The organism is Janthinobacterium sp. BJB301 (assembly GCF_002735685.1).
In the GTDB taxonomy this organism is placed as follows: domain Bacteria; phylum Pseudomonadota; class Gammaproteobacteria; order Burkholderiales; family Burkholderiaceae_D; genus Janthinobacterium; species Janthinobacterium lividum.
Window position 1 is genome coordinate 1 of record NZ_PDZJ01000006.1, and the last position, 56,740, is coordinate 56,740.

The following is a 56,740-nucleotide window of genomic DNA, read 5'->3' on the forward strand; positions in this document are numbered from 1 at the left end:
ACTTACATCAAATGCCCACACTTATCGACTGTTAATTGTTAAAGAACTGTATTCGGTTACTGCTTTCGCGCTATCGACAAAGCGTTGTGTTTGTCAGCTGCGAAGAAGGAAGAGTATGAAGCATTTCGCTACGTCCGTCAACTCCTTCTTTTTTCTCACTTTACGCTGCATTTGCATGCGTCGTTCAGCGAGGGGGCGAATTATAGCCTTGCCCCGCACGCCCCGCAAGCGCTAATTTGCATCTGGGCAAATATTGCTGTGTGATATCGTAGCGCCGACCATACCTTGCCTCATCCATATACATTCCCATGCCTATTCCACACATCTGCTCCACCGCCAATCCCGCACTGGCCAGTGCTCTCGAACACGCCATCAATAGCAAGACCAAGCCGCTGGGCAGCCTCGGCATGCTGGAAACCCTGGCCCGACAGATTGGCTTGATCCAGCAAAGCACGCAGCTGGCATTGCACCAGCCGGCCATCATCGTTTTTGCGGCTGACCATGGGGTCGTCGCCGAAGGCATTTCCGCCTATCCACAAAGCGTGACCTGGCAAATGGTGGAGAATTTCCTCGGCAACGGCGCCGCCATCAACGTTTTCGCCCGCCAGGCAGATTGCGCCCTCTATATAGTAGACGCCGGCGTGAACCACGCTTTCGGCCCACGCGACGGCTTGCTCGACCGCAAGCAAGGCCCCGGCACCCGTAACTTCGCCAAGGAACCCGCCATGAGCCAGCAACAATGCCTGGCCGCCATGCAGGCGGGGATGGATCTGGTCGCCACCCTGGATGGCAATGTGCTGGGCTTTGGCGAAATGGGTATCGGCAACACCACCGCTGCCGCAGCGCTGATGCACAAGCTGACGCAAACACCGGTCGCCGACTGCGTGGGCGCCGGCACCGGCCTGTCCAAGGAAGGCGTATTGCACAAACAGCAGGTGATCGAAGCGGCCGTCGCCCATCATGCGGCAGTCACCGCGCCGCTCGACGTGCTGGCCACTTTCGGCGGCTTCGAAATCGCCATGATGGCCGGCGCCATGCTCAAGGCGGCCGAACGGCGCATGATTCTGCTGATTGATGGCTTCATCGTCAGCAGCGCCCTGCTGGTGGCGGCCCGTCTGCAGCCGGCCATCCTCGATTACTGCGTGTTTTCGCACTGCTCCGATGAAAACGGTCATCGCCAGCTGCTGGCCAGCCTGGGTGCGCGTCCGCTGCTGCACCTCGATTTGCGCCTGGGTGAAGGGACGGGTTCGGCGCTGGCCTTGCCGCTGCTGCACGCAGCCGTCAATTTCATGCGCGAGATGGCGACGTTTGCCTCGGCCCAGGTCAGCGAAAAATCCACGCCAGATTAAGACCATGGCCAATCCCGTTTCCGCCGCAGTCCATCAGTGCCGCCTCTTCTTCATCGCGCTGCAGTTTTTCACGCGCCTGCCCATCCCCCGTTGGGTGGGTTTCGAACCGGCCTGGCTACAGCATGCCTCGCGCTACTTCCCGCTGGTCGGCGTGGTAGTGGCGGCCATTAGTGGCGCCGTGTATCTGCTGGCCAGCTGGCTCCTGCCGTCGGCGGTAGCCGTGCTGCTGGCCGTCGCCGCCGGCATCTATCTGACGGGCGCCTTTCATGAAGACGGCTTCGCCGACATGTGCGACGGCTTTGGCGGCGGGATGACGCGCGAGCGGGTATTGGAAATCATGAAGGATTCGCGCATCGGCGCGTATGGCGCCATCGGCATCCTCTGCCTGCTGGCCATCAAGTGCGCGGCGCTGGTTTCGCTGCCGCCCGCCGTCATCGTGGCGACGCTGTGCATCGCCCATCCGCTCTCGCGCATGGCCGCCGTCTCGCTGATCCGGTTCATGGACTATGCGCGCGACGAAGGCAAGGCCAAGCCGATGGCGCAGGAGATGAATACCGCTGAATTCCTCATCGCAGCCATCTGCGGCCTGCTGCCGGCCGTCGTGTGCGGCACCCTGGGAATCTTTTACTGGGCCACGCTGGTCTTCGCCGTCGTGGCGGCGGCCGCGGCTGCATTCTGGCTGGGCCGCAAGTGCCAGCAACGCCTGCAAGGCTACACGGGCGACTGCCTGGGCGCAGTGCAGCAAGTGGCGGAAGTGGCGGTCTATCTGGCCATCCTCTCCAGCTTCCAGCCTCCCCTGCGCTTCTATTAAAAAAGCATGCGCCTGATCCTCGTTCGCCACCCCGCACCGCAAGTGACCAGCGGCACCTGCTATGGCCGCAGCGACGTGGCGGTGGCGCCGCACGAACTGGCCACGGTGCGCGCCAGCCTGCGAGCGACTTTGCCAGCCGGCGTGCCGCTGTATACCAGTCCGCTGCGCCGCTGCGCCGGCCTGGCGGCGGCATTGGCGCAAGACTTGCCTGCGAGCGCCCTGCGCCTTGACGCGCGGCTGGCGGAGATGGATTTCGGAGCATGGGAAATGCAGCCCTGGCACGCGATTGCGCGCGCGGAAATCGATGCCTGGGCGACGGACCTGGCCTGGTACCGCCCCGGCGGGGGCGAGAATGTGCTGGCGATGGCCGCCCGCGTCGATGCATTTTTAGGCGATCTGTTGCGCGAACAACACGAAACGGTCGTCATCATCTGCCATGCGGGCACCATCCGCCTGCTGTCGGCACTGCAAGCCCGGCTGCCATTGGAAAAAACGGCCCTGCTGGCCGCCCATTCCGCCCATAAAATCGCCTATGGTGCGACGGTCGTCGTCGATTTCTGATATCGAATCGCCCAGCCAGCCATTTCAGTCCACGCCTGCTGCACGTATAATGGCGGGGTTTTGGTGCCCGCGCTCATGTCCATGAGCGCAGTTAAACGGGAAACACGATGCCGCGACTGCGGCGAACGTGTGCTGCCCCCGCAACGGTAAGCAAGTGTCGCCCCTCTCTACAGGAAGCGGGCGACAAGCTATCTCTGACAACCACTGTGCTTGCAATCATCGAGCATGGGAAGGTGGGATAGCCCTACTTGCCAGCCCGGATACCGGCCAGGACAGGTGGAAGTGTGCGAACGGGGATGTTCGCGATCCGAATGGCCCATGGCCATCTTCGATCGTCATCTTCAGTTCCCACTTCTGTTCAATCTGGCCTACGGGGACGTCGGCTGGTTGCATATTACTTACTGAAAATTATCATGACCCATGCTGTTTCCCGCCACGCGGCGCTCACGTCGCTCGCGCTAGCCATTGCCGCGCCTGCCGCTTTCGCCCAGACCACGCCAGATACCTTCGATCCAGTGATCGTCACCGCAACCCGCACCCCGCAAAAAACCAGCGAACTGCTGGCCAATACGGCCATCATCACCAGCGAAGACATCGCGCGTTCGGGCGCAGGTTCCGTTACCGAATTGCTGCAAAAACAGCGCGGCATCGAAGTCGCTCGCAATGGCGGCGCAGGCACCGCAGCGTCGGTGTACATCCGTGGCGCGAACAGCACCCAGAATATCGTTCTGGTGGACGGCGTCCGCATCGGTTCCTCGACCTTGGGCACCGCCAACTGGAGCCCGGTTCCACTGGCAAACATCGACCGCATCGAAATCGTCTACGGTCCATTGAGCACCCTGTACGGTGCCGATGCCATCGGTGGCGTCATCCAGATTTTCACCAAAAAAGGTAGCGGCGCGCCCGTGGTTGGCGCGTCCGTCGGCTTTGGCAGCGATGCCACGCGTCAATATGACGCCAGCGTTTCGGGTGCAACCGGTGGCTACAACAGCCTGAGCTACTCGCTGAACGTCAGCAAGGAAAAAAGCGACGGCTTTTCGGCCACCAAACCAGGTAATTTCTCTTACAACGCCGACAAAGACGGCTACGACAAGAAAAGCGTTACGGGCCAGGTTGGTTTCCAGCTGGCCAAGGGGCACGATCTGGGCCTGGTGTTCATGAACAGCAAGCTTGAAGCCCAGTACGATAGCGGCCCGGGCTATGACACGCGCAGCAATCAAAAGCTGGAAAACATCGGCGTATTCATGAACAATGAATTCGTTCAAGGCTGGCACAGCACGGTACAAGTTGCCGAAGCACGCGACAAGGCCAACGAGGACACCTTTGCGGGCGCGGCCGGCAAGAGCTCTCTGGAAACCAAGCAATCGACTTTCGACTGGCAAAATGACATCGCTATCGGCGTCGACACGCTGCAATTGCTGGCCAGCTACCGCAAGGAAGAAGTCGTATCCAGCGCCAAGCCGATCTTGAATCGCGCCCGCGATACCAAGTCGCTGGCGGCTTCCTACACCATGAAGCGCGACCAGCACCTGCTCAGCGCCAGCCTGCGCCGTGACAAGATGTCGGAAACCGGTTCGACCACCACTGGCAGCCTTGGTTACGGCTACCAGATCAACAATGCCTTGCGCGCCACGGCCAGCTATGGCACCAGCTTCCGCCAGCCTACCTACAATGAGCTGTATTACCCGGGCTACGGCATCGCCAGCAACCGTCCTGAAAAAGGCCGTAATGCTGAAGTTGGCCTGCGCTACGATGATGGCAAGACGCAACTGAGCGCCGTGTACTATCACAATCGCGTGACCGATTTGCTGATTTATGCGGATACCTGCCCGGTTGAAGTGGCCACACATCCGTTCGGCTGCGCCTACAACGTCAACAAGGCATTGCTGGAAGGCATCACCCTGACTGGCCGCCGCAAGTTTGGCGACTTTGGTCTCAGCGGCAATATCGACCTGCAAGATCCGCGCGATCAAACCCTGGACAAATCGCTGGTGCGCCGCGCCAAGCGTCACGCCAACTTTGCAGCGGACTACAGCATCGGTCAACTGAATACAGGCGCCGAATGGCAATTGTCGGGCAAGCGTTTTGAAAATCCTGCAAACACGACCCGCCTGGGCGGTTATGGCCTGGTTAACCTGTTCGCTACCTATCAAGTGGCGCAGGACTGGTCGGTGCTGGCGCGCTGGAACAATATCACTGACAAGAAGTATGAACTGGCACGCAACTACAATACCGCCGGCTCCAACTTCTTCGTCGGCCTGCGTTACGGCTCGAAATAACCATGTAGTAATGATGTAAGCTGCGGGCGATGGCATGCCGCCATCGCCCGCAGATGCAGTTCTGCAGTCCCCGTTTTTAAGGCAGTACATGCACCCATTTTTCCGCAACATGCGCCACCGCGCCACCGTGATCCTCACGGTGCTGATCGTGTGCGCGGTTGCCAGCCTGATTTTCTCCGGCATGATCGGTTCGATCGCGATCCCGCTCGCCGACCTGCCTTCCGCCCTGTTCCATGTCGTGCAGGGCAAGACCGATACCCTCGCCGCCACCCTGCTTGACCTGCGCCTGGGCCGCGCGCTGACCGCGTTTGTCACCGGCGCGGCGCTGTCCTTGGCCGGCGTCATGATGCAGGCGCTGCTGCGCAATCCCCTGGCGGACCCGTATGTGCTGGGCATTTCCGCCGGCGCTTCCGTCGGCGCGCTGGCCGCGCTGCTGTTCATGTGCGCGCTGTGGGTGGTCGACGCGGCCGCCTTTGCAGGTGCCGTCGGCGTGTCCATGCTGCTGTATTTCTTTGCCCGCCGCGACCTGCGCGGCGGCACGGCCGCTGAAGGCGGCGCCTCGCTCTTGCTGCTGACGGGCGTGATACTGGCTTCGGCCTGCATGGCCATCGTCACCCTGATGCTCTCCATCGCCCCGGAAAGCCGCTTGCGCAGCATGGTGTTCTGGATGATAGGCGACCTGTCCGGCGCGCCCGCGCGGCTGATGCCGTGGCTGGTCCTGGCCGGCGCCATGGTCTTCGCGCTGCGCTGCGCGCGTTCGCTGAACGTCATGGCGCTACACGCGGAAGCGGCCAGCACCCTGGGCGTGCGCGTGGGCGCACTGCGCAAGGGACTGTTCTTCTGTTCCGGCCTGCTCACTGCCAGCGCCGTCACCAGCGCCGGCAGCGTGGGTTTTGTGGGCCTGATCGTGCCGCATGCGCTGCGCTTTGCCTGCGGTCCCGATCATCGCCTGTTGATTCCCGCCGCCGCGCTGGCCGGTGGCACCTTTCTCGTATTGGCCGATACCTTGGCGCGCACCGTGCTGGCGCCATTGCAGCTACCCGTCGGCGTGGTGACAGCCATGATCGGTGCGCCCGTCTTCCTGTACCAACTGCACCGATTACGCCGCACATGATACGTACCTACCAACTTGGCCTGAAGGCAGGCACGCGCTCCCTGGTGGAAAACCTCATCTGGCACATCAGGGATGGCGAATGCTGGAGCGTGATCGGCCGCAATGGCGCGGGCAAGAGCACCTTGCTGCGCACCCTGGCCGGCTTGCGCGAACCGGATGCTGGCCACGTGACGATACAGGGCCGCGCCCTGATCGACTGGCCGCTCGACGAACTGGCGCGCGAACGGGCTTTCCTGGCGCAGGCACGCCACGACGCGTTCTCTTACCGCGTCATCGAAACGGTGCTGTCGGCGCGCCACCCGTATCACGACAACCATTACTGGGAAGGCAGCGACGACCAGCGCATCGCGCTGGCGGCGCTGGCCTCGATGGAAGTGGAGCACCTGGCCGAACGCGACGTGCGCAGCCTGTCCGGCGGCGAACGCCAGCGCGTGGCGATTGCCGCCATGCTGGCGCAGGATACGCCCCTGCTGCTGCTGGACGAACCGGCTAACGCGCTGGACCTGGCGCACCAGGTCAGCGTCATGGGCCTGCTGTCAAAACTGTGCCGCGAACAGAATAAAACCGTGGTGATGGTGGGGCATGACCTGAACCTGGCGCACAGCGTCTCGACCCATGCGCTGCTGCTGATGGGCGACGGCGGCTGGCTGGCCGGTCCCGTGGCCGATGTGATGCAGGCATCCATCCTGAGCGACTACCTGGGCCACCCGATCGAGATCATCGCTCACGGCAAACGCAAGATATTCATACCGAAAGAGGATCAGACATGAGCGACAACAAACCTATCGACGTAGAAACAGCCGCAATCAACGAACGCCACCGCGTGCGCATGGAGCGAAAAAAGGCCATCATCGACGCGGCCATCGCCAAGGCCGACAAGGAAATCGGCATCATCATCGTCAACACGGGCAACGGCAAGGGCAAGAGCTCGAGCGGCTTCGGCATGGCCATCCGCGCCATGGGCCACGGCATGAAGGTAGGCGTGGTGCAGTTCATCAAGGGCGCCATGTCGACGGGCGAAGAAAAATTCCTGCGCCGCTTCCCCGATGAAATCAGTTTTCATGCGATGGGCGAAGGCTATACCTGGGAAACGCAGAACCGCGAGCGCGACATCGAAAAGGCCGAACTGGCATGGGAGCAGGCGAAGACCTTCCTGGCCGACCCCAGCTACGGCCTGGTGCTGTTCGACGAACTCAATATCGCCCTCAAGTACAACTACCTCGACGTGCACAAGATCATCGCCGACCTGCTGGAACGTCCGCAGATGCAGCACGTGGTCATCACGGGCCGCGGCGCACCGGACGAACTGATCGCGATCGCCGACACCGTCACCGAGATGGCCGTCGTCAAGCATGCTTACGCGGCCGGCATCGGTGCACAGATCGGCACCGAGTGGTAACAGCGCCATGACGCGCACCCTGGTCTTCGGCGGCGCCCGTTCAGGCAAGAGCGCCCATGCGGAAATGCTGGCCCGCGAGTCCGGCAAGGAAGTGATCTACCTCGCCACCGCGCAGGCGGGCGATGATGAAATGGCCACGCGCGTCAGGCATCACCGCGCACAGCGCCCGGCCGAGTGGACAACCCTGGAAGAACCGCTGCGCCTGGGCGACGCCATCCTGCGGGAAGCACGGTCCGGCCGTCTGCTGCTGGTCGACTGCCTGACCCTGTGGCTGACGAATCTGATGTTTTCCAGCGGCGAGACGTATCCGGACGTGGGCGACATCATCCTGCCCGAACTGTTCCACAGCGAGCGCGCGCACCTGCTGTATGCGCTGGCCGAAATCGGCGACACCGACTGCGACCTCGTTCTCGTATCAAACGAAGTGGGCATGGGCATCGTGCCGTATGGCGCCATCTCGCGCTGCTTCACCGACGAGGCGGGCCGCTTGAACCAGGCCGTGGCGGCCGTGTGCGACAAGGCTGTCTTTGTCGCCGCCGGCCTGCCGCTGTACCTGAAAGGCGGCCCATGCTGAGCGGCTTGTCGCTGCCAATGCTGGCCGCCTTGATGACGGCCGGCGTGCTGCTCGACATGCTGCTGGGAGAAACGCGCCGCTGGCATCCGCTGGTCGGCTTTGGCCGCATCGCCAGCACACTGGAACGCCTGCTGAACCGGGGACGCGCACGTTTTATGCGCGGCATGCTGGCATGGTGGCTGGCCGTGCTGCCCATCAGCTATGCCGCCTACTGGCTGTGCGGCCTGGCGGGTGCCGCCCTCCACGTCTTCCTGCTGTATCTATGTCTGGGGCTGCGCAGCCTGCGCGACCACAATCAACCGATTGCCGATGCCCTGGCCATCGATGACCTGGACAACGCGCGCCTGCTGACGGCGCGCATCGTCAGCCGCGACACGGCCGACGCCGATGCAGCCAGCCTGGCCAAGGCCAGCACGGAATCCCTGCTGGAAAACGGCAACGATGCCGTCTTCGGCACCCTGTTCTGGTTTGCCGTGGCGGGCGGCCCCGGCGCAGTCCTATTCAGGCTGGCCAATACCCTCGACGCCATGTGGGGCTACCGCAACAAACGCTACGACTGGTTCGGCTGCTGCGCCGCGCGCATCGACGACATCCTCAATTATCTGCCGGCGCGCCTGACGGCCCTGTCCTATGTCTTGCTTGGCAAGAGCATGGCGGACAAGAAGCGCGCCTGGCAGTGCTGGCGCACGCAGGCCCCAAACTGGGGCAGTCCGAACGCGGGTCCCGTGATGGCCAGCGGCGCCGGCGCCCTGGGCCTGGCCCTCGGCGGCGACGCCATCTACGATGGCGAACTGGAACGCCGCCCGCCGCTGGGCGCCGGCCGTCCCGCCGAAGCGCGCGACATCGACCGCGCCTGGCGCCTGGTGGCCGAGACGGCCGTGTTGTGGCTGATCTGGGTGGCGCTGCTGGCGGGCCTGTTCTACCTGAAGGGGAAATACCTTGCTTGAACATGGCGGCAACCTGCGCGACGCCGCGCGCGAGTATGGACGGCCCATCGCCGACTGGATCGACCTATCGACCGGCATCAATCCGCACTGGTATGCAGCGCCGGCACCCGGCGCCAACGCCTGGCACCGGCTGCCGGAAGCCGATCCCGCGCTGGCCGCTGCCGCCTGCGCGTATTACAACGCACCCGCCATGCTGCCGGTTGCCGGCACGCAGGCCGCCATCCAGGCCCTGCCCCGGCTACGCGCACCGTCGCGCGTGGTGGTGGCCGCACCGTCGTATGCGGAACATGCGCACCACTGGCGCCAGCACGGCCACGCATTACACCAAGTGCCATATGCGCAGCTGGCCGATGCCGTCGACCACTGCGACGTGCTGGTCATCTGCAACCCGAACAATCCCACGGGCGAACGCATCGCCCCCGCACTGCTGCTGGAATGGGCTGGCAAATTGGCCACGCGCGGCGGCTGGCTGGTGGTCGACGAAGCGTTTGGCGACACGGAAACGCACGCCAGCCTGGGGCCGCACTCGGGCCAGCCTGGCCTGATCGTGCTGCGCTCCATCGGCAAATTCTTTGGCCTGGCGGGACTGCGCCTGGGCTTTGTCGCCGCCCATCCCGCACTGCTGGTACAACTGGCCGATATGCTGGGCCCGTGGACCGTCAGCGGCCCGGCGCAGCAAGTGGCGCTGGCCGCCTTGAACGACACGCACTGGCAGGAAGCGATGCGCGAGCGTCTGCGCGGCGAAGGCGCCCGTTTGCAACAGTTATTGGCCGCGCACGGCATCGCCAGCAGCGGCACGGCGCTGTTTCAATGGTGGCCGGACACGCGCGCCGAAGCGTTCTGGCAGCACATGGCAGAATCAGGCATCTGGGTACGCCTGTTCCGCAACGCGGCCCACGGCATCCGCCTGGGCCTGCCCCCCGACGAACACGCCTGGCTGCGCCTGCAGCAGGCCCTCACCGCATGGACGCACACATGAAAATCCTGAAAATATCGCTGCTGCTGGCTGGACTGGTCTCGCTGCAGGCACATGCCGCCATCACCGTGCGCGACGATGATGGGAATACCGTCACCGTGGAAAAACCGGCACAGCGCATTTTGGCGCTGGCGCCGCACGTGACGGAACTGCTGTTCGCAGCCGGCGGCGGCGAGAAGATCGCCGGTGTCGTCAGCTATAGCGACTACCCGGAAGCGGCAAAAAAGATCACGCAAGTGGGCGACAACCGCCAGTACGACATGGAGCGCATCATCGCCATGAAGCCGGACCTGATCGTCGTGTGGATGCACGGCAGCGCCGAGCGCCAGATCGCCATGCTGCGCCAGCTGAAGGTGCCGATCTATCACAGCGAACCGCGCAAGCTGGCCGATATCCCCGACAGCATGGAGCGCCTGGGGCAATTAATGGGCACGGAAAAAACCGCCAAACCGGCCGCCGCGCAGCTGCGCGCCAAACTGGCCAGCCTGACGGCCCGGTATGCGCAGCGTCCGCCCGTGCGCGTGTTTTACCAGGTGTGGGACAAACCCTTGTATACCTTGAGCGGCGCGAGCATCATCAGCGATTCCATGCGCGTGTGCGGCGGCCAGAATGTCTTTGCCGCGATGAAGGTGGTGGCGCCCGTCGTCACGCCGGAAGGCGTGCTGCAGGAAGATCCGGAAGTCATCTTCGGCACCAGCGAAAAAAGCGATCCGCGCAGCGAAGGCGGCCTGGCCATGTGGCGCGCCTTCCCGTCGATGACGGCCGTACGCCGGAATAACCTGTTCCGCCTGAATGGCGACCTGCTGAACCGCGCCGGCCCGCGCATGATCGAAGGCACGGCCGCCATGTGCGAACAGCTGGAAGCGGCCCGCCAGCGCCGCAACGCTCCCGCAGCCAAGGCAGCGCCATGAGCCACTACCAGCGCATCGCGTGCCTGTCGACGGAAGCCGTGGAGACACTGTACGCGCTGGGCGCGGAAGACGTCATCGCGGGCATTTCCGGCTTTACCGTGCGCCCACCCCGCGCGCGCGAGGAAAAAACCAAAATCAGCGGCTTCTCCTCCTCGAACCTGGAGCGCATCCTGGCCGTCCAGCCCGACCTCGTGATCGGTTTTTGCGATATGCAGGCCGATATCTGCCGCGACCTGGTCAAGGCCGGCATCGAAGTGCACCAGTTTAACCAGCGCACGGTGGAAGGCATCCTGCGCATGATCGCCGTGCTGGCCGCGCTGGTGCGGCGCGAGGAAGCGGGACGCGCACTGATCGCCAGCCTGCGCGCGGACATCGCCGCCGCCCGGGCCCGCGCCGCCGCCTGGACACGCAAGCCCGTGATCTACTTTGAAGAGTGGAACGATCCCCTGATGAGCGGCATCGGCTGGGCGGCCGAATTGATCGGCATCGCCGGCGGCACGGACGCCTTCCCGGAGTTATCCGCGCATCCGGGTGCAAAAGAGCGCATCATCGCCGATCCTTTGAGCGTGGTGAGGCGCGCTCCCGACATCATCATCGCCACCTGGTGCGGCAAGAAGTTCCAGCCGGCGCAGCTGACGGCACGTCCGGGCTGGGATGCGATTCCCGCCGTGCGCAATGACATGCTGTTCGAGATCAAATCGCCCGACATACTTTCTCCCGGTCCGGCCGCCATCACGGAGGGACTGCGCCAGATCAGCGACATCATCGCGCAATGGCAGGAGGATCAGAAAGAGCAGCAGGCATGAAGAGTCCCTTCCCCGCCCTGATGGTGCAGGGCACGACGTCCGACGCGGGCAAGAGCACCGTCGTCGCGGCCCTGTGCCGATTGTTGAAACGCCGTGGCGTGACGGTGGCGCCGTTCAAGCCGCAAAACATGGCCTTGAACAGCGCCGTGACGAGCGACGGCGGCGAGATCGGCCGCGCGCAAGCCCTGCAGGCGCTGGCCTGCGGCATCGCGCCGCACACGGACATGAATCCGGTGCTCTTGAAACCGTCGTCGAACACGGGCGCGCAAGTGATCATCCACGGCAAGGTGCGCGCCGAAATGGATGCGCGCGACTACCAGCAATATAAAACCATCGCCATGGGCGCCGTGCTGGAATCCTACACGCGCTTGCGCCAGCAATACGACGCCGTCGTCGTCGAAGGCGCGGGCAGCCCCGCCGAAGTCAACCTGCGCGCGCGCGACATCGCCAATATGGGCTTTGCGGAAGCCGTCGACTGCCCCGTGATCCTGGTGGCCGACATCGACCGGGGCGGCGTCTTCGCCCACATCATCGGCACCCTGGCCTGCCTGTCCGACAGCGAACGGGCGCGCATCCTCGGCTTCGTCATCAACCGCTTCCGCGGCGACATTTCACTGCTCACACCCGGCATCGACTGGCTGGAACAGCAGACGGGCAAACCCGTGCTGGCCGTGCTGCCCTACCTGCAAGGCCTGTTCCTCGACGCGGAAGACGCCGTCGAAGCGATGCAGGCGGAACGCGGCGCCTTCAAGGTGGTGGTGCCGCAACTGCCGCGCATCAGCAACCACACGGACTTTGACGCGCTGCGCGCCCACCCCGATATCGACCTGCAATTCGTCCAGCATGGGCAGCCGATTCCAGCGGCCGACCTGGTGATCCTGCCCGGCAGCAAGAACACGCGTGGCGACCTGGCCTGGCTGCAGCAGCAAGGCTGGCCCGCCTACCTGGCGAAACACCTGCGCTATGGCGGCAAGGTGCTCGGCATCTGCGGCGGCTTCCAGATGCTGGGACAAAGCGTGTGCGATCCGCTGGGTGTGGAAGGCGCGGCGGGAGAATCAAAGGCACTGGGCCTGCTCGACATGGTGACGGAGCTGACGAGCGACAAGCGGCTGGAACAGGTGCGCGGCCGCTGCGCGTTTGCCGTCGCGGCCGATGCGCCCGTGGCAGGCTATGAAATCCACATGGGTGTCTCGCATGGCGCGGCGCTGGCACAGCCGGCCTTTGTCATCGATGGGCGGCCGGAAGGGGCCGTGTCGGGCGACGGTCAAATCCTCGGCAGCTATTTGCACGGCATGTTCGATACACCCGCCGCATGTTCGGCGCTGCTGCGCTGGGCGGGGCTGGACTCCGGCCACACGGTGGACACCGCCGCCCTGCGCGAGGCCAGCCTGGATCGCATCGCCGATGCCGCCATGCCGCTGCTGGCTGCACTGGATGACCTCAAACGCTAGCGGCTATTTTTTCAGGCACACGCCCATGTACGAGCGGTCGGTCGAAAACTCGACCGCCATGCTCGACGACACCGGCATGAACATCGAATAGTCGGCCGGCACGTCGGCCGGGTCCTTGAACACGGCGATGCCATCGAAATCGGCGGCCTGCGCGCCCAGGCCCAGCCTGTTGACGGTGATGGTTTCCGCATGCGTCTTGCCGGTCGTGTCATTCGTCAGGGTGGCGGTGCTGCCGGCAACCTCGATCTTGGCGCTGATGCCCTGCGCCGCACAGGCGTAGCTGCCGTTGATTTCCGTGCCGATCTTTTGCTGCCTGGCCGCCACGATGGTACCCACGCGCAGCACGTTTTCCTGGTTGCGGCTGTAGCGGTCGATGAACAGCGCCAGCCCCCGGTCCCCCGCATGCACGTGCACGATGCCGAAGTCCTGGCCACCCTGGCGGGCGACGATCAAGCCGTTCTTCGCATCCTTGACCAGGGTCAGGCTGGCGTTTTCCGCTTCCAGCTGTGGCGATACTGCGGAGCACACGCCTTGCGCATTGAACACGCCGCCAATGCACAGTTGGGCCGCGCCGTCGGCGGAGATCCTGAGACTGCCTTTCGGATTGAAACGGTCGCCGCCGTTCGAGGCATTGCGCATGGCGCCCAGGAAAATATAGCTGCCGGCCAGCTTGGCCACGTCACCCACCGCATAGCCGGTGCCGCTGACGGTCGAGACCATATTACCCAATTTGATATTGCCCGACAGGAGACGCGTGCGCGCATCGACGGCAACGCTGAAATCCGTTGCCGTGTAAATAGTGAGATTGCCGCTGCTGGATGCGGTAAACGTGCCGCTGCGGTCGCTCAAGCCGAACTGCGTCGACAGCACGCGGATGGCGTAGGTTTTCTTGACATGGTCAAACGTGATGCGCCAGGTGTCGCCGATATCGGCAGCCACGTCATACACGCTTTCATCGGCGCTGGCGCCCGCAATGACGCTCAAGCCCGCCTCCTTGGCCACGGCGGCGGACGCCACGGCCACGCTGTCTGCGGGGGGGACGGCGGGCGTGACGACGACAGGCGGCGTGATGGGCGCTTCCGGCGCGCCGCCATCACTGCCGCCACCGCATGCGGACAGGGCCGCGCCCAGGACGAGGAACGTAAGTGCATTTTTCATGTGATGTGACTTTCGGGGAAAAGAGGCCGGAGCTGCCGGAAACACATGCTAGCCTTGCCCGCTGTCTATTGCCATGGAACAAATGTTCCATGGACGATGCCCCCGGCACGCTGCCAAAATGCACGGCGCGGGCGGCACGCCTGCGCCATTTATGTGACAATTCACCGTACTGTCGGCTCCGTTTTTCCTCCTCAGGCTCACATCCATGACCAGTTCCCCGATCAAAAGCTACCTTCCCTGGGTGGTCGCCACCGCCCTGTTCATGGAGCAACTCGACTCCACCATCGTCAACACCGCCATCCCTTCCATGGCCGCCAGCCTCAACGTGACGCCACTGAGCCTGAAGGCCGTCGTCACCAGCTACATCCTGAGCCTGGCCGTGTGTATTCCCATCAGCGGCTGGATGGCCGACCGCTTCGGCACGCGGCGCGTGTTTTCCGCCGCCGTCGCCATCTTTACCATCGCCTCCATCCTGTGCGGCCTGTCCGTGAATGCGCCCATGCTGGTGGCTGCGCGCCTGCTGCAAGGGGTGGGCGCGGCCATGATGATGCCGGTGGGCAGGCTCACCATCATCCGCACCTTTCCCAAGTCGCAATTGCTGGCGGCCATGAATTTCGTCATCATCCCCGCCCTGATCGGCCCCCTGCTGGGGCCCACGGTGGGCGGGCTGATCGTGCACTGGCTGTCGTGGCGCGAGATTTTCTTCGTCAACGTGCCTGTCGGCCTGGTGGCGCTGTACCTGGCGCACCGCTACATGCCCGATTACTATGGCGACAAGCCCCGTCCGCTGGACCTGATCGGCCTGGTGCTGTTCGGCACGGGCATCGCGCTGCTGTCGTGGCTGCTGGAAATCTTCGGCGAACACCGCATCGACGGCACCTCGTTTGCCGTGCTGCTGTTCATTTCCATCAGCCTGCTGGCCGCGTATGTCTGGCATTCGAGCGAAGTGCTGCACCCGCTGCTGCGCCTGACCCTGTTCAAGATACGCACCTTCCGCGTCTCCGTGGTGGGCGGCTTCGTCACACGCCTGGGCGTGGGCGGCCTGCCCTTCCTGTTGCCGCTGCTGTACCAGCTGGGCCTGGGCTTGCCCGCCTGGCAATCGGGCTTGCTGATGATGCCGTCGGCCGCGGCCGCCATGGGCATGAAATTCATTTCCGCGCGCGTGCTGGCCCGCTTCGGCTACCGCCAGGTACTGATCGTCAACACCGTGCTGATCGGCGTCACCATCGCCATGTTTTCGCTGGTGGGCGTGGGCACGCCCCTGTACGTGATCGTCGCCATCAGCCTGTGCATGGGCTTTTTCAATTCGCTGCAGTTTTCCAGCATGAACACCATCGCGTATGCCGATGTCGACAAGGCCGATTCCAGCATGGCCAGCACCATCGCCAGTTCGATGCAGCAACTGTCGATGAGCTTTGGCCTCGCCTTCGGTTCCCTGATCACGGGCTGGTACCTGGGCGACATGCCGCAGTCGGACCGCGCCATGCTCAGCACGGCCCTGCACCATGCCTTCCTGACCCTGGCGGCCCTGACGGTGCTGTCCTCGCTGACTTTCTGGACACTGCGCCGCGACGATGGCGAAAGCATCAGCAAGGGCACGGACAGCGACGAGGAGGATGCGGCCGACGTGACGGCCCAGGCCGTTGTGCAGACGGAAGTGCAAACCACAAAAGGCTGAGCCACATCAAGCTTGCCGCCAGCGCCGCTGGTGCTTTTGCCCGGCCCTGCTACCGTGACGGCAGGAGGTGCACATGGCGGCCGAGCGGCGCTTTGCGTGGAAGGGAACGGACCGCCATGGCAGGGCGGTCGATGGCGTCTTGCGCGCTGCTGACGCCAGCGCCGCCAAGGTCGCGCTGAGACGCGAGGGTATCCTGGCCACCCGGGTGCAGGCTGAACGCGCCGCGCCCGGCAAGGCCATCACGCGCAAGGATATCGCCCTGTTCACGCGCCAGTTGTCGACCATGATGGCGGCCGGCGTGCCACTGCTGCACGCCTTCGACATCGCCGGCAAGGGGCACGCCAAACCTGCGCTCACGGAGCTGATGCGCGACTTGCGCCACGACATCGAAGCGGGCAGCAGCCTGCAGCAGGCATTCCGCCAGTTCCCGCTGCTGTTTGACGAGCTGTACTGCAACCTGCTGGCGGCAGGCGAACAGGCCGGCATCGTGCAGGATTTGCTGGCGCGCCTGGCCACGCACCAGGAAAAGGCCATCGCCCTGCGGCGCCAGGTGCGCGGCGCCCTGATGTATCCGCTGGTCATCGTGCTCGTCGCCATCGTCGTCACGGCCATCATCATGAGCGTGGTCGTCCCCGCTTTCCGCCAGGTCTTCGACAGCTTTGGCGCACCCTTGCCGCTGCCCACCCTGGTCGTCATGGGCTTGTCCGCCTTTGTTGTCCGCTACTGGCTGGCCTTGCTGGCGGCGCTGCTGCTGGCCTGCCTGCTGCTGCACCTGGCTTGGCGCCGCTATCCCGCGTGGCGGCGCAACATCCAACTGCAGGCCTTGCGCCTACCCGTGTTCGGCCCCCTCCTGCGCAAGGCGGCAATCGCCCGCTGGACGCGCACCTTGGCTGCCATGTTCGCTGCCGGCGTGCCGCTGCTCGACTCGCTCAGCCTGGTGGGCGCCGCCTCCGGCCACACGCTGTACCAGGAAGCGACGACACGCATCGAACGCGAAATCCGCGCCGGCGGCAGCCTGGCCCTGGCCATGGAACACAGCGGCGTGTTCCCGCCCATGCTGACGCAGCTGGCCCTGATCGGCGAGGAATCGGGCGCGCTCGACGCCATGCTGTCGCGCGCGGCCGATATCATCGAGGCGGACATCGACGCCACGGTCGCCACCCTTTCCACGCTGCTGGAGCCGGCGCTGATGGTGGTGCTGGGCGTGCTCGTCGGCTCGCTCGTGATCGCCCTGTATTTGCCGATTTTCAAGCTGGGCGCCGTGATTTGACGATGCCATCGAGCAAAACGTCCCCATGTGCTGGCAGATGTTTTACACTGCGGCAGTGCCAGGCAATGTTTGCGCGGCAACATCATTACCTCAGACAAATCCACCATGCTGCAAGATACCCTGCTGTTCGCCGCGCCCGGCAACCTGCCCGTCGCCCTCGTCGCCGCCCTGTTCGGCCTGATCGTCGGCAGCTTCCTCAACGTGGTGATCCACCGCGTGCCGAAAATGATGCAGCGCGAATCCGATAATTACGTGGCGGAAGAAAGCGGCTTGCCCTTGCCGCACACGGACCGCTACAACCTGATGCTGCCGCACTCGAACTGCACCGCTTGCGGCCACCGCATCACGGCCATGGAAAACATCCCCGTCATCAGTTACCTGCTGCTGCGCGGCAAATGCAGCGCCTGCCAAGCGCCGATCTCCGTGCGCTATCCGCTGGTCGAACTGCTGACGGGCGCCCTGTCGGCCCTCCTGGTCTGGCACTTCGGCAGCGGCTGGACGGGTCTCGCCACCCTCGTGTTTGCCTGGCTGCTGATCGCCATGACCTTCATCGACGCCGATACGCAAATGCTGCCCGACGATCTCACCTTTCCCCTGCTGTGGGCGGGCCTGCTGGTCAATATCAATGGCACCTTCGTGCCCCTGCAAGACGCCGTCATCGGCGCGGCCGCCGGCTACCTGGCCCTGTGGGGCGTGTACTGGGCCTTCAAGCTGGCGACAGGCAAGGAGGGAATGGGCTATGGTGACTTCAAATTGCTGGCGGCGCTCGGTGCGTGGCTGGGCTGGACGATGCTGCCGACGATCATCTTATTGTCATCGCTGGTCGGCGCCGTGGTCGGCATCGGGCTGATCGTGTTTGCCAGGCGCGGACGCGACAAACCGATTCCGTTCGGCCCCTACCTGGCTGCGGCAGGCCTGATCGCCTTGCTGTACGGTACGCCCCTGTCCCGCCTCACGCTAGGCCTGATTGGCTGACCGGCGCAGCACTGCCCCCTATGGATAAATACATGCAAAGACAAAACGTCCCTTATTTCAGCGTGGGTCTCACCGGCGGCATCGGTTGCGGCAAGAGCACGGTGGCCGACCTGTTTGCCGCGCACGGCGCCTCCATCGTCGATACCGACCAGATCGCGCACAGCCTGACGGCGCCAAATGGCGCAGCCATGCCAGCCCTGGTGGCGGAATTTGGCCCCGACTACGCCGATGCGCGCGGCGCCCTCGACCGCACCAGAATGCGCAACCTCGTGTTTTCCGATGCCGCCGCCAAGGCGAAACTGGAAGCCATCCTGCATCCGCGCATCCGCCAGGCGACCCTGGCGGCGGCCGCCGAAGCGACAGGCAGCTACGTGATCTTTGCCGTGCCACTGCTCGTCGAGTCCGGCGGATGGGTGGAGCGGGTCAACCGGGTACTCGTCATCGACTGCCTGGAAAGCCTGCAAGTGTCGCGCGTAATGGCGCGCAATGGCTTATCGGAAGAACAAGTCAAAGCCATCATGGCCACGCAGGCCACGCGCGCCATGCGCCTGGCGGCGGCGGACGATGTGATCGACAATAATGGCGATTTGGCCGCCCTGGCGCCGCAGATTGCCCAGTTGCACGATTTATATCTGGCATTTTCAAAAAGAATGGCCGGAATCGGGCCGCAACGTTTGTAATTTGTCGACGCTTGGTTCAAAATCACGGGATTGTTTGCAGGTCCTTACTTAAGGGAATTATTTTGATTGTCTACGAATACCCTTTCAACGAACGCATACGTACCTTGTTGCGGCTGGAAGACCTGTACGACAAATTCAAGTTCTTCATCCAGCAAGAGCATGCAATGCAGCATCATGTTGCCTTGGCAACTATTTTCGACATGCTCGAAGTGGCCGGCCGCGCCGACCTGAAGTCCGACCTGCTGCAGGAACTCGAGCGCCAGCGCCAAAGCCTGCTCGGTTACCGCAGCAATCCAAATGTGGAACCGGAAACCCTCGATGCCATCTTGGGCGAACTCGACAGTGTCAGCGGTGCCCTGGTGGCGGCGCAAGGCAAAACGGGCCAGAATATCCGCGACAATGAATGGCTGATGAGTATCCGCGGCCGCACCATCATTCCGGGCGGCGCCTGCGAATTCGACTTGCCGTCCTACTTTGCCTGGCAAAAACGCAGCTCCGAGCAGCGCCTGACCGATATCCACGCGTGGTTTGCCCCGTTGGCGCCCCTGTTCGACGCGCTGGCCCTCGTATTGCGCCTGCTGCGCGATTCCGGCGGCCCCGTTAAACTGATCGCCAATGGCGGCAGCTACCAGCAAATGCTGCAAGGCAAGGTGTACCAGATGCTGCGCCTGAGCCTGGATGAAAACAGCGGCGCCATCCCGGAAATTTCCGCCAACAAATATATGCTGTGGGTGCGCTTTACCACCCAGGGCGGCGACTTGAAACCCAAGCCGCTGGAAGAAGATGTTCCGTTCGAGCTCACGCTCTGTAATTTTTAATTGTTACTTATTTGCCCCATCATGACCGTCGTTAATTGCCCCACCTGTGCCGCCAAAGTCGAATGGACTGAAGCCAACAAATACCGCCCGTTCTGCTCGGAACGCTGCAAGCAGATCGACCTGGGCGCCTGGGCCGAAGAGAAATACACGATCCCGGCCGCCGACCCGTTCGAAGATCCCCTCGCGGACGAAGACAACAAGCCGCAATAAGCCTCAACTAAACGGATTTTCCAGACGCAGCCCCTGCGCCGCGAAACTGTCGAGTCTGCCACTGACCACCGTCAAGCCATAGGCGATGCCCATCGCCGCGATCTGCCCATCGACGCCGTGCGCGTGGCCGCGCGCATGCAGGCGCGCGCACACGAGCGCGCAATCGAGGTCGAATTCCAGCAGCCGCGGCGCATATTCTGACAGCACGGCTTCCAGCCAGCCTTCCAGCGCCAGTGCTTCCAGCGCCGCTTCGCGCCGCCAGCTGCGCTGTATGCCTGCGCGCAGTTGCGCAATCACCTGCACCGGCACATAGCGCATTTCCGGCGCCACCCGTTCAAAAAAATCGAGCACGCCCGCCGGCGCAGCGCTGCCCTTGCGCCCTGCAACAATCACATCCGTATCGACCAGGTAGGCGGGCATGGCTCAAGGGCGGCGCTCGAAATCCGCATCGTGCCCCACGTCGGGCATGCCGCGCAGAATATCGTCGAGCGGGCGCTTCGGCAGCGGCCGCAAGGCGCTGCGCAGGATGTCGCGATGCTCGTCCTCGATGCTGCGTCCATGCGCGCGGGCACGCTTGTGCAAGGCGGCAATCAGCAATTCATCGGTATCGGTAAAGGTCAGTGTCAGCGGCATGCGAGACTCCCCAATGCGTGATGAAAGCACTGTAGCGCAAAGCGCGCGCGATACAAGGAAAGTAACAGGAAAGCTTGCGCCAGCACGCAGCATGCTGCTGCCTGCTGGCACAAGTTGGGATCAGGCAGGCGCCAGCGATTCGCGGCGTACCTCATCGAGCCATTCCAGCAGGGGAATGGTGGCCGGCAGCAAGGGTTCCACGCCGACCGTGCCTTGCCAGGCGAACGCCTGTCCTTCCAGGCTTTGCGGCTCGCCCCGCCACTCGCGGCTGATATAGAAATGCAAGCGCACATGGGCGTGCGGATACACATATTCGACGCCGCACCAGGCTTCGGCAGTATCGATATGCAAGCCCAACTCCTCGACAAACTCGCGTTTCAAGGCATCAAAAATGGCTTCTCCCGGTTCGACTTTGCCGCCAGGAAATTCCCAATAGCCGTCATACGGCTTGCCGGCCGGGCGCTGGCCCAGCAGCACGTCGCCATTCGGCTTCATCAGGATACCGACGGCGACGTCCACCGGTGTGACTTTTACTTCGCTCATTGCGGCAACTTTCCCGCAGGTAGTTTCCCAGCATAGTCGCGCGCGAATTGCCACGCCACCCGGCCTGAACGGGAACCGCGCTGCAATGCCCAGCGCAGGGCGTCGCCGCGCGCCGCGGCGATCTGTTCCGGCGTGCAGCCGAACGAAGCGAGCCAGTGCGCCGCAATATCGAGATAATCGTCCTGCTTGAACGGGTAAAACGACAGCCACAGGCCGAAACGCTCGGACAGCGAGATTTTCTCTTCCACCGTCTCGCCCGGATGCAGGTCGCCATCGTCGTCCGTCTTGTAGCTGGTGTTGTCCGACATCCGTTCCGGCATCAGGTGACGGCGGTTCGAGGTGGCGTAGATCAGCACATTGTCCGATTGCGCGGCGATGCTGCCGTCGAGCGCCACTTTCAGCGCCTTGTAGCCGCTCTCGCCCTCCTCGAACGACAGGTCGTCGCAAAAGATGATGAAGCGCTCGGGGCGCGCCGCCACCAGGTCGACGATGTCGGGCAGGTCGGCCAGGTCCGCCTTGTCCACTTCGATCAGGCGCAGGCCCTGGTCGGCGAACTGGTTCAGACAAGCCTTGATCAGCGAGGACTTGCCCGTGCCGCGCGCGCCCGTCAGCAGCACGTTGTTGGCCGGACGGCTGGCCACGAACTGGCGCGTGTTCTGCTCGATCTGTGCCTTTTGCGTACCGATATTGTGCAAGTCATCCAGAGCGATGGACGACACGTGGGCCACTGCCTGCAGATGGCTTGCCGCGCCCTGGCGCCGGCGCCAGCGGAAGGCAAAGCTGTTCCAGTCGGTCGCCGGCAAGGCCGGCGGCAAGATCGACTCGAGGCGCGCCAGCACCCGCTCGGCGCGGATCAGGAATTGATCGAGGCTGGTCATGAGCGGTAGTCGGCGTTGATCGACACGTAGTCATGCGACAGGTCGCACGTCCACAGGGTGGCCGTGGCGTCGCCGCGCGCCAGCTTGACGCGGATGGTGATTTCGCTTTGCTGCATCACGCGCTGGCCGTCCTGCTCCTGGTAGTCCGGGTTGCGGCCGCCATTCTTGGCCACCCACACGTCGTCCAGGTACAGGTTCAATTGGCCCACGTCCAGGTCGTCCACGCCCGCATAGCCGATGGCGGCCAGGATGCGGCCCAGGTTCGGGTCGGAGGCGAAGAAGGCCGTTTTCACCAGCGGCGAATGGGCGATGGAATAGGCGATCTTGCGGCACTCTTCCACGTTGCGGCCGTCTTCCACGGTCACGGTCATGAACTTCGTCGCGCCTTCGCCGTCGCGCACGATGGCTTGCGCGAGAAAAGTGGACAGTTCAGTCACGGCGGCGGCCAGTTGCGCATAGTGCGGCGAATCGATGGAATCGATCACCAGGCTGCCGGCGCCCGTGGCGACCAGCATGAACGAGTCATTGGTGGACGTGTCGCCGTCGATGGTGATGCAGTTGAACGATTTGTCGGCCGCCTGTTTCACCAGCTGGTCCAGCACCGGTTGCGCCACGGTGGCGTCAAACGCGAGAAAACCCAGCATGGTGGCCATGTTCGGCTTGATCATGCCGGCGCCCTTGCTGATGCCCGTCAGGGTGACCGCGTGGCCACCGATGGTGACCGTGCGCGAACCGGCTTTCGGCTGCGTGTCGGTGGTCATGATGGCTTCGGCGGCCGAGAACCAGTTGTCCGACGTCAGCGCGGCGACGGCTTGCGGCAAGCCGGCGACCAGGCGCTGCACGGGCAAGGGTTCGAGAATCACGCCGGTGGAAAACGGCAGGATTTGTTGCGGCGTGCAGCCCAGCAGCTCGGCCAGCGCGGCGCAGCTGGCCTGCGCGTCGGCCAGGCCCGATTCGCCCGTGCCAGCATTCGCGTTGCCCGTGTTGACCAGCAGCGCGCGGATCGGCGCGGCGCCAGCCGTCACGGCGGCCAGGTTGGCTTTCGAGATTTGCACGGGCGCGGCGCAGAAGCGGTTCAAGGTGAACACGCCAGCCACGGTGGCCGTCGGCGCCAGTTTCAATACCAGCAAATCCTTGCGGTTGGGTTTCTTGATGCCGGCTTCGGCAACACCGATTTCAATGCCGGCGACGGCTTTCAAGTCGGCGGCGACGGGCTTGGGAGAATTGACGGCCATGGTGATTTCTTCTGCGAGGGAAAAGGGAAGCGCTATTGTAGCGCCTTCGCGGCTCGGGTGAACATGCGGCAAGGGAATCGTCGCGCCGGCCAGGGCAGTCGCGAAGCCGGTCGGCAACATGACCAGGCTTGCGATTTATCAGAACACCGCCGCCTGGCGGCGCTAAGGTATAAGAACCGACGATCACGCGTCTCGCACAAGCGCCCGGGGAGGGGATGTCATGGCGCATGGAAAATCCTACCGCATGCATCGCAGCGATTCAGGCTCGGCACGCCCGTTACGTCTATGGTGTTTATGCTGCCTGTTTTGCCTGCTGGCCTCGTTGACGGCCTGTACGCTGCCAGGTGAAGCGGCCGGTCATGCCATTGGCCACGCCACCGATCTGGCATCCACAGCGCCGCCTGCCGCTGAAACGCCGCCTGCCGCAGAATTTCCACCCACGACCGGGGTGCGACGGCCACCGCCAACCTTCCCATGGAGCAGCTCATGGTCAGGCATCGGCGGCTTGGTCGGCAACCTGGGTAACCTGACCGGCAGTAGCGGCATGGCCAAGCCTGGCAACGATCCACCGCCGGCCGGCGCCGTGCACGTCACGGTGTACTACGCCACCGACAGGCAATACCAGGCCAGCAGCCGCAGCTATGGCTGGCAGCCCAACCGCGCCGCGCCCCACCTGAGCTACGGCAGCGTCCTCGTCAGCATCCCTGAAAAAAGAGCACCGGGCGAACTGCCGTTGCCGCCCTGGTACGCCATCCTTTCCAGCGACAATGCGCAAAAATATGTGCTGATCAAGGAAGCCACGCGCCTGTCGCGCGAGGATTTTCTCGCCACCGTCAAGGCCAGGATACAGGCCGCCCCGGAACGGCACGCCGCCTTCATCTACATCCATGGCTACAGCAACTCCTTTGACGACGCCGCGCGGCGCACGGCGCAGATGGCGGTCGACCTCGATATCGGCGCCCTGCCCGTGTTCTACAGCTGGCCATCGAAAGGCACCCTGGCCGGCTATGAATACGATCAGAATTCGGCCGAATGGACGCAGGCGCACCTGCAGGCATTCCTGGCCGACTTCGCGGCGCACTCGTCCGCCACCGATATCTACCTCATCGCCCACAGCATGGGCAACCGCCCGATGACCGTCGCCCTGGCCAACCTGCTGGAAAAACGCCCCGAACTGCTGCCCCTGTTCAAGCAGGTGGTGCTGGCAGCGCCTGACATCAATGCCGATGTCTTCCGCGACCAGATCGCCCCCCGTTTTGCCAGCCTCAAGCTCCCTGCCACCCTGTACGCTTCCGCGAACGACAAGGCCATCCGCGCTTCCTACAATTTTGCCGACTGGGACAGGATAGGCGACATCCGCGGCCCCATCGTCAGCATCCCCGGCATGGAGCTCGTCGATGCCTCGGCCGTCATCATGAACTTCATGGGGCACGACTACTTCGCCAGCAACCGCGTCTTGCTGACCGATATCGCCACCATGATCAAGACGGGGCAACGGGCAAAAAATCGCGGCGGCTTGAAGGGCATTCCCTCGCAGGCGCCGCAATACTGGGCCTTTCCCTGAGCCGGGACCGCGCAAGACATTCCGGACATAAAAAAACGGAGACCGTGGTCTCCGTTTTTGTTCAGGCCATGCAGCGGGCTTTACGCCAGCTTGCCGTGGCAAGCCTTGTACTTCTTGCCGCTGCCGCAAGGGCATGGGTCGTTACGGCCAACCTTGACGCCCATGCTCACGCTCATGTCGTCGACGTTGTCCATGTTGCCGCCGGCCACAGGCGCCAGCAGCTCTTCCGGCGCAGCGTTCGGGTCGAATTCAGCGTGCTGGTAGTGCACGTTTTCCACGTGCGACTGCTGCATCGCCTGTTCGGCTGCATCGACTTCTTCGCGCGACTGGATGCGTACCGTCATCACGTGTTTCGTGACGTCGTTCTTGATCATGTCGAGCATCTGGCCAAACAGTTCAAACGCTTCGCGCTTGTATTCCTGTTTCGGGTTCTTCTGCGCATAACCGCGCAGGTGAATACCCTGGCGCAGGTGATCGAGCGCCGCCAGGTGTTCGCGCCAGTGGCTGTCCACGCTTTGCAGCATGACATTGCGTTCGAAGCCGCCAAACGATTCCTTGCCGACGATATCGATCTTCGACTGGTACACGGCATCGGCCGCGGCCAACACTTTTTCCAAGATCTCGTCGTCCGTCAGGGTCGAATCGGCTTCCAGCATCTGCTGCAGCGGCAGGTCGAGCTGCCATTCGCTCGCCAGGGTGTTTTCCAGGCCCTTGATATCCCACTGCTCTTCCACCGACTCGTGCGGCACGTACTCGTGCACGAGGTCGGTGAACACGCCGTGACGCAAGGAAGCTATCATGTCGGAAATATCGGTCGTTTCCAGCAGCTCGTTACGCTGCTGGTAGATGACCTTGCGCTGGTCGTTGGCGACGTCATCGTATTCCAGCAATTGCTTGCGGATGTCGAAGTTGCGCGCTTCCACCTTGCGCTGGGCCGATTCGATCGAACGCGAGACGATGCCTGCCTCGATCGGTTCGCCTTCCGGCATTTTCAAACGGTCCATCACGGCGCGCACGCGGTCGCCGGCGAAGATGCGCAGCAGCGCGTCGTCGAGCGACAGGTAGAAGCGCGACGAACCCGGATCGCCCTGGCGGCCGGCACGGCCACGCAGCTGATTGTCGACGCGGCGCGATTCGTGGCGTTCGGTGCCGATGATGTGCAAGCCGCCCGCATTGACCACGTGGTCGTGCAGGGATTGCCATTCATCGCGCAAGGTCTGCGACTGGGCGGCCTTGTCGGCATCGCTCAGTTCAGCATTGGCTTCGATGAACTTGATCTGGTTTTCGACGTTACCGCCCAACACGATATCGGTACCGCGACCGGCCATGTTGGTGGCGATGGTGATGGCTTTCGGACGGCCTGCCTGGGCGATGATTTCCGCTTCGCGGGCATGCTGCTTCGCGTTCAGCACGTTGTGCGGCAAACCGGCCTTGGTCAGGATGCCCGACAGCAGTTCCGAGTTCTCGATCGAGGTCGTGCCCACCAGCACGGGCTGGCCGCGCTCGTAGCAGTCGCGGATGTCGTTCAACATCGCGTTGTATTTTTCCGCCGACGATTTGTAGACCTGATCCTGGCGGTCCTTGCGCTGCAGCGGACGGTTTTGCGGGATCACGACCGTTTCCAGGCCGTAGATTTCCTGGAATTCGTATGCTTCGGTATCGGCCGTGCCGGTCATGCCGGCCAGCTTGGCGTACATGCGGAAGTAGTTCTGGAAGGTGATCGAGGCCAGGGTCTGGTTCTCGTTCTGGATCTTGACGCCTTCCTTCGCTTCGACGGCCTGGTGCAAGCCATCGGACCAGCGACGGCCCGTCATCAGACGGCCCGTGAATTCATCGACGATCACCACTTCATTGTTCTGCACCACATAGTGCTGATCCTTGAAGTACAGCGCATGCGCGCGCAGGGCCGCATACAGGTGGTGCACGAGGGTGATGTTGGCCGAATCGTACAGCGACGCGCCTTCCGGCAGCAGGCCCATTTCCATCAGGATGCCTTCGGCCTTTTCATGGCCGGCTTCCGTCAGCAGCACCTGGTGCGCTTTTTCATCCTTGGTATAGTCGCCCGGCACGTCAACCTTGCCCTTGCCGTCCGGCGTTTCTTCGCCGATCTGCAAAGTCAGGCGCGCAGGCACTTCATTGATCTTGTGATACAGGTCCGTATGGTTCTCGGCCTGGCCCGAAATGATCAGCGGCGTACGCGCTTCATCGATCAGGATCGAGTCGACTTCATCGACGATGCCGAAGTTCAGGCTGCGCTGCACGCGCTCGCGCGCTTCGTAGACCATGTTGTCGCGCAGGAAGTCGAAACCGAATTCGTTATTCGTGCCATACGTGATGTCGGAGTTGTACGCCTGTTGCTTGGCGCTGTGCTCCATCTGCGACATGTTCACGCCCGTCGACAGGCCCAGCCATGCATACAGGCGGCCCATGGTCTCGGCATCGCGCTGCGCCAGGTAGTCATTGACGGTGACGATATGCACGCCCTTGCCCGACAAGGCATTCAGGTAGGCTGGCAAGGTTGCCATCAGGGTCTTGCCCTCGCCCGTGCCCATCTCCGCGATCTTACCGAAATGCAAGACCATGCCGCCGATCATCTGCACATCGAAATGGCGCATGCGCAGGACGCGCTTGCTGGCCTCGCGGCAGACGGCAAATGCTTCCGGCAACAAGGCATCGAGCGATTCGCCAGCGGCGATGCGTTCCTTGAAGGCAGGCGTCTTCGCTTGCAGCTCGGCATCCGACAGCTTTTCGATGGCCGGCTCGAGCGCATTGATCTCGCGTACCGTTTTTTGGTATTGCTTGAGCAGCCGCTGGTTGCGGCTACCGAAAATCTGGGTCAGTAATGACATGCTTGAATTCTTGAAAAAACGCCGTTAAAAAAAGCTCGGTAGGGAACAACGAGGTAGTAATCGCGTCACCGCACGGAGTTCGACTATGGCAAAAGACGATGATTTTATCATGCGTTCCCGACATGGTTGGGGTAATGCGCCATATAACAATAGCTTAATGACAAACAAATGGCAGAAATTGCGGACATTTTCCATACTGTAAGGCAATACGGCCCGCCCGCCTGCGCCGCACCCGCCGCCGCACTCGTCATGCGCGGGCGAGTGTGCTATGTTTCGGCCATGCGAACTCCCACTTATTCTCCGGCACCGCGCCGCGGCTACGGCTTTGCCCGTTCAGGCCCGGCCGTCACGGGCGCAACCGATTTTCTGCGCGGCAATGCGACGATGGCCTCCCTGATGCCCACCGTCACGCGCCTGGCCGCCCTGCAAAAAGATTGCGCCAAGGCCTTGCCGGCCATGTTCGAGCATTGCGACATCCTGCAATTCGAGGGCGGCCAGCTCGTGCTGGCCACGCCGAACGCGGCGCTGGCGGCCAAGCTCAAGCAGCAATTGCCGAAACTGCAAGGGGAACTGGAAAGAAAGGGCTGGCAGATTTCAGGCATCAAGCTGAAAGTGCAAGTCATCAAGAGCATCGCGCCCATCGTACATACACGGGCGCTGGTCTTGCCGGAAAAAGCCATGTCGGCCCTGGAAGAGCTGAGCACGGCCCTGCCCGCGTCGAAACAGAACGAGCAATTGATCGCGGCGCTGCGCAGTTTAGTGCGCCACCACCGCGAACCTAAAGATTAACTCAGGTCAAGGACCACTCGCGTTCCATCTGGCGCAGGTAGGATTGCGGCGCCGCCTCGTTCGTGGCGAACGACACGATTTCATAGGATTCCGGCTGCTCCAGCAGCGCCAGCAGCAGCTGGTTGTTCAGCGCGTGGCCCGACTTGTGCGCAGTGTAGTACGCGAGCAGGGGATGGCCCACCAGGTACAGGTCGCCGATGGCGTCGAGGATCTTGTGGCGCACGAACTCGTCTTCATAGCGCAAGCCATCGGCGTTGAGGATGCGGTACTCGTCCATGACGATGGCGTTTTCCAGCGAACCGCCACGGGCCAGGCCCATGCCGCGCAAGCTTTCCACGTCCTGCATGAAACCGAAGGTGCGCGCGCGCGCCACGTCGTGCACATACGACACGTCGCCAAAATCCACGGAAGCGCGCTGCATCGTGCCATCGACGGCAGGATGGTTGAATTCGATGAAGAAATCGAGCTTGAAACCGTCGTACGGCGACAAGCGCGCCCATTTCTCGGCGTCGCCCTTGCCGTGACGCACTTCCACCGGCTTGATGACCTTGATGAATTTCTTTGGCGCCTGCTGCTCTTCCACGCCCGCCTGCTGCAGCAGATAGACGAAGGACGAGGCGGAACCGTCCATGATGGGAATTTCTTCCGCATTCACATCGATGTACATATTGTCGACACCCAGGCCGGCCGCCGCCGACATCAGATGTTCCACGGTGGAAACCCTGGCGCCATCCTTGATCAGCACGGAAGCCATGCGCGTATCGCCCACCGCCATGGCGCTGGCGGGAAACTCGACGATGGGATCGAGGTCGATGCGGCGAAACACGATGCCCGTATCGATCGCGGCAGGACGCAAGATCAGCTCGACCTTGGTGCCAGAGTGCAAACCGACACCGATGGTGCGGACCTGTTGTTTGATAGTGCGTTGTTTTAACATCTGTCGATTATATCTATTTGCCGGATTTTCGTTGCGGCGCGGCATGGCCCACGCCAGAAATACCACAACGGCTCATCACGGATGTTCGCTTTCCGCATGCACGGCTTCGCGGCGTACCAGATAAATGCCGCTGCCGATGATGATGGCCGCGCCGATCAAGGTGTATTCGTCGGGCAAGGCACGCCACAGCATCCAGTCCAGGGCCATGCCCCATGCCAGGGCCGAGTATTCGAACGGCGCCACGCTGGACGCCTTGCCATGGCGAAAGGCTTCCGTGATGGCCAGCTGGCCCAGGAAGCCACTCAGTGACAAGCCCGCCAGCAGCCACCAGTCTTCGCGGCGGATACTCACCCACTCATGCGCCGACAGGGCCACGCCGCCGAGGGCCATCATCACCATCAGCCAGAAGACCATGCTTTCGCTGGCGTCCGTGCGGCTCAGGATGCGTCCCGTCACGGCGGAAATGGCGTAACAGGCGGCCGAGCCCAGCACGGCCAGCCCGGCCAGCGAAAAGAATCCCGAACCGTCGGGGCGCAGCGCCACCAGCACGCCCAGCAGGCCCACGGCGATGGCGCACCAGCGCGCGAAGTCGACTTTTTCCTTGAGGATAAACACCGACAGGACGGTGATGAACAAGGGGGCAACAAAAAACAGCGCATATGTCTCGGCCAGCGACATGCGCTTCAAGCCGTAGGCGAACAGGGTGATCATCAGCACGCCCAGGGCGCCGCGCAGCAAGTGCAGCGGCCAGCGCACCTTCAGCACGTTCTTGAAGGCGCCGCGGTACAGCAGGTACAGGCAGACGAGCGGCAACGACGACAGGGCGCGCAAGGCCGTCACCTGCATGGGAGGATAATGGGCGGACAACAGCTTCATGGCCGTGTCCATCAGGGAAAACATGGCGACGGCGATCAGCATCACATAGATGCTGCGCAGGTTTTGATTGCGGGGTATCAGGACAGACTCCTGGCGAAAGAGCGGGACCGTCATCATGGCGACGGCCGGAGCCAGGACAGCATGGTCTGGAAAGGCAGGGCCAGGCGGTCAGCCAGATTATAACAAGCGCGGCCGTTTTACCTTATGACACAGGCAACAGCATCACCAGTTTCAGTTCATGCTGGCGCGCCAGGTGCAGGGTCACCTGATTGAACGCCAGCAGTCCCTGTTGCGCATGCTGGAACTGGCGCAAGCCGCCATCGCGGCCCTGCACCTGCTGCGCGCCCCACCATTGGCGAAATTCAAAGCTGGCGTCAGCCAGTTCCGCGATCAGGCCGGCCAGCGGCACTTGGTCCGCCTGCCGGCCGATATCGGCGCGGAACTCCGCCACCAGGCGCTGCGCCCGTTCGGGCCAGCCGATGACCAGGTCGCGCGCCCCCGCGTCCAGGAACATGAAGCGCAGCTGGTTCGGTGCGGCCGCATCGTCATGCAGCCAGCCGGCAAACAAGGTGGATGCCGCCCCGTTCCACGCCACGGCATTCCATGCGCGGTCGAGGATGTACGCGGGCGCGTCGATGGCGGCAACGATGGCGGCCAGCTCGGCGGCGGCAGGACCACTGCCCTCGCCCGTCCCGTGGCTGGGGTCATGCTTGTCGGCCACCTCGAACAGATAGGCGCGCTCGGCCGTGCTCAGCTGCAACACCTGCGCCAGGCGGGCCAGCATCCTGGCCGATGCCGACACGGGCCGCCCCTGCTCCAGCCACGTCAGCCAGGTGGGACTGACATCGCACAGCTGTGCCAGCTCTTCGCGCCGCAAGCCCGGCGTGCGCCGCCGCCCGCCGCCGGACAAGCCAGCCATGGCGGGGGTGACGGCTTCGCGCCGGGCGCGGATGAATTCAGCAAGTTTGTTCGACATGGCAGCGATGCATGGTAGTAGATATACCAGTATAAGTTATGGTCTTGTTACAGGATAATTTTATCCCTATTCTGCAGGAACTCACCCATCCACAGGAGAAAAACATGCAGCAGCACGATGTCGTTACCGAACAGTTTGGCAAGACGGCGAATGCCTACCTGAGCAGCGCCGTACATGCGCAAGGCGCCGATCTGGTGCTGATGCAGGAATGCGCGCGCCGCCACGGCAAACCCGTCGTCCTGGACCTGGGCTGCGGCGCAGGCCATGCCAGCTTTGCCGTCGCCCCCGTGGCAGCTTCCGTCGTCGCCTACGATCTGGCGCAGTCCATGCTCGACGTGGTCGACCACGCCAGGGCGCAGCGCGGCTTGCACAACATCAGCACGCAGCAGGGCGATGTGGCCCGCCTGCCGTTTGCCGACGCCAGCTTCGACATGGTCGTCACGCGCTTTTCCGCGCATCACTGGAACGATGTGGCGGGAGCCCTGGCCGAAGCGTGGCGCGTGCTGCGCCCGAACGGCACCTTGCTGGTGGTCGACATCGTCGCGCCGAAAACGGCCCTGTACGACAGCACGCTGCAGGCGGTGGAAATGCTGCGCGACGCTTCGCACGTGCGCGACTACCGCACCTGCGAATGGGGCGCCAAGTTCGATAGCGCGGGCTTTACGCACAGCTTGCGCAGCGTGTGGAAACTGACGATGCAGTTCGACGAGTGGGTGGCGCGCATGCGCACGCCGATCGAAAGAGTGGCGGCCATCCGCAACCTGTTCGATGGCGCGCCCGAGGAAGCGCGCCGGTATTTCGCACTGCAGGACGATTATTCGTTCAGCATCGATGCGGCCATGTTCGAGGCGACGAAACCCTCAGTACAGTAAACGTAAAAACGGCGCCGATGGCGCCGTTTTCATGCGAACAGGAAGCGCTTAAGCCAGTTGACCCAGCAGCGTCTCGGCATTCGACACTTCAAACTTGCCGCCCTGCTCGATGTTCAATTGCGTCACGACGCCATTGTCGACCAGCAGCGAGTAGCGCTGCGAGCGCGTACCCATGCCATGCTTGGAAAAATCGGCGTCCAGGCCCAGGGCCTTGCTGTAGGCGGCATTGCCGTCAGCCATCATGCGCACCACGCCGGTGGCTTTCTGGTCACGGCCCCAGGCACCCATCACGAACGCGTCGTTGACGGAGATGCACCAGATTTCATCGACGCCCTTGGCTTTCAGGTCGGCAGCGTGCTTGACGTAGCCTGGCACGTGCTGTGCGGAGCAGGTCGGGGTGTACGCGCCTGGCAGGCCGAAGATGGCGATCTTCTTGCCCTTGACCAGGTCTTGCACGTTGAACGTGTTCGGGCCCAGTGCGCAACCTTCGGTTTCGCTTTCGATGAATTCGGCCAGGGTGCCTTCTGGCAGGGTGTCGCCGATCTTGATGGTCATGTTGACTCCTTGTGTACTGTCGGTTGAAGACGCTGCCCGCTTCATGGCGCGGACAGCGCCCGTGATCTGGTTCGGCTAGCGTGATGCTGGCTCAGCGCGATAGTATGCCTGACTTGCCGTATTTGTGCAGAAAATGGCCGGAAAGGCAAAGTCAAAAGTCAAAAACCGGCAAAAAAAAACGGCGGCCCTCAGGCCGCCGTCATCGTTGCATGCATCACATCACCTTAGTCGGCCTGTTTGCGCAGGAAGGCAGGAATGTCATACGTCTCCATGCCATTCTTTTCCATCGCGCGCACTTGCTCGGAAGCCGATTCGCGACGCCATACCGCCGGCGCCTTCATGCCGTCAAAACCGGCTGCCGGCGTAGCCACGCCAACCGTCGTCGTCGCCGCTTGCGCGCTACCCATGGCAGCCGACGGGGTCAACGGGCTGTTGTGGGTGCCGGTGCGCAGCACTTGCTGCGGTACCAGCTGGATGTTTTTCTTGGCGCGGCCCAGGCCCGTGGCCACCACGGTAACGCGGATGTCGTCGCCCATGGCGTCGTCGTAGGCGATACCTTGCGCGATCGACGCGTCCGGCGCGGCAAACGCGCGCACGGCAGCCATGACTTCCTTGATCTCTTTACCTTTCAAGCCACGGCTTGCCGTGACGTTGACCAGCACGCCGCGCGCGCCGGACAGGTCGATGCCATCCAACAGCGGCGAAGCGACAGCCTGTTCGGCGGCGATGCGCGCGCGGTCGACGCCGGAAGCCGTCGCCGTGCCCATCATGGCCTTGCCCTGCTCGCCCATGATGGTTTTCACGTCGTTGAAGTCGACGTTGATATGGCCAGGCACGTTGATGATCTCGGCAATGCCGGCCACCGCGTTGTTGAGCACATCATCGGCGTGCTGCATCCATTCCAGCATGCTTTCGTCTTCGTAGATCTCTTCCAGCTTTTCGTTCAGGATGATGATCAGCGAATCGACGTGCAGGGACAGCTGCTCCAGGCCTTCGTCGGCGATGTCCATGCACTTCTGGCCTTCGTACGAGAATGGCTTGGAGACCACGGCCACCGTCAGCGCGCCCAGTTCCTTGGCCACTTCGGCCACGATAGGAGCGGCGCCCGTGCCCGTACCGCCGCCCATGCCGGCAGCGATGAAGACCATGTGCGCGCCGCGCAGCGAATCGGCGATTCGCGCGCGCGATTCTTCCGCCAGCTGGCGGCCGACGGCAGGCTTCATGCCGGCGCCCAGACCGGTATCGCCGATCTGGATGATGTTGTGGGCCTTCGATGTCGACAGGGCCTGTGCGTCGGTGTTGGCGGCAATGAACTCCACGCCCGACATGCCTTTGTTGATCATGTGTTGGACTGCATTGCCACCCGCACCGCCGACGCCGACGACCTTGATGACGGTACCTAAAGCTGTGTTATCGACCATATCGAACTCCATGATGTGCTCCTATCAGATGCGGTTTCCAAGCGCCAGGCCTCATATTGGTAGGAGAACTGGAGATTGAAAACTGCGGTTAAATATAAAATAAAGTTATGTGTGTGTACCTGCGATGCTGCCAAAAAACCTGTCCTGCCGGGCGAAAATCATGCCCTTAAAAATTCCCTAAAAACCATTCCTTCATGCGCTGCCAGACTGCCTTCACCGAGCCGTCCTGACGCGTCACGATGTGGCCGCGCAGGTATTGCTTCTTCGCTTCCAGCAGCAGGCCCAACACCGTGGCATAGCGCGGACTGCGCACCACATCGGCCAGCTGTCCCCGATACTCGGGCGTGCCCAGGCGCGCCGGTTTCAGGAAAATATCTTCCGCCATTTCCACCATGCCGGGCATGATGGAGGTGCCGCCCGTGAGCACGATGCCCGACGACAGCACGCCTTCATAACCGGATTCGCGCACCACCTGGTGCACCATGGCGAACAGCTCCTCGACGCGCGGCTCGATCACTGCCGCCAGCGCCTGGCGCGACAGGTTGCGCGGGCCGCGGTCTCCCAGGCCAGGCACTTCCAGCGATTCGCCGGGGTCGGCCAGGACCTGCTTGGCCACTCCATAGCGGATCTTGATTTCTTCCGCTTCCGCGGTCGGGGTGCGCAAGGCCATGGCGATGTCGTTGGTGATCTGGTCGCCGGCGATGGGGATGACTGCCGTATGGCGGATCGCGCCATCGGAAAATACCGCCACATCGGTCGTGCCGCCACCGATGTCGATCAGCACCACGCCCAGTTCCTTCTCATCGGGCGTGAGCACCGCATCGGCGGACGCCATCGGCTGCAGGATCAGGTCCGACACTTCCAGGCCGCAGCGGCGCACGCACTTGACGATGTTCTGCACCGCCGACACGGCACCGGTGACGATATGCACCTTCACCTCCAGGCGGATGCCGCTCATGCCGATAGGCTCGCGCACATCTTCCTGGCTGTCGACGATGAACTCTTGCGGCACCGTGTGCAGCAATTGCTGATCGGTCGGAATGTTAACCGCTTTTGCCGTCTCGATGACGCGCGCCACGTCGGTCGCCGTCACTTCCTTGTCCTTGATGGCCACCATGCCGCTGGAATTGAAGCTGCGGATATGGCTGCCCGCAATGCCCGCGTACACATTGCGGATCTTGCAGTCGGCCATCAGCTCGGCCTCTTCCAGCGCGCGCTGGATGGACTCCACCGTGGCCTCGATATTGACCACCACGCCTTTTTTCAGGCCCTTCGATTCGTGCTGGCCCAGCCCGATCACTTCGTGGCGCCCGTCGGACATCACTTCGGCTACCACCGCCACCACTTTCGAGGTGCCGATGTCGAGGCCGACGATCAGGTTTTTCGCGTCTTTTGTCATTTCTGTCGCCTACTGTATGGGCTATAAATTAAAATTATTGGGTTAAGTCGGTTTTTTAATCGGACTGCTGTTTTTCTTCTTCATGACTGGCTTTCCATCCTTGCCTTCGGCCGGTATCACCAGGCCGGCGGAACTGAGCGCCAGGCCATTCTGGTAGCGCATATCGATCGTGTCGATATTTTCCAGCCGGCTCGCCAGCTGCGGGTAAATGCCCACCAGCCGGTCGACCCGCGCTTTCAGGGTCGTGTGATTCTGCTCGCGTCCCAGCGCCACGCTCATGCCGTTATCCAGTTTCACGGTCCACGCATAGCGGCTCGACAGCGACAGGGTTTCCGGCACCATCTTCAGCGGCGCAAACCACTTTGCCAGCTGCACGTAGGTAGCCAGTACTTCCTTTTCGCTGCCATCGGGGCCGGCAAACGCAGGCAACTCATGGTCGTCTTCGGCTTCGGCCACATTCGCCGTAAACACGTCGCCCTTGACCGACAGCAGGCGTCCATCCTCGCCCCAGGTGCCCAGCGCTTCGTGTTCTTCCAGCGCCACGATCAGCTGATTCGGCCACTCGCGCCGCACGCTGGCACGGCGTACCCAGGGCACCGATTCGAACACGCCGCGCACGCTTTCCAGGTTGGTCGTGAAGAAATTGCCCTTGATGCGGCCCAAAGTGCCGCTACGCAGGGTCAGGTAATTCACGTGGCGCAGGCCTTTGTCGTCCGCACTTTCCACCTTGATCGTGCGCAGGTCGAACATGGAACGCTGCGACACCCACCAGACGCCGGCGGCCACGCACACGACCAGAACCGCGGCCAGCAAGCCGTTGGCAGTCGTATTGAGGCTTTTAGCGTCATGCCACATATCAGCGCTGTCCCTTGTGCATTTTCAGACGCGCGCCAGCGACGATTTCCAGGCACAGGTCTTCATAGCTGATGCCCACCGCGCGCGCCGCCATCGGCACGAGCGAGTGGCCCGTCATGCCGGGCGAGGTATTCACTTCCAGCAAAAACAGCTTGCTGTCGGCCGCGCGCATCAGCACGTCCACACGTCCCCAGCCTTCGCAGCCGAGGGCGCGGTAGGCTGCCACGGCGATGCGCTCCATCTCCGCCACGATCGCCGGGTCCAGCTGCGGCGGGCAGAAATACTGCGTATCGTCCGTGAAGTACTTGTTCTGGTAATCGTAATTGCCTTGCGGCGCGACGATCTCGATCGGCGGCAGCGCGCGCGCAGTGGCGCCCTTGCCCAGGATCGCGACGGTGAACTCGCGGCCCTTGATGAACTCCTCGGCCAGCACCGAATCATCGAGGCCGGCGGCGATGTCGTAGGCCGCCTGGAAAGCCGATGCTTGGTTGACCGTCGTGATGCCGATGCTCGAACCTTCATGCGGCGGCTTGACGATCAGCGGCAAGCCCAGTTCCGCGGCGACCTTGGCCAGGTCGGAGCTGTCATCGAGCACCGCGTACTTTGGCGTTGGCAGCTGGTGCATCAGCCAGATCATCTTGGTGTAAACCTTGTCCATGCCCACCGCACAGGCCATCACGCCGCTGCCCGTGTAGGGAATGCCCAGCTGCTCCAGCGCGCCCTGCAGGCTGCCGTCTTCGCCGAAGCGGCCGTGCAGCGCGATGAAGACGCGGTCGAATTGTTCAGCGGCCAGTTCGGCCAGGCTGCGTTCGCCCGTGTCGAACGCGTGCGCGTCCACGCCGCGGCTTGTCAAAGCGGCCAGCACGCCCGTGCCGGACATCAGCGACACTTCGCGCTCGGCCGAGCTGCCGCCGAACAGGACGCCGACCTTGCCCAATTGTTTTACGTCGATAGCTGAAGCTTGGTTCACATCAGGCCTTTACAGTGTTGGATGGATACGTTGTCAGTTGTTGCGGGATGCCGCTGATCGAGCCGGCCCCCATGGTCAGCACGACGTCGCCGTCGCGCGCCACGCTCATGATGGTGTCGGCCATGTCCTTCATGGACTCGACGAAAATCGGTTCGATCTTGCCGCGCGCGCGCAGCGCATGCGCCAGTGCGCGGCCGTCGGCGGCGACGATAGGCGCTTCGCCCGCCGCATACACTTCGGACAGCAGCAGCACATCGGGCGCGCCCAGCACTTTCACGAAATCCTCGAACAGATCGCGCGTGCGGCTGTAGCGGTGCGGCTGGAATGCGAGCACCAGGCGGCGGCCAGGATAGGCGGCGCGCGCGGCGGCCAGGGTCACTTCCGTTTCCACCGGATGGTGGCCGAAATCGTCGACCAGCGCAAAAGTGCCGCCGTTCGGCAGCGCCACGTCGCCGTAACGCGTGAAGCGCCGGCCCACGCCGGAAAACTCGGCCAGGCCCTGCTGCGTGGCGCTGTCGGCGATGCCGATTTCGCGCGCGATGGCAATCGCCGAGCAGGCATTCTGCACATTGTGCATGCCGGGCTGGTTCAGCACCACGTCGAGGTCCGGATAGCCTTCCTGCAGCACGGTGAAATGCATTTCCAGGCCCACGGCGCGCGCGTTGATGGCGCGCACTTGCGCGTCTTCCGCGAAACCGTAGGTGGTGACGGGCTTGGTGACGGACGGGATGATGGCGCGCACGTGCGGATCGTCGATGCACAGCATGGCGCGGCCATAGAAAGGCAAGCGGTGCGTGAACTGCACGAAAGCCTGCTTGAGCTTTTCAAAATCGTGCTCGTAGGTGTCCATGTGATCGGCGTCGATATTCGTGATCACTTCGATCATCGGCGTCAGGTTCAGGAACGAGGCATCCGATTCATCGGCTTCGGCTACCAGGTAGTCGCCCGAGCCCAGCTTGGCGTTCGCGCCGGCGCTGGTCAGGCGGCCGCCGATGACGAAAGTCGGGTCGAGACCGCCCTGCGCCAGCACGGAAGCGACCAGGCTGGTGGTTGTCGTCTTGCCGTGCGTGCCGGCGATGGCGATACCGCGCTTCAGGCGCATCAATTCACCGAGCATCACGGCACGCGGCACCAGCGGAATCTTGCGCGCGCGCGCGGCCGCCACTTCAGGATTGTCTTGCGGGACGGCGCCCGACGTCACTACCGCATCGGCGTCGCCGATGTTCTCGGCCGCGTGACCCAGCATGACGGTCGCGCCCAGGCTCGCCAGGCGCTGCGTCGCCGCATTGCTGCCCAGGTCGGAGCCCGACACCTTGTAGCCGAGGTTGACCAGCACTTCGGCGATGCCGCTCATGCCGCTGCCGCCAATGCCGACAAAGTGGATATTGTTTACTTTATGCTTCACAGAGCTAACCTCATGCCAGTTTTTCCAATACGTGTGCGATCGCCTCATTGGCGTCGCGCTTGCCTGCTGCCAGTGCCGCTTGCGCCATATGCTGGCAAGTATCGCGGCTCAGCGATGCCAGCAGGGTGCTCAGCGACGCCGCACTCATTTCCATCTGCGGCAGATGAATCGCCGCGCCTTGTTTTGCCATCCATTGCGCGTTGTCGCGCTGATGGCTGGTGGTCGACGCCACCAGCGGCACGAGCACGCTGGCCACGCCGGCCGCCGTCAATTCCGACAGGGTGATGGCGCCCGCACGGCAAATCACCAGGTCGGCCTCGGTATACGCCCTGGCCATGTCGTCGATGAAGTCGACCACATTGGCTTGCACGCCCGCCTGCGCATATGCGGCATGCAGGGCGTCGATATTCTTCTTGCCCGACTGGTGCGTCACCAGCGGGCGTTCGCCCTCCGGCATCAGCGCCAGCGCGGCGGGCAGATTGTCGTTCAGCGCTTTCGCGCCCAGGCTGCCGCCTACCACCAGGATGCGCAACGGTCCGCTGCGGCCCGCGAAACGCGTGGCTGGCGGCGCCATGGCGAGGATCTCGGCGCGCACGGGATTGCCGGTGACGACGGCCTTGCCGGCGGCGCTGCCGAAATCGGCGGGAAAGCCGAAGCACACCTGCTGCGCCAGCGGCACCAGGGTCTTGTTCGACAGCAGCAGCGCCGCGTCGGCATTGACCAGCACCAGCGGCACGCCCTTCAGGCGCGCCATCAGGCCGCCCGGCACGGTGACGTAGCCGCCCATGCCCATCACCACGTCCGGCTTGCGGCTGGCGATGAAACGCCGGATGGCAAAAAAGCTGGCCAGCATCTTGAAGCCGCCTTTGACCGTGTGTGCCAGGCCCTTGCCGCGCATGCCGGAGAACGCGATGGCATCCATGGGAATGCCGCTTTTCGGCACCAGTTCCTGCTCCATGCCGTGGGTCGTGCCCAGCCAGCTCACTTCCCAGCCACGCGCGCGCATGGTCTGCGCAATCGCCAGGCCAGGGAAAATATGGCCGCCGGTGCCGGCCGCCATGATCATCAGTCTTTTCGTCGTTTTCAAGTTCGTCACGCTGTTCATAGCCGGCCTCCCCGCATCAGGATCCGGTTTTCATAATCGATGCGCAGCAAAATCGCCAGGCCGATACAGTTAATCAGTACGCCCGTGCCGCCATAACTCATCAAGGGCAAGGTCAGGCCCTTGGTCGGCAGCAGGCCCAGGTTCACGCCCATGTTGATGAAGGTCTGCACGCCGATCCAGATGGCGATGCCTTTCGCCGTCAGGCCGGCAAAGGTCTGGTCGATGGCGATCGCCTGGCGGCCGATGTCAAATGCCCGCTTGATAATCCAATAGAACATCCCGATCACGATCAGCACGCCCACCAGGCCCAGCTCCTCGCCGATCACGGCCAGCAAAAAGTCCGTATGCGCTTCGGGCAGATAATGCAGTTTTTCCACGCTGCCGCCCAGTCCCACGCCAAACAGTTCACCGCGTCCGAAGGCGATCAGCGAGTGCGTCAGCTGGTAAGCCTTGTTCAGCGCATTGTCTTCCTGCCACGGATCGAGATACGCAAAAAACCGCTCGCGGCGGAATTTCGACAAGGCGATGATGGTGACGAAGATCGCCGTCAGCATGGCGCCGATGCCGCCGAACCAGATGGCGTTCACGCCGCCCAAAAACAGGATGCCCATGGCGATGCAGACGATCACGCCGAAGGCGCCGAGATCGGGCTCCATCAGCAGCAGCAAGCCGACGAAGCTGACAGCCAGCGCCATCGGCATGAAGCCCTTGGTCAGCTTGTGCATGTACTCCTGTTTGCGCACCGTGTAATCGGCCGCGTACAGCACCATCACCACCTTCATCAGCTCGGACGGCTGCGGCCGCAGGCCCGGCAGGTTCAGCCAGCGGCGGCCGCCATTGACCGACACGCCCAGGCCCGGTATCAAGACCATCACCAGCAGCACCAGAGTGCCGATGAACAGCCACGGCGCCATCTTTTGCCAGGTGGCGACGGGGATGCGAAATACCAGCGCGCCAACGACGATCGAAATACCGATGAACAGCGCCTGGCGCACGACAAAATAATTGTTCGTGTAGGCGGCGAACTTGCGCGCATCCGACAGCGAGATCGACGCCGAATACACCATCACCATGCCCAGCAACATGAGCAGCAGGACGACCCACACCAGCGGCTTGTCATAGTCCATCATCTTCGACTGCCGCGCGCGGCTATCCAGCGGCTTGGCAGCCGAGCCGGAACCAAAGCTGAAGGGCAGTTGGAAGGCCATCAGATATCCTGTCCGTTTTCCAGGGCGATGTCGCGCACGGCGCCGACAAACACCTGCGCGCGGTGCGCATAGTTCTTGAACATGTCCAGGCTGGCGCACGCAGGCGACAGCAGCACGGCATCGCCGGCCAGCGCCAGGCCGCTGGCGCGCTTGACGGCTTCGGGCAAGGTGGCGCAGTCGATGATGTCCACGCCGGCCGGCTCGAGGGCCGCGCGCAAGGCCGGCGCATCGCGGCCGATCAGCACCACGGCGCGCACATAGCGCGACACGGGTTCGGCCAGCGGCGAGAAATCCTGCCCCTTGCCGTCGCCGCCGGCGATCAGCACCAGGCGCTGCTCCGCGCCGCCGAACGCCTTGCCCAGGCCGAACAAGGCGGCTACCGTCGCGCCCACATTCGTGCCCTTGCTGTCGTCGTAGTACTCGACTTCATTGACGGCCGTGATCAGTTCCACGCGGTGCGGCTCGCCCTGGTATTCGCGCAGGCCATGCAGCAGCGGCGCGAACGGCAAGCCGATGGCGCGGCACAGGGCCAGCGCCGCCAGCGCATTCGAGGCATTGTGCTGGCCGCGGATTTTCAGCGCGTCGGCCGGCATCAGTTTCTTGGCCATCGTCGGCACCGGTTCCGGCGCCGGATCGTTCTTCCTGCGTTTTTTCTCGATCACTTCTTCGCTGGGCACGGCTTGCGCCAGCCAGAAGATGCCCCGTTCATTCACCAGGCCAAAGCTGTCCACTTCCACGGGTTCGCCCGTGCCGAAGGTGATCGTTTCGGTCAGCGGGTCGGCCATGTGCATCACGGCCGCATCGTCGCGGTTCAATATGCGCACGGTCTGCTCGCCGAAGATGCGCGCCTTGTCGGCAGCATAGGCAGCCATGTCGCCATGCCAGTCCAGGTGATCCTGCGACAGATTCAGGACCGTGGCCGCGTCGGCTTGCAGGCTGAACGTCGTGTGCAGCTGGAAGCTGGACAATTCCAGGATCCACGCCTGCGGCAAGGTGCTGGCGACGGGTTCCGCCACTTCAGCTTCCGCATCCACAGGCTGCGGCGCAGGCTCCGCATCGAGCACTTCGCGCAGCACGTCCAGCGCAGCGGGACTGATATTGCCAGCCACGCGCGTGGCCAGGCCCGCGCGTTCGCACAGCAAGCCTACCAGGCTGGTGACGGTCGTCTTGCCATTCGTGCCCGTGATGGCGATGACTTTCGGCGCATAGCCGCGTTCCGCCTTGAGCGCGGCCAGGGCCTGCGCGAACAGTTCGATCTCGCCCCACACGGGGATATTTTTCTCAAGTGCGGCAGGCGCAATCTGCGCCAGTTCGCGGCCCGGCGCCAGGCCAGGGCTGACGGCGACGAAATCGACGCCATCGAGCAATTCGGCCGTGAAGGCGCCGGCGATGAACTGCGCCTGCGGCACGGCGGCCTGCAACGCTGCCAGGCGCTCGGGCGCCTGGCGCGTATCGGCCACGCGCACGCAGGCACCGCTGCGGGCCAGCCACAGGGCCATGGCCAGCCCCGACTCGCCGAGGCCCAGTACCAGTGCGGTTTTAGCGTCGTACATCATCAGCGCAGCTTCAAGGTGGTCAGGCCGAGCAGCACCAGCATCATGGTGATGATCCAGAAACGCACGACAACCTGCGTCTCCTTCCAGCCTTTTTGTTCAAAATGGTGATGCAACGGCGCCATCAGGAAGACGCGGCGGCCCGCGCCATAGCGCTTCTTGGTGTACTTGAACCAGACGACCTGGATGATCACGGACAGCGTTTCGACGACGAAGATGCCGCCCATGATGAACAGGACGATTTCCTGGCGCACGATGACGGCGATGGTGCCCAGTGCGCCGCCCAGTGCCAGCGCGCCCACGTCGCCCATGAACACTTTCGCGGGGTGCGTGTTATACCAGAGGAAGGCCAGGCCGGAACCGGCCAGCGCGCCGCAGAAGATCACCAGTTCGCCGGCGCCCGGGATGTGCGGGATGAACAGGTAGCGCGCATACGTGGCGTTACCCGTCAGGTAGGCGAACAGGCCCAGGGCCGTGCCCACCATCACGGTCGGCATGATGGCCAGGCCGTCAAGGCCATCGGTGAAATTGACGGCGTTGCTGGTGCCGACGATGACGCAATAGGTCAGCGCGATAAAGCCCCATACGCCCAGCGGATAGCTGATGGTCTTGAAGAACGGGACGATCAGGTCGGCCTTCGGCGGCAAGTCCATGGCGAAGCCCGATTGCACCCAGGCGTAGATCAGATTCCATACCTGGCCAGCATTGGGCTCGGAGATGGAGACGGAAAACGCCAGGTAAAACGCGGCGGCGATGCCGATCAGCGACTGCCAGAAGTATTTCTCGCGCGAGCGCATGCCTTCCGGATCCTGGTGTACCACCTTGCGGTAGTCGTCGGCCCAGCCGACTGCGCCAAAGCCCAAGGTGACGATCAGCACGGGCCAGATGAAGCGGTTCGACAGGTCCGCCCACAGCAAGGTGGAAATGCCGATGGCGATGAGGATCAGCACGCCGCCCATGGTGGGGGTGCCGTGTTTTTTCAGGTGCGTTTGCGGGCCGTCCGTACGCACGGCCTGGCCGACCTTCATGCGCGTAAGCATGCGGATCACGGCGGGACCGGCGCACAGGCCGATCAAAATCGCCGTCAGGGTGGCGAAGACGGCGCGGAACGTGATGAAGTTAAAGACCCGCAGTGGGCCAATGTCGTCCTGGAAATAATGAGCGAGCCAGAGCAGCATGATTAGTGAGCTTCCTTGTTATTGTTGTTTGAACCAATCAAATGCTGCACGGCCCGCTCCATCTTCATGAAACGGGAGCCCTTGATCAATACTGTTGCATCCGAACGGCCGGACAAATGCGCATCGAGCGCCGCCAGCAAACCGTCGAACTGTTCGAAATACTCCACGACCGTGCCTGATTCCTGGCTCGCGGCTTCCTGCGCCGGATTCACCAGATGGCGCGCCAGTCCGCCCGTCGCCAGCACGTGTTCGATGCCTTTGGCGGCGGCGTAGGCGCCGATCTCTTCGTGGAACTGCTGCCCCTGCGTGCCGACTTCGCCCATCTCGCCCAGCACCAGGATGCGCGGTGCCGCGGCCTGCGCCAGCACATCGATGGCCGCGCGCGCCGAATCCGGATTGGCGTTATACGTGTCGTCGATGATGGTGGCGCCATTGGCGGCCCGTTTTTTCTGCAGCCGGCCAGTCACGGGAGAAAACGCCTCCAGGCCCTGCTTGATATGTTCTGGCGCGATGCCGGCGCCAATCGCGCATGCCACGGCCGCCAGCGCATTGCGCACATTGTGTTCGCCCGCCGCCTGCAAGCCGACAAAAAACTGACGCAAGCTGCCATCCTGTGCCCGCACGCTGACGAACAGGTCGCTGCCAAAATCCTCGGCCGCGCGGTGCGTGCAACTCACGTCCGCCTCTTTCGACAGGCCGAAGGTGATGACGGCGCGCGCGCCGGCCAATTCGCGCCACACGGGCGTGAATTCATCATCATGCGGGAAGACGGCCACGCCGTCATGCGCCAGGGCCGCCAGCGCGGCGCCGTTCTCGCGCGCCACCGCTTCCACCGTATGCATGAATTCCTGGTGCTCGCGCTGCGCGTTGTTGACCATCGCCAGGGTAGGCGCGGCAATCGCGGCCAGGCGGGCGATTTCTCCCGGATGGTTCATGCCCATCTCGATGACTGCCGCCTTGTGCGCGGCGCTCAGGCGGAACAGCGTCAATGGCACGCCGATTTCATTATTCAGGTTGCCGCGCGTGGCCAAACGGCCTTCTTCGCCAAAGGCCGCCGCCAGGATGGCCGCAATCATTTCCTTGACAGTGGTCTTGCCATTGCTGCCGGTGACGCCGATGACGGGTAAATTGAAGCGACCGCGCCAATGGTTGGCGATGCGGCCCAGCGCAACCAAGGTATCGGCCACCACGATGGCGGGTACCTTGGCGCTGTCCCAGCCTTCGGGCAGGCGCTCGACCACCACGGCGGCGACGCCGCGCGCAGCCACCTGGTCGAGGAAATCGTGGGCATCAAAACTCTCGCCGCGCAGGGCAACGAAGAGCGAGCCGGCCTGGGCGCTGCGGCTGTCGGTGGAGACGCCATCAAAGGATGCGTCACCCGTCAGCTGCGCGCCGTCCAGCGACGGCATCAGTTCGAGCAGGCTTGCGTGCATCAGGCTATCCATCAGTTCGTCCTCATCATCGTCAGGCGCGCGGACAAGGCCAGCTGCGCATGGTCGGCATCGGAGAACGGCAGTTTCTTGCCCTTGATTTCCTGGTATGGCTCATGCCCCTTGCCCGCCAACAGGATCACGTCCGGCTTGGCCGCGTGCTTGATGGCCGACAAAATGGCGCCGGCACGGTCTTCGATGGCTTGCGGCTGCGGACCGTCGGCACGCATGCCGGCGACGATCTGCGCGATGATGGCGTGCGGATCTTCGCTGCGCGGATTGTCGCTGGTGACCAGCACGTGATCGGCCAGCTGCGCGATGGCGCCCATCTGCGGACGCTTGCCCGGATCGCGGTCGCCGCCGCAACCGAACACGCACCACAACTGGCCGCCCCGCTCCTGCGCCACCTGGCGCAAGGCAGCCAGGGTCTTTTCCAGCGCGTCCGGCGTATGCGCGTAATCGATGACGACCATCGGCGCTTCCTGGCCGCCCACCTGCTGCATGCGGCCGGGGGCCGGCTGCAGGGATTCGATGCCGTCGATGGCGGCGCGCAGGCCGGTGCCGTGCGCCAGCAAGGCACCCAGCACGGCCAGCGCGTTGCTGATATTGAAGTGACCTACCAGCTGCGTCTTGACCAGCGCCACGCCCAGCGGACATTCCAGGTGGAAGTCGGTGCCGGCATGGCGGCTGCGGAACTGGCTGGCGCGCAGCATCAGCACGCCAGGCAGATCGGGCAAGCTGGCCGCATCCTGCAAGGTGTAGCCGATGACCGGGTATTCACCGGCCAGCTTGCCGTCCACGTGGCGCGCCAGGCGCAAGCCCATGGCGTCGTCCAGATTGATGACGGCCGTTTTCAGGCCAGGCCAGTCGAACAGTTTGACCTTGGCCGCCTCGTAGGCCGCCATGTCGCCATGGTAGTCGAGGTGGTCGCGCGTCAGATTGGTAAACATGGCGACATCAAAATGCATGCCGGCCGCGCGGTCCTGGTCCAGACCGATCGACGACACTTCGATGGCAACGGCCTTGGCGCCAGCGTCGCGCATGGCGGCCAGTTTGCGCGCCAGCAGCACGGCGTCCGGCGTGGTGTAGCCGGTGACGTCGAATTCGATGGCGCCGCGCGGCTTGCACAAGCCCACGCCCAAGGTGCCGATGACTGACGAAGTTTCGCCCAGGCGCGCCAGGGCTTGCGCCAGCCACAGCGCGCAAGATGTCTTGCCATTCGTGCCCGTCACGCCGGCGCTGAACATGGCGCTGTCGGGCATATCGTAGAAAGCATGCGCCACGGGACCGGCCAGGCGTTTCAGGTCGCTGACCAGCAGGTGCGGCACGGCCCATGCGGCGTTCCACTCGACGGCATCATGCACGATGGCGGCGGCGCCCTGCTCGATGGCGGCGTCGATGAAATGGGTGGCGCCCGCGTAGGCGAAAAACACGTCGCCGCGCTGCACGCGGCGCGAATCGGACGTCAGCTGCCCGGACGGGGCAGCCGCTTTGATCCACAAACTGATATCTTGTATGGTCATGAGTGACTTCACATGGCCTCCGGGCCGGCATTGGCCGGGACCACGATTTCGGTAACGGAGGAATCGGGCGGTACGTTCATCGCGCGCAGCGCGTTGGTCGCAATCGCCGCGAAAGCGGGAGCGGCAACCTGGCCGCCATAGTGGGCGGGGCCAGTCGGTTCATCGATCATCACGGCAATGATGAAGCGCGGCGCCGACATCGGCACCATGCCCACGAACGAGCCGATATATTTGCGCGGCATCGCGTAGCGGCCGTTTTCCACTTTATAGGCGGTACCCGTCTTGCCGCCCACGCGGTAGCCGGCAACCTGGGCGCGCTTGGCCGAGCCGTGCGCGCCGGAGACCACGAGTTCCAGCATGGCGCGCATTTCGGCGGCCGTCTTCGGCTTGATCACTTGCTGGCCCACGGGCAGTTCATTGACCTTCTGGAATGACAGGGGAATCGTGTCGCCATCACGCGCGAACATCATATAAGAGCGCGCCAGCTGGATCAGCGACACGGAAATGCCGTTACCGTAGCTCATGGTGGCCTGCTCCACCGGGCGCCACGATTTATACGGACGCACGCGGCCGGCCACGGCGCCAGGGAAACCCCATTTCGGCTGCTGGCCGAAGCCCACCTTGGTAAACATTTCCCACATTTCCTGCGACGGCATGCCCAGTGCGATTTTCGAGGTGCCGATGTTCGACGACATCTCGATGATTTCCGAGACATTGATCACGCCGTGCGGCTTGGTGTCGGTGATCGTGCGGTCGGCGATGGTATAGCGGCCCGGACCCGTGTCGATCAGGGTGCCCGGCTTGACGCGGCCCGTGTCGAGCGCCAGTGACACCGTGATCGGCTTCAGGGTCGAACCGGGCTCAAAAGTATCGGTCATGACGCGGTTGCGCAGCTGCTGGCCCGTCAGCTTGCGGCGGTCGTTCGGGTCGTAGCTCGGGTAATTGGCCAGGGCCAGCACTTCGCCCGTGTGCACGTCGAGCACCACGGCGCCGCCAGCCTTGGCGTTGAATTTCTCCACAGCTTCCTTCAGCTGCGTGAAGGCGATGTACTGGATTTTACTGTCGACGGACAGGGTCAGGTCCTTGCCGTCATGCGGTTCGTGGATGAAGCCGATGTCTTCGACGATGTGGCCCAGGCGGTCCTTGATCACGCGGCGGCTGCCGGTGGTGCCGACGAGGGTTTTCTGCTGCGCCAGTTCCATGCTTTCCTGGCCCACGTCTTCCACGTTGGTAAAGCCCACCACGTGGGTCATCACTTCGCCCTGTGGATAGAAGCGCTTGTATTCCTTGCGCTCGTCGATGCCGTCGATGCCCAGCTTGGAAATCTTGTCGGCCACGTCCATCTCGACCTGGCGTTTCAGGTAAACGAAGCTGCGGTCCGAATCGAGTTTCTTGCGCAATTCGTTGACATTCATTTCCAGCAGGCCGGCCAGCGCATTGATTTTTTCGGGCGATGCCTGCAGCACGTCGTCGGGAATGGCCCAGATGGCTTTCACGGGGACGGACGAGGCGAGCACCTGGCCATTGCGGTCGGTGATCTTGCCGCGCGTGGCCGGCAATTCCAGGGTGCGCTCATAGCGCGCCTTGCCCTGCTTTTGCAGAAACTGCGTCGATACGCCCTGCAGCCACAGGGCGCGCGCGCCCAGGCCGGCGAAAGCGAAGAACAGCAGGAACAGCACGACGCGCGAACGCCAGACGGGCAGACGCACCGCCAGTACGGGGTTCTTCGAGAATGGCACGCCTTTCGATGCCGCCACCCGGCCGTTGCTATTACCGCCCAACTTCATTATTCGCCCTCCGTCAGGTATTGCGTACGCGCCGCCGTCAGCGGCGTCATGCTCAGGTCGCGCCGCGCGATCGATTCGATGCGTTCATGCTTGCCCAAAGTGGACTGGTCCAGCTGCAGTTGCGCCCAGTCGATGTCGAGCTGGCGCGACAGCGCTTGCGCGCGCTCCAGGTCGATCAGCAAGTGGCGCGACTGATACTGCGCATTCACCAGCGACAGGCCGCAGCACACCAGCAGGGCCGACAGCACGACACACAGCTTGCCAGTCATCGGGCGCCGCCACGAACTGGAATGGGCAAACGCTGCGCCACGCGCATCACGGCCGAACGCGAGCGCGGATTGCCCTCGATCTCGGCATCGGACGGCTTCATCTTCGAAATCAGCTTCATTTCCGGCTGCGGCAAGTCGACCGCGCGGATCGGCAGGCGGCGGTCAGGCTGCTCCACGTTCGCCTTCGAGGCGAAGAAGCGCTTGACCATGCGGTCTTCCAGCGAGTGAAAACTGATCACGGCCATGCGCGCGCCGGGTGCCAGGCAGGCATACGCCTGGCTCAGACCGATCTCGAGATCCTCGAGCTCTTTGTTAATGAAAATGCGTATGGCCTGAAAGGTGCGGGTAGCGGGGTCCTTACCCTTCTCGCGGGTCTTGACGGCGCCTGCCACGATGCCGGCAAGCTGTCGTGTGCTTGAAATTGGCTGGACTGCCCGGCCAGCAACAATCGCCTTTGCAATCTGAAAAGCAAACCGTTCTTCCCCATAATCGCGTATCACTTTCTCTAAATTCTGCTCGGTTTCCACCGCCAGCCATTCGGCCGCGGAGATGCCGCGCGTGGTATCCATGCGCATGTCCAGCGGTCCGTCGTTGCGGAAGCTGAAACCGCGCGCCGCGTCGTCGACTTGCGGCGACGAGATGCCCAGGTCAAGCAGGATGCCATCGACCTGCTGCACGCCGCGTTCGGCCAGGCTGGCCGTCATGGTGGCAAAACTGTCGTGGACGATTTCAAAGCGGGGGTCGCCGATCTGTTCGGCCGTGGCGATGGCTTGCAAATCCTTGTCGAAGCCGATCAGGCGCGCGTCGGGCGCCAGGCGCGACAAGATCAATCGGCTATGGCCGCCGCGGCCAAACGTGCCATCGACATAAATGCCGTGCGCGCGGTCGCCCGACAAGTCGAGCGCATCGACCGCTTCATCGAGCAGCACCGTGCGATGCTGAAATTCCGGCACCGTGAGTTGTGTCATTACGGAGCCTTAGAAAGAAAAATTGGAAAGTACATCGGGGGTGCCGGCATCGATCGCCTGCTGTTCTTTGTCGGCCAACTTGGCGGCATCCCATATTTCAAAGTGGCTGCCCATGCCGATCATCATGACTTCGCGCGCCAGTCCGACGGCGTTGCGCAATTCGGGCGAGATCAGCACGCGGCCGGCCGAGTCCAGCTCGACGTCGACGGCGTTGCCGAGGAAGATGCGCTGCCAGGCGCGCGCCGACATGGGCCAGGCGGCGATTTGCTGGCGGTGGCTTTCCCACACGGGACGGGGAAAAAACAGCAGGCAGCCATCGGGGTGTTTGGTGAGTGTCAAGCGGCCTTCGCATTGAATCGCCAGCGCGTCACGGTGCTTGGCAGGGATAGACATCCTGCCTTTGGCATCGAGATTGATTGCGGACGCGCCTTGAAACACGGAAGACCTTTTTGAGCTTGGGTTGCGACGCTTGCGCATCGCGATGAAAAGGGAAAATTTCCCACAAAAACACACTTTTTCACACAGTTGCCCACTTTAGAGGAAGCAAAGATAGTGGTCAAGCGGTTTCCGATTGGCAAAACAGGAATTTTATTAATGAAATTAAGGACTTAGCGCATATCGTTGAAGGAGTCTGAAATAAAAATATATCGATAAATTAGATACTTATGAAAGATAGTGAATGTGCTACCTCATCTGCACACATGTGTTTTCCTACCGTAAACATCGAAAAAAACGAAATCAAAAAATTGAATTTTTTACAGTTAGTTGACACATGACAATAGTTTCGTCATCCGGACACAACAGCAATCAAGCATCGGAAAAGACTTGGTTTAGAGCAAAAGAAAATCATCCTTGGCGCGTATCGCCCCTGTTTTCCGGGCTTGGCCTGTCGCAGGAAAACTATTTTTGCAACGCAGCAATTAATTGTAACTAGGAAACTTTAACCAATTGTTCATTTTTAGTTGTCTATACAACTTTATCGTGGATGCTGTATTTTTAGAAACAAAAAAAGCCCCGTTGCGGGGGCTTTTTGGACGGCGCACAGCATGAAAAACGCTGCGGGCGATACGCTCCCTGGCAAGCCAGGAAACAGGAATTCAAGTGAAGCAGGCCGGTAGGCCGGATTTTGTTACGGCGCCTTCCCTTGCAGGTTGGCGCTATGACAGTCATTCCTCTAGGCGCCAGATTACTCGGGCGCTCAAGCTTTCTACCCGCACGCTCCGCGAGCAGCATCATCGCGTGCCTATTTGAAATTGCACCAGGTGGAGGTTACCGCGTTTCACCGTAACTTAATACGCTCGTCTCTGTGGCCCTATTCCTCGCCTTATACCTTGCGGCTTTCGACGGACGGCCGTTAACCGTCACCCCGCTCTATGGAGTCCGGACCTTCCTCCCGCCAGCGCATTGCTGCGCCGGCCAGCGACTGTCTGGCCTGCTTCACCCGCCATTGTACCGCGCCGCAGCATGTTTCTGCAAAAAGGCCTGTGCACGCGCGACACCGCTCGCCGGGCCCCTCGTCGGGTCCCGGCCCGGGGGATTGTGTAATTCGGTGTCGCCATTTCAAAAGCCGGGCCAAATCGGCTCACATAGAATGAGGCAAGCTGCTTGCATGCAGGCGCATGCGCACCGCTTGCCCCATTTCTTTGCCACCCACTAGAATATAAAGAGCCGAACATGACGCAACAACCCCGTACCGGCGGCCAGATCCTGGTCGATGCCCTGCAGATCCACGGTGTCGACACCGCCTTTGGCGTGCCTGGCGAAAGCTACCTCGACGTGCTTGACGCCCTGCACGATTCGGGCATCCGCTTCATCATCAACCGCCAGGAAGGCGGCGCCGCCTTCATGGCCGAAGCCTACGGCAAGCTGACGGGCAAGCCGGGCATCTGCTTCGTCACGCGGGGACCGGGCGCCACCAACGCCTCGATCGGCGTGCACACGGCCTACCAGGATTCCACGCCGATGATCCTGTTCATCGGCCAGGTGGGCAATGATTTCATCGACCGCGAAGCATTCCAGGAAATCGACTACCGCCGCATGTACGGCCAGATGGCCAAGTGGGTGGCGCAGATCGACCGCGCCGAGCGCATTCCCGAATACCTGGCGCGCGCCTTCCAGGTCGCCACCAGCGGGCGTCCCGGCCCCGTCGTGCTGGCCCTGCCGGAAGACATGCTCATTGCGCTGGCCACGGTGGCCGACACGCGCGCCTACCAGCCCGTGCAGGCGGCGCCATCGGACGCCCAGCTGCAGCAGTTGCGCGGCATGCTGGCGACCGCGAAACAGCCGCTGGTCTTGCTGGGCGGCACCACCTGGACGCCACAAGCGTGCGCCGACCTGCAGCAGTTCGCTGAAGCCAACCACCTGCCCGTCGCCTGCGCCTTCCGTTTCCAGGACTTGCTCGACAATGCCCACCCGAACTACATCGGCGACGTCGGCATCGGCATCAACCCGAAACTGGCCGCGCGCGTGAAAAACGCCGACCTGGTCATCGCCATCGGCCCGCGCCTGGGCGAAATGACGACAGGCGGTTACACCCTGTTCGACTCGCCCGTGCCGCGCCAACGCCTGGTGCACATCCATACGGATGCCGAGGAACTGGGCAGCGTTTACCAGGCCGAGCTGATGATCAACAGCGGCATGCCGCAAGTCTGCGCCATGCTGGCCGCCATGGCGCCCGTCGATGCATCCGCCTGGCAGCATACGCCAGCAGAAGCCAAGGCTGAGCTGGCCGCCTACCAGGAGCGCCCGCCCATCTTCCAGGATGGCCAGGCGCCGCTGGACCTGTGGCAAGTCACGCAAGAAATCATGGCGCAGGCCCCCGCTGACACCATCCTGACGAACGGCGCCGGCAATTACGCCTCGTGGGCGCACCGCTTCTATCGCTACGGCGGCATGCGCACCCAGCTGGCACCAACGAATGGCGCCATGGGCTACGGCGTGCCGTCCGGCGTGGCGGCGAAGATCGTGCACCCGGAGCGCACCGTGATCACGTTCGCCGGCGATGGCGAATACATGATGAATGGCCAGGAGCTGGCCACGGCCGTGCAATACCAGGCGGGCGTGGTCATCATCGTCTTCAATAACCAGATGTTCGGCACCATCCGCATGCACCAGGAGCGCGACTACCCGGGCCGCGTGTCGGGCACGACCCTGCACAATCCGGATTTTGCGGCGTTGGCGCAAGCGTATGGCGCGCATGGCGAAGTGGTGAATACGACAGAAGAGTTCGCCCCTGCCCTGCAACGGGCGCTGGCGCACGCCAAGGCCAACAACTTGCCGGCCTTGATCGAACTGCGCTACGACGGCAACCTGATCACGCCGAACGCGACGCTAGCCACCATCCGCGCCACGGCGGAAAAGGCGCAGGCCGCCAAATAAGCCTCCCGCAAGGCGAGAAATAACAAAGGCCCGGTCGATACCGGGCCTTTTTCTTTTTAACCGCAGCAATCGCTCAGGCTGTGGGCACGGGCGCGCTTTCCTCGGCAGGCACTGCCTCGGCGGGCACTGCCTCGGCGGGCACTGCCTCGGCGGGCGCTTGCGGCACCGGCGGGCATGGCGTGCAATGCTTCAGGGGACGGCCGAAATCGCGCACGCGGCTCAGTTTCATCGGCATGCGCACGTTGCCGCCGCAGTAATCGCCTTCCAGGGTCAGGGTCTGGCCATCTTTGGAAAACTTGCCGACGATGGTGCGCTCTTCGCTGTCGGCGCCGGCGATGGTGAAATCGAAGGCGCCCGTGGCGGCGTCCAGGTTGACGTCGTTGGCCACGATGGGCCAGCTCAGGGCGCCGGCAGTGAATTCATAGATGACGGAATCGGCTTCGGCAAAGCGGTGCAGCGTCACGCGCTGGCCGCCGATTTCGCCGCTATCCTTTTGCAGGCACAGGTCGGAGTAGACGGCCACGCCGTAGCGCTCCAGTCCGGCCGGCTTCTTGCCCTTGACGGCAGCGACAGCGGCGCCCGTGGCGCCAGCAAGCAGCAGCGCGGCCAGCAAGGCGGCCAGGCGCGGCGAGGTGAATGAATACATGGCATTCCTTTACTTGAGTAACGGCGTCATTATAACTGGCGCCGCACATGCAAAAACGCGCTGCCAGGCCGAAGCCAGACAGCGCGTTTCCTTGCTTATCAGCATCCCCGAAGGGATGCTGGCAGCGGTACTAAGCTTCGCTTTCGCGAATATTAGAACGAGTGACGAACGCCAACGTTGAAGGCTTTGTCGCCCGTACCAACATTGCTGTTGTTACCAACGGTGTAGCCTGCGCCGTTTTTGTTCTTGATCTTGGCGTACGAAGCGTAGGTGCTCGTGCGCTTCGACAGAGCGTAGGAGTAACCCAGTGCCCATTGATCAGCGTCAGCGTTAGCGATGCCTTTGTCGTTCGTGCGGATGAACGAAGCCATTACGGTGCCAGCTGGGCCAACAGGTACGGTTGCGCCGACCAGGATGTTGTTGCTGTCGGTGCTGAAGCCAGCCGAAGTGTAGTTAAACGCGTTAACGTTGCCGTTGTTGCGGATGGCGCTGTTTTGGCCTTTGTTCACGCCGTAAGCGACGTAAGCTTTTGCAACTGCGAAATCGTAGTTAACAGCAGCCAGGTAGTTACGGCCGCTACCGGTTTCGGTCAGCGCGGTGTCGTTAGCGGTGTTGTTGTAAGCGATACGAGCGTTCAAAGGACCGTTCGAGTAGCCAGCCGACGCGCCGATTTTGCGGCCGATTTTGTTCGACTCAGCGTTTTCGCCGAAGGTGTAAGCCACGTCAGCGTCAAAGCCGTTGAAGTTTGGCGAGGTGTACAGCACGGTGTTGCTGGTGCGGGTGTTCGCTGGGAACAAGTTTTTAGCGGAACCAGCGTAGCCAGCTGCGAATGGATCAGCAACTTTCGACAGGGTGTTGTACCAAGGGGTGTATTGACGACCCAGGGTCAAGGTACCGGTCGTTTTGCTGCTCAGACCAACGTAAGCTTGACGATTGAACAAGGTACCTGCAACGTCTTGTTGACCGTTGTCAACGCCGAAGCCCGATTCCAGAACGAACAGAGCCGACAGGCCGCTGCCCAGATCTTCGGTGCCTTTGAAGCCGATACGGGAAGCCGAAGCAATGCCGCTGTCCAGTTTGTTAACGTTGCCGTTAACACCGCCGCGCTCGCTGACGAAACCAGCGTCAACGGTACCGTAGATAACAACGCTCGATTGAGCTTGGGCTACGCCAGTGGCTGCTGCCAGAACTGCCAGGGTGATCAGAGTTTTTTTCATTGCGATTTCCTTTAATTTTTGAAGCAAAAAGTAATACAGCCTATGCATCTCGAGCTGCGCTCTAACAGAGCGCTTTTTATGAGTGAGGGCAAGGTCTCCACCTGCCACATTGCTGTTCCGGTCAGGGGAACAATTCACATCGGTATCGGCACGCTATTGCACCGATAAGCTTGAAGGCTGCAGAGCGACCGTATTTTCATGCGCCGGTTCGGTGCTCAAAGGGCACCGGAAGCGGCACTATAACGACCGTTTCACATTCCATCAAGTTCCAACATGTTACTTCCGGTACCAGGCCGAGTGCTTTTTCAGGCATCCCGGCCATCGCCAACCGTACTACGCGACAGAGCCAGTGCCCCTTGCCAACCAATGCATTGGCCTGATTGACCATTCCATCATAGCGCATGCCTTGTCGACACCCGTTGTATTAGTGCAACAGTATCAGGCGCGTGATTAAAACATCAACATGCTTTACCCATCATTTACCCTTCATGACTTACGCGACAAAGCGCACAATTTGTCAGGCGATAATGGATAAACGGAACGAAGCATACACGGCATCGCCAATGTTTGCTGCCGGATGCCCAAAAACGGGAAATATCACGCTCTGTTTTGGTGCGTTGCCGCATTATTCAGGGGCGTAGACGCCATTTTTGACGTCGGCGCGCGTGTCAGGAAAATAGGCAGAGTATCAACACAATTACTGACTTTCCGGTAATTTAAATTGCTCACATAGAAATGTTTTCCATGTTTTGCGGCTAACTCTTCAGCCACCCGCCTAGAACCGATGAGGACGACTCTTGCTTGCAAATTGCGCATCAGTTGAAACAAATTCTTACAATGTTGCCTTCTCAATATTTCGACATATTTGTGTTTAAAAAACGACACATTGACCGAAATCAAGTTTTCGCTTCCCCCATTCCACACAATTTACTTTTTCTTTTTCGCATTTTTTGCTTATAAGCATCAAAAATCAGCCTTAACGCTGGCTTGCGCGGCGGAGCATGCGCATGAAAGGGCCCAGCACCGGCAGTTTTTCATACAATTCTTCCGCCGCATCCCAATAATCGCGGTGCAATACCACCCGTCCCTGCGCATCGAAACGCACATGTGTGGCGCCACGAATACATTGTTCGCCAGATACCAGGCGTTTCATGCGAAAGCGAAACTCCCACGTCAGGAACGCTTGCTGCCCCTGCCCCAGGCTTTCCAGCACGATAAACCGTGGCGCATCGACTTGCACGAACATGTGCTCAAAGATGGCCAGGATGGCGGCATGCCCCACCACCTCATTGAACGGGTCCTTGAAATGGGCGCCTGGCGCATACACGGCGCCCAGCTGGGCCAGGCCTTCCAGGCTCAGGTGTTCGTAAAACGCCACCAGGCGCGCCAGCGCCTCTTCCATGCATTCCGTGTCCAGCATGCTTGTGTTCATACACCCGTCACCTTCCGGATCAGCCAAAAATAGGCGCGGTAGGGCAACAGCCGCGCCAGGCGCATGACATTGGTAAAGCGCTTGGGAAAGTGGATGTGGAACTGGCCCCGTTCGATGCCGTCGAGCATGGCGGCGGCCGCGTCACGCGCCGTCATCAGGGCCGGCATGGTGAAATCGTTGTCCGCCGTCAAGGGCGTGGCGACAAAGCCGGGATTGATCTGGTACACGCCGATGCCGCGCGGATGCAGGTCCAGGTACAGCGACTCCGTCAGGTTAATCAGCGCCGCCTTGCTGGCGCCGTACGCGAGCGCCTTGGGCAAGC

At 62.5% G+C, this 56,740-nt stretch carries 53 protein-coding genes, 1 other RNA gene and 1 riboswitch (1 of these 55 cut by a window edge); of the genes, 23 read left to right on the top strand and 31 right to left on the bottom strand.

Going from position 1 to position 56,740, the window contains the following annotated elements; genetic code table 11:
• Positions 1-308: 308 nt before the first annotated feature.
• From cobT to CSQ91_RS25505, 13 genes are all read left to right on the top strand, one after another.
• The gene (cobT, locus tag CSQ91_RS25445; protein ID WP_070278101.1) at positions 309-1,349 is read left to right on the top strand and encodes a nicotinate-nucleotide--dimethylbenzimidazole phosphoribosyltransferase; all 1,041 of its coding nucleotides are present in this window, start codon (positions 309-311) and stop codon (positions 1,347-1,349) included.
• A 4-nt stretch (positions 1,350-1,353) separates the two neighbouring features.
• Positions 1,354-2,160 carry an adenosylcobinamide-GDP ribazoletransferase gene (locus CSQ91_RS25450; RefSeq protein WP_070278103.1) on the top strand — a complete coding sequence of 269 codons (807 nt, stop codon included), beginning with the start codon at positions 1,354-1,356 and terminating at the stop codon, positions 2,158-2,160.
• Between the two features lie 6 nt (positions 2,161-2,166).
• Positions 2,167-2,721, top strand: a complete 555-nt coding sequence (locus CSQ91_RS25455; protein ID WP_070278106.1) for a histidine phosphatase family protein — start codon at positions 2,167-2,169, stop codon at positions 2,719-2,721.
• 44 nt (positions 2,722-2,765) lie between these two features.
• A riboswitch (cobalamin riboswitch) is annotated at positions 2,766-3,007 on the top strand.
• Positions 3,008-3,134: 127 nt separating this feature from the next.
• A complete protein-coding gene (locus CSQ91_RS25460) occupies positions 3,135-5,000 on the top strand; it encodes a TonB-dependent receptor domain-containing protein (protein WP_099389983.1) in 1,866 nt (621 codons plus the stop codon).
• Positions 5,001-5,088: 88 nt separating this feature from the next.
• Complete coding sequence (locus CSQ91_RS25465; protein ID WP_034785028.1) at positions 5,089-6,114, top strand: FecCD family ABC transporter permease; 1,026 nt, start codon at positions 5,089-5,091, stop codon at positions 6,112-6,114.
• Positions 6,111-6,884, top strand: a complete 774-nt coding sequence (locus CSQ91_RS25470) for an ABC transporter ATP-binding protein (RefSeq protein WP_099389984.1) — start codon at positions 6,111-6,113, stop codon at positions 6,882-6,884. Before CSQ91_RS25465 ends, CSQ91_RS25470 begins: the two co-directional genes overlap by 4 nt.
• Complete coding sequence (gene cobO / locus CSQ91_RS25475; RefSeq protein ID WP_099389985.1) at positions 6,881-7,513, top strand: cob(I)yrinic acid a,c-diamide adenosyltransferase; 633 nt, start codon at positions 6,881-6,883, stop codon at positions 7,511-7,513. Before CSQ91_RS25470 ends, cobO begins: the two co-directional genes overlap by 4 nt.
• A 7-nt stretch (positions 7,514-7,520) precedes the next feature.
• Positions 7,521-8,087, top strand: a complete 567-nt coding sequence (gene cobU, locus CSQ91_RS25480; protein ID WP_099389986.1) for a bifunctional adenosylcobinamide kinase/adenosylcobinamide-phosphate guanylyltransferase — start codon at positions 7,521-7,523, stop codon at positions 8,085-8,087.
• Positions 8,081-9,034 carry an adenosylcobinamide-phosphate synthase CbiB gene (cbiB, locus tag CSQ91_RS25485; RefSeq protein WP_099389987.1) on the top strand — a complete coding sequence of 318 codons (954 nt, stop codon included), beginning with the start codon at positions 8,081-8,083 and terminating at the stop codon, positions 9,032-9,034. The genes cobU and cbiB overlap by 7 nt, the downstream gene beginning before the upstream one ends.
• On the top strand, positions 9,027-10,013 hold the full coding sequence (gene cobD / locus CSQ91_RS25490; RefSeq protein WP_099389988.1) for a threonine-phosphate decarboxylase CobD: 987 nt from the start codon (positions 9,027-9,029) through the stop codon (positions 10,011-10,013). The genes cbiB and cobD overlap by 8 nt, the downstream gene beginning before the upstream one ends.
• A complete protein-coding gene (locus CSQ91_RS25495; RefSeq protein WP_070278114.1) occupies positions 10,010-10,921 on the top strand; it encodes a cobalamin-binding protein in 912 nt (303 codons plus the stop codon). Before cobD ends, CSQ91_RS25495 begins: the two co-directional genes overlap by 4 nt.
• The gene (locus CSQ91_RS25500; protein ID WP_099389989.1) at positions 10,918-11,727 is read left to right on the top strand and encodes an ABC transporter substrate-binding protein; all 810 of its coding nucleotides are present in this window, start codon (positions 10,918-10,920) and stop codon (positions 11,725-11,727) included. Before CSQ91_RS25495 ends, CSQ91_RS25500 begins: the two co-directional genes overlap by 4 nt.
• A complete protein-coding gene (locus CSQ91_RS25505; RefSeq protein WP_099389990.1) occupies positions 11,724-13,178 on the top strand; it encodes a cobyric acid synthase in 1,455 nt (484 codons plus the stop codon). Before CSQ91_RS25500 ends, CSQ91_RS25505 begins: the two co-directional genes overlap by 4 nt.
• Before the next feature lie 3 nt (positions 13,179-13,181).
• Here CSQ91_RS25505 and CSQ91_RS25510 read toward each other — a convergent pair whose 3' ends face one another.
• A complete protein-coding gene (locus CSQ91_RS25510; protein WP_099389991.1) occupies positions 13,182-14,336 on the bottom strand; it encodes a hypothetical protein in 1,155 nt (384 codons plus the stop codon).
• Between the two features lie 205 nt (positions 14,337-14,541).
• Between CSQ91_RS25510 and CSQ91_RS25515 the strand changes: the two genes are divergently transcribed.
• The 6 genes from CSQ91_RS25515 to yacG all read left to right on the top strand — a co-directional run bounded on the left by CSQ91_RS25515 (position 14,542) and on the right by yacG (position 19,967).
• Entirely contained in the window at positions 14,542-16,014 is a 1,473-nt protein-coding gene (locus CSQ91_RS25515; RefSeq protein WP_244965394.1) for a DHA2 family efflux MFS transporter permease subunit, read from the top strand.
• A 73-nt stretch (positions 16,015-16,087) separates the two neighbouring features.
• On the top strand, positions 16,088-17,284 hold the full coding sequence (locus tag CSQ91_RS25520) for a type II secretion system F family protein (RefSeq protein ID WP_099389992.1): 1,197 nt from the start codon (positions 16,088-16,090) through the stop codon (positions 17,282-17,284).
• Positions 17,285-17,389: 105 nt separating this feature from the next.
• Positions 17,390-18,259 (top strand): prepilin peptidase, encoded by an 870-nt coding sequence (locus tag CSQ91_RS25525; protein ID WP_099390078.1) that lies wholly within the window; start codon positions 17,390-17,392, stop codon positions 18,257-18,259.
• A gap of 32 nt (positions 18,260-18,291) precedes the next feature.
• Positions 18,292-18,939 (top strand): dephospho-CoA kinase, encoded by a 648-nt coding sequence (gene coaE, locus CSQ91_RS25530; protein WP_099390079.1) that lies wholly within the window; start codon positions 18,292-18,294, stop codon positions 18,937-18,939.
• 62 nt (positions 18,940-19,001) lie between these two features.
• Complete coding sequence (gene zapD, locus CSQ91_RS25535; protein ID WP_034748811.1) at positions 19,002-19,757, top strand: cell division protein ZapD; 756 nt, start codon at positions 19,002-19,004, stop codon at positions 19,755-19,757.
• Positions 19,758-19,775: 18 nt separating this feature from the next.
• Entirely contained in the window at positions 19,776-19,967 is a 192-nt protein-coding gene (gene yacG / locus CSQ91_RS25540) for a DNA gyrase inhibitor YacG (protein WP_034785391.1), read from the top strand.
• Positions 19,968-19,970: 3 nt separating this feature from the next.
• Here yacG and CSQ91_RS25545 read toward each other — a convergent pair whose 3' ends face one another.
• The 5 genes from CSQ91_RS25545 to argJ form a co-directional block, all read right to left on the bottom strand.
• Entirely contained in the window at positions 19,971-20,387 is a 417-nt protein-coding gene (locus tag CSQ91_RS25545) for a PIN domain-containing protein (protein ID WP_099389993.1), read from the bottom strand.
• Between the two features lie 3 nt (positions 20,388-20,390).
• On the bottom strand, positions 20,391-20,600 hold the full coding sequence (locus CSQ91_RS25550) for a FitA-like ribbon-helix-helix domain-containing protein (protein ID WP_034784992.1): 210 nt from the start codon (positions 20,598-20,600) through the stop codon (positions 20,391-20,393).
• 120 nt (positions 20,601-20,720) lie between these two features.
• Entirely contained in the window at positions 20,721-21,143 is a 423-nt protein-coding gene (locus tag CSQ91_RS25555; RefSeq protein ID WP_034784991.1) for an NUDIX domain-containing protein, read from the bottom strand.
• Entirely contained in the window at positions 21,140-22,021 is an 882-nt protein-coding gene (locus CSQ91_RS25560) for an ATP-binding protein (RefSeq protein WP_092612994.1), read from the bottom strand. The genes CSQ91_RS25555 and CSQ91_RS25560 overlap by 4 nt, the downstream gene beginning before the upstream one ends.
• Positions 22,018-23,256 (bottom strand): bifunctional glutamate N-acetyltransferase/amino-acid acetyltransferase ArgJ, encoded by a 1,239-nt coding sequence (gene argJ, locus CSQ91_RS25565; RefSeq protein ID WP_099389994.1) that lies wholly within the window; start codon positions 23,254-23,256, stop codon positions 22,018-22,020. Before argJ ends, CSQ91_RS25560 begins: the two co-directional genes overlap by 4 nt.
• Before the next feature lie 505 nt (positions 23,257-23,761).
• Between argJ and CSQ91_RS25570 the strand changes: the two genes are divergently transcribed.
• Positions 23,762-24,820 carry an alpha/beta hydrolase gene (locus CSQ91_RS25570; protein WP_180278518.1) on the top strand — a complete coding sequence of 353 codons (1,059 nt, stop codon included), beginning with the start codon at positions 23,762-23,764 and terminating at the stop codon, positions 24,818-24,820.
• An 80-nt stretch (positions 24,821-24,900) separates the two neighbouring features.
• Here CSQ91_RS25570 and secA read toward each other — a convergent pair whose 3' ends face one another.
• Positions 24,901-27,669 (bottom strand): preprotein translocase subunit SecA, encoded by a 2,769-nt coding sequence (secA, locus tag CSQ91_RS25575; RefSeq protein ID WP_070278127.1) that lies wholly within the window; start codon positions 27,667-27,669, stop codon positions 24,901-24,903.
• Between the two features lie 279 nt (positions 27,670-27,948).
• Between secA and CSQ91_RS25580 the strand changes: the two genes are divergently transcribed.
• Complete coding sequence (locus tag CSQ91_RS25580; protein WP_034784985.1) at positions 27,949-28,458, top strand: DciA family protein; 510 nt, start codon at positions 27,949-27,951, stop codon at positions 28,456-28,458.
• A 1-nt stretch (position 28,459) separates the two neighbouring features.
• On the opposite strand, the gene lpxC is transcribed toward CSQ91_RS25580, so the two are convergent.
• The 3 genes from lpxC to CSQ91_RS25595 all read right to left on the bottom strand — a co-directional run bounded on the left by lpxC (position 28,460) and on the right by CSQ91_RS25595 (position 31,247).
• Complete coding sequence (gene lpxC / locus CSQ91_RS25585) at positions 28,460-29,395, bottom strand: UDP-3-O-acyl-N-acetylglucosamine deacetylase (protein ID WP_070258868.1); 936 nt, start codon at positions 29,393-29,395, stop codon at positions 28,460-28,462.
• A gap of 75 nt (positions 29,396-29,470) precedes the next feature.
• Positions 29,471-30,313 (bottom strand): DMT family transporter, encoded by an 843-nt coding sequence (locus tag CSQ91_RS25590; RefSeq protein WP_070258932.1) that lies wholly within the window; start codon positions 30,311-30,313, stop codon positions 29,471-29,473.
• Positions 30,314-30,473: 160 nt separating this feature from the next.
• Complete coding sequence (locus CSQ91_RS25595) at positions 30,474-31,247, bottom strand: helix-turn-helix transcriptional regulator (protein ID WP_099389996.1); 774 nt, start codon at positions 31,245-31,247, stop codon at positions 30,474-30,476.
• Between the two features lie 104 nt (positions 31,248-31,351).
• Between CSQ91_RS25595 and CSQ91_RS25600 the strand changes: the two genes are divergently transcribed.
• On the top strand, positions 31,352-32,119 hold the full coding sequence (locus tag CSQ91_RS25600; protein WP_099389997.1) for a class I SAM-dependent methyltransferase: 768 nt from the start codon (positions 31,352-31,354) through the stop codon (positions 32,117-32,119).
• Positions 32,120-32,167: 48 nt separating this feature from the next.
• On the opposite strand, the gene CSQ91_RS25605 is transcribed toward CSQ91_RS25600, so the two are convergent.
• The 17 genes from CSQ91_RS25605 to rnpB all read right to left on the bottom strand — a co-directional run bounded on the left by CSQ91_RS25605 (position 32,168) and on the right by rnpB (position 51,184).
• Complete coding sequence (locus tag CSQ91_RS25605; protein WP_034784976.1) at positions 32,168-32,674, bottom strand: peroxiredoxin; 507 nt, start codon at positions 32,672-32,674, stop codon at positions 32,168-32,170.
• Positions 32,675-32,898: 224 nt separating this feature from the next.
• A complete protein-coding gene (gene ftsZ / locus CSQ91_RS25610) occupies positions 32,899-34,107 on the bottom strand; it encodes a cell division protein FtsZ (RefSeq protein ID WP_034784974.1) in 1,209 nt (402 codons plus the stop codon).
• 154 nt (positions 34,108-34,261) lie between these two features.
• A complete protein-coding gene (gene ftsA, locus CSQ91_RS25615; protein ID WP_010394955.1) occupies positions 34,262-35,494 on the bottom strand; it encodes a cell division protein FtsA in 1,233 nt (410 codons plus the stop codon).
• Positions 35,495-35,536: 42 nt separating this feature from the next.
• Positions 35,537-36,349, bottom strand: a complete 813-nt coding sequence (locus CSQ91_RS25620; RefSeq protein ID WP_099389998.1) for a cell division protein FtsQ/DivIB — start codon at positions 36,347-36,349, stop codon at positions 35,537-35,539.
• Position 36,350: 1 nt separating this feature from the next.
• Positions 36,351-37,319 (bottom strand): D-alanine--D-alanine ligase, encoded by a 969-nt coding sequence (locus CSQ91_RS25625; RefSeq protein WP_052140373.1) that lies wholly within the window; start codon positions 37,317-37,319, stop codon positions 36,351-36,353.
• A gap of 1 nt (position 37,320) precedes the next feature.
• Positions 37,321-38,724 (bottom strand): UDP-N-acetylmuramate--L-alanine ligase, encoded by a 1,404-nt coding sequence (gene murC, locus CSQ91_RS25630; RefSeq protein WP_034784971.1) that lies wholly within the window; start codon positions 38,722-38,724, stop codon positions 37,321-37,323.
• Between the two features lie 10 nt (positions 38,725-38,734).
• Positions 38,735-39,829, bottom strand: a complete 1,095-nt coding sequence (gene murG / locus CSQ91_RS25635; protein ID WP_099389999.1) for an undecaprenyldiphospho-muramoylpentapeptide beta-N-acetylglucosaminyltransferase — start codon at positions 39,827-39,829, stop codon at positions 38,735-38,737.
• Positions 39,826-41,037 carry a putative lipid II flippase FtsW gene (gene ftsW, locus CSQ91_RS25640; protein ID WP_034784970.1) on the bottom strand — a complete coding sequence of 404 codons (1,212 nt, stop codon included), beginning with the start codon at positions 41,035-41,037 and terminating at the stop codon, positions 39,826-39,828. The genes murG and ftsW overlap by 4 nt, the downstream gene beginning before the upstream one ends.
• Positions 41,037-42,593 (bottom strand): UDP-N-acetylmuramoyl-L-alanine--D-glutamate ligase, encoded by a 1,557-nt coding sequence (murD, locus tag CSQ91_RS25645; protein ID WP_099390000.1) that lies wholly within the window; start codon positions 42,591-42,593, stop codon positions 41,037-41,039. The genes ftsW and murD overlap by 1 nt, the downstream gene beginning before the upstream one ends.
• A complete protein-coding gene (mraY, locus tag CSQ91_RS25650) occupies positions 42,593-43,768 on the bottom strand; it encodes a phospho-N-acetylmuramoyl-pentapeptide-transferase (protein ID WP_034784967.1) in 1,176 nt (391 codons plus the stop codon). Before mraY ends, murD begins: the two co-directional genes overlap by 1 nt.
• Positions 43,769-43,770: 2 nt before the next feature.
• Positions 43,771-45,201, bottom strand: a complete 1,431-nt coding sequence (locus CSQ91_RS25655; RefSeq protein ID WP_099390080.1) for a UDP-N-acetylmuramoyl-tripeptide--D-alanyl-D-alanine ligase — start codon at positions 45,199-45,201, stop codon at positions 43,771-43,773.
• Between the two features lie 11 nt (positions 45,202-45,212).
• The gene (locus CSQ91_RS25660; protein ID WP_099390001.1) at positions 45,213-46,721 is read right to left on the bottom strand and encodes a UDP-N-acetylmuramoyl-L-alanyl-D-glutamate--2,6-diaminopimelate ligase; all 1,509 of its coding nucleotides are present in this window, start codon (positions 46,719-46,721) and stop codon (positions 45,213-45,215) included.
• A gap of 8 nt (positions 46,722-46,729) precedes the next feature.
• Positions 46,730-48,508, bottom strand: coding sequence for a peptidoglycan D,D-transpeptidase FtsI family protein (locus CSQ91_RS25665; RefSeq protein WP_034748891.1), 1,779 nt, complete (start codon positions 48,506-48,508; stop codon positions 46,730-46,732).
• Positions 48,508-48,777, bottom strand: a complete 270-nt coding sequence (ftsL, locus tag CSQ91_RS25670) for a cell division protein FtsL (protein WP_034748894.1) — start codon at positions 48,775-48,777, stop codon at positions 48,508-48,510. Before ftsL ends, CSQ91_RS25665 begins: the two co-directional genes overlap by 1 nt.
• On the bottom strand, positions 48,774-49,745 hold the full coding sequence (gene rsmH, locus CSQ91_RS25675; RefSeq protein WP_070258850.1) for a 16S rRNA (cytosine(1402)-N(4))-methyltransferase RsmH: 972 nt from the start codon (positions 49,743-49,745) through the stop codon (positions 48,774-48,776). Before rsmH ends, ftsL begins: the two co-directional genes overlap by 4 nt.
• 9 nt (positions 49,746-49,754) lie before the next feature.
• On the bottom strand, positions 49,755-50,183 hold the full coding sequence (mraZ, locus tag CSQ91_RS25680) for a division/cell wall cluster transcriptional repressor MraZ (RefSeq protein ID WP_034748899.1): 429 nt from the start codon (positions 50,181-50,183) through the stop codon (positions 49,755-49,757).
• 661 nt (positions 50,184-50,844) lie between these two features.
• Positions 50,845-51,184: RNase P RNA component class A (rnpB, locus tag CSQ91_RS25685), an RNA gene on the bottom strand.
• Between the two features lie 235 nt (positions 51,185-51,419).
• Here rnpB and CSQ91_RS25690 point away from each other — a divergent pair.
• A complete protein-coding gene (locus CSQ91_RS25690; RefSeq protein WP_099390002.1) occupies positions 51,420-53,123 on the top strand; it encodes a thiamine pyrophosphate-binding protein in 1,704 nt (567 codons plus the stop codon).
• A 73-nt stretch (positions 53,124-53,196) separates the two neighbouring features.
• Here CSQ91_RS25690 and CSQ91_RS25695 read toward each other — a convergent pair whose 3' ends face one another.
• From CSQ91_RS25695 to CSQ91_RS25710, 4 genes are all read right to left on the bottom strand, one after another.
• Entirely contained in the window at positions 53,197-53,769 is a 573-nt protein-coding gene (locus CSQ91_RS25695; RefSeq protein ID WP_180278519.1) for a hypothetical protein, read from the bottom strand.
• A 152-nt stretch (positions 53,770-53,921) separates the two neighbouring features.
• Complete coding sequence (locus CSQ91_RS25700) at positions 53,922-54,986, bottom strand: porin (protein ID WP_070278150.1); 1,065 nt, start codon at positions 54,984-54,986, stop codon at positions 53,922-53,924.
• 976 nt (positions 54,987-55,962) lie between these two features.
• Positions 55,963-56,418: a nuclear transport factor 2 family protein gene (locus tag CSQ91_RS25705; RefSeq protein WP_099390003.1), complete on the bottom strand. Its 456-nt coding sequence runs from the start codon at positions 56,416-56,418 to the stop codon at positions 55,963-55,965.
• On the bottom strand, positions 56,415-56,740 hold the 3' end of the coding sequence (locus CSQ91_RS25710) for an SDR family NAD(P)-dependent oxidoreductase (protein ID WP_099390004.1). 442 nt of this gene lie beyond the right edge of the window; the window shows 326 of its 768 coding nt (coding positions 443-768); its start codon lies off the right edge, out of view — the gene reads right to left on this strand; its stop codon occupies positions 56,415-56,417. The genes CSQ91_RS25705 and CSQ91_RS25710 overlap by 4 nt, the downstream gene beginning before the upstream one ends.

What these genes read in the sequence shown, in the direction of transcription:
- cobT (WP_070278101.1), top strand. Translation starts at nt 309, where the DNA reads ATGCCTATTCCACACATCTGCTCCACCGCCAATCCCGCACTGGCCAGT.
- CSQ91_RS25450 (WP_070278103.1), top strand. Translation starts at nt 1,354, where the DNA reads ATGGCCAATCCCGTTTCCGCCGCAGTCCATCAGTGCCGCCTCTTCTTC.
- CSQ91_RS25455 (WP_070278106.1), top strand. Translation starts at nt 2,167, where the DNA reads ATGCGCCTGATCCTCGTTCGCCACCCCGCACCGCAAGTGACCAGCGGC.
- CSQ91_RS25460 (WP_099389983.1), top strand. Translation starts at nt 3,135, where the DNA reads ATGACCCATGCTGTTTCCCGCCACGCGGCGCTCACGTCGCTCGCGCTA.
- CSQ91_RS25465 (WP_034785028.1), top strand. Translation starts at nt 5,089, where the DNA reads ATGCACCCATTTTTCCGCAACATGCGCCACCGCGCCACCGTGATCCTC.
- CSQ91_RS25470 (WP_099389984.1), top strand. Translation starts at nt 6,111, where the DNA reads ATGATACGTACCTACCAACTTGGCCTGAAGGCAGGCACGCGCTCCCTG.
- cobO (WP_099389985.1), top strand. Translation starts at nt 6,881, where the DNA reads ATGAGCGACAACAAACCTATCGACGTAGAAACAGCCGCAATCAACGAA.
- cobU (WP_099389986.1), top strand. Translation starts at nt 7,521, where the DNA reads ATGACGCGCACCCTGGTCTTCGGCGGCGCCCGTTCAGGCAAGAGCGCC.
- cbiB (WP_099389987.1), top strand. Translation starts at nt 8,081, where the DNA reads ATGCTGAGCGGCTTGTCGCTGCCAATGCTGGCCGCCTTGATGACGGCC.
- CSQ91_RS25495 (WP_070278114.1), top strand. Translation starts at nt 10,010, where the DNA reads ATGAAAATCCTGAAAATATCGCTGCTGCTGGCTGGACTGGTCTCGCTG.
- CSQ91_RS25500 (WP_099389989.1), top strand. Translation starts at nt 10,918, where the DNA reads ATGAGCCACTACCAGCGCATCGCGTGCCTGTCGACGGAAGCCGTGGAG.
- CSQ91_RS25505 (WP_099389990.1), top strand. Translation starts at nt 11,724, where the DNA reads ATGAAGAGTCCCTTCCCCGCCCTGATGGTGCAGGGCACGACGTCCGAC.
- CSQ91_RS25510 (WP_099389991.1), bottom strand. Translation starts at nt 14,336, where the DNA reads ATGAAAAATGCACTTACGTTCCTCGTCCTGGGCGCGGCCCTGTCCGCA.
- CSQ91_RS25515 (WP_244965394.1), top strand. Translation starts at nt 14,542, where the DNA reads ATGACCAGTTCCCCGATCAAAAGCTACCTTCCCTGGGTGGTCGCCACC.
- CSQ91_RS25520 (WP_099389992.1), top strand. Translation starts at nt 16,088, where the DNA reads ATGGCGGCCGAGCGGCGCTTTGCGTGGAAGGGAACGGACCGCCATGGC.
- CSQ91_RS25525 (WP_099390078.1), top strand. Translation starts at nt 17,390, where the DNA reads ATGCTGCAAGATACCCTGCTGTTCGCCGCGCCCGGCAACCTGCCCGTC.
- coaE (WP_099390079.1), top strand. Translation starts at nt 18,292, where the DNA reads ATGCAAAGACAAAACGTCCCTTATTTCAGCGTGGGTCTCACCGGCGGC.
- CSQ91_RS25545 (WP_099389993.1), bottom strand. Translation starts at nt 20,387, where the DNA reads ATGCCCGCCTACCTGGTCGATACGGATGTGATTGTTGCAGGGCGCAAG.
- CSQ91_RS25550 (WP_034784992.1), bottom strand. Translation starts at nt 20,600, where the DNA reads ATGCCGCTGACACTGACCTTTACCGATACCGATGAATTGCTGATTGCC.
- CSQ91_RS25555 (WP_034784991.1), bottom strand. Translation starts at nt 21,143, where the DNA reads ATGAGCGAAGTAAAAGTCACACCGGTGGACGTCGCCGTCGGTATCCTG.
- CSQ91_RS25560 (WP_092612994.1), bottom strand. Translation starts at nt 22,021, where the DNA reads ATGACCAGCCTCGATCAATTCCTGATCCGCGCCGAGCGGGTGCTGGCG.
- argJ (WP_099389994.1), bottom strand. Translation starts at nt 23,256, where the DNA reads ATGGCCGTCAATTCTCCCAAGCCCGTCGCCGCCGACTTGAAAGCCGTC.
- secA (WP_070278127.1), bottom strand. Translation starts at nt 27,669, where the DNA reads ATGTCATTACTGACCCAGATTTTCGGTAGCCGCAACCAGCGGCTGCTC.
- CSQ91_RS25580 (WP_034784985.1), top strand. Translation starts at nt 27,949, where the DNA reads ATGCGAACTCCCACTTATTCTCCGGCACCGCGCCGCGGCTACGGCTTT.
- lpxC (WP_070258868.1), bottom strand. Translation starts at nt 29,395, where the DNA reads ATGTTAAAACAACGCACTATCAAACAACAGGTCCGCACCATCGGTGTC.
- CSQ91_RS25590 (WP_070258932.1), bottom strand. Translation starts at nt 30,313, where the DNA reads ATGCTGATCGCCGTCGCCATGTTTTCCCTGATGGACACGGCCATGAAG.
- CSQ91_RS25595 (WP_099389996.1), bottom strand. Translation starts at nt 31,247, where the DNA reads ATGTCGAACAAACTTGCTGAATTCATCCGCGCCCGGCGCGAAGCCGTC.
- CSQ91_RS25600 (WP_099389997.1), top strand. Translation starts at nt 31,352, where the DNA reads ATGCAGCAGCACGATGTCGTTACCGAACAGTTTGGCAAGACGGCGAAT.
- CSQ91_RS25605 (WP_034784976.1), bottom strand. Translation starts at nt 32,674, where the DNA reads ATGACCATCAAGATCGGCGACACCCTGCCAGAAGGCACCCTGGCCGAA.
- ftsZ (WP_034784974.1), bottom strand. Translation starts at nt 34,107, where the DNA reads ATGGAGTTCGATATGGTCGATAACACAGCTTTAGGTACCGTCATCAAG.
- ftsA (WP_010394955.1), bottom strand. Translation starts at nt 35,494, where the DNA reads ATGACAAAAGACGCGAAAAACCTGATCGTCGGCCTCGACATCGGCACC.
- CSQ91_RS25620 (WP_099389998.1), bottom strand. Translation starts at nt 36,349, where the DNA reads ATGTGGCATGACGCTAAAAGCCTCAATACGACTGCCAACGGCTTGCTG.
- murG (WP_099389999.1), bottom strand. Translation starts at nt 39,829, where the DNA reads ATGAACAGCGTGACGAACTTGAAAACGACGAAAAGACTGATGATCATG.
- ftsW (WP_034784970.1), bottom strand. Translation starts at nt 41,037, where the DNA reads ATGGCCTTCCAACTGCCCTTCAGCTTTGGTTCCGGCTCGGCTGCCAAG.
- murD (WP_099390000.1), bottom strand. Translation starts at nt 42,593, where the DNA reads ATGATGTACGACGCTAAAACCGCACTGGTACTGGGCCTCGGCGAGTCG.
- mraY (WP_034784967.1), bottom strand. Translation starts at nt 43,768, where the DNA reads ATGCTGCTCTGGCTCGCTCATTATTTCCAGGACGACATTGGCCCACTG.
- CSQ91_RS25655 (WP_099390080.1), bottom strand. Translation starts at nt 45,201, where the DNA reads ATGCACGCAAGCCTGCTCGAACTGATGCCGTCGCTGGACGGCGCGCAG.
- CSQ91_RS25660 (WP_099390001.1), bottom strand. Translation starts at nt 46,721, where the DNA reads ATGACCATACAAGATATCAGTTTGTGGATCAAAGCGGCTGCCCCGTCC.
- CSQ91_RS25665 (WP_034748891.1), bottom strand. Translation starts at nt 48,508, where the DNA reads ATGAAGTTGGGCGGTAATAGCAACGGCCGGGTGGCGGCATCGAAAGGC.
- ftsL (WP_034748894.1), bottom strand. Translation starts at nt 48,777, where the DNA reads ATGACTGGCAAGCTGTGTGTCGTGCTGTCGGCCCTGCTGGTGTGCTGC.
- rsmH (WP_070258850.1), bottom strand. Translation starts at nt 49,745, where the DNA reads ATGACACAACTCACGGTGCCGGAATTTCAGCATCGCACGGTGCTGCTC.
- CSQ91_RS25690 (WP_099390002.1), top strand. Translation starts at nt 51,420, where the DNA reads ATGACGCAACAACCCCGTACCGGCGGCCAGATCCTGGTCGATGCCCTG.
- CSQ91_RS25695 (WP_180278519.1), bottom strand. Translation starts at nt 53,769, where the DNA reads ATGTATTCATTCACCTCGCCGCGCCTGGCCGCCTTGCTGGCCGCGCTG.
- CSQ91_RS25700 (WP_070278150.1), bottom strand. Translation starts at nt 54,986, where the DNA reads ATGAAAAAAACTCTGATCACCCTGGCAGTTCTGGCAGCAGCCACTGGC.
- CSQ91_RS25705 (WP_099390003.1), bottom strand. Translation starts at nt 56,418, where the DNA reads ATGAACACAAGCATGCTGGACACGGAATGCATGGAAGAGGCGCTGGCG.